56 protein-coding genes and 2 pseudogenes (2 of these 58 only partly in view) are annotated in these 55,496 nt (G+C 56.7%); 34 read left to right on the top strand and 24 right to left on the bottom strand.

Annotation, left to right across the window (positions count from 1 at the left end; genetic code table 11):
* Positions 1-198: the 5' portion of a DUF72 domain-containing protein gene (locus tag ACR6AS_RS06985; protein ID WP_434161562.1), read on the bottom strand. It extends 624 nt beyond the left edge of the window; the window shows 198 of its 822 coding nt (coding positions 1-198); the start codon lies at positions 196-198; its stop codon lies beyond the left edge, outside the window.
* Between the two features lie 211 nt (positions 199-409).
* Here ACR6AS_RS06985 and aspS point away from each other — a divergent pair, with 211 nt between their 5' ends.
* From aspS to ruvB, 6 genes are all read left to right on the top strand, one after another.
* Complete coding sequence (gene aspS, locus ACR6AS_RS06980; RefSeq protein WP_434161560.1) at positions 410-2,188, top strand: aspartate--tRNA ligase; 1,779 nt, start codon at positions 410-412, stop codon at positions 2,186-2,188.
* On the top strand, positions 2,188-2,619 hold the full coding sequence (gene nudB, locus ACR6AS_RS06975; RefSeq protein WP_111139786.1) for a dihydroneopterin triphosphate diphosphatase: 432 nt from the start codon (positions 2,188-2,190) through the stop codon (positions 2,617-2,619). Before aspS ends, nudB begins: the two co-directional genes overlap by 1 nt.
* 278 nt (positions 2,620-2,897) lie before the next feature.
* Positions 2,898-3,641 carry a YebC/PmpR family DNA-binding transcriptional regulator gene (locus ACR6AS_RS06970; protein WP_111139785.1) on the top strand — a complete coding sequence of 248 codons (744 nt, stop codon included), beginning with the start codon at positions 2,898-2,900 and terminating at the stop codon, positions 3,639-3,641.
* 37 nt (positions 3,642-3,678) lie between these two features.
* The gene (gene ruvC, locus ACR6AS_RS06965; RefSeq protein ID WP_111139784.1) at positions 3,679-4,206 is read left to right on the top strand and encodes a crossover junction endodeoxyribonuclease RuvC; all 528 of its coding nucleotides are present in this window, start codon (positions 3,679-3,681) and stop codon (positions 4,204-4,206) included.
* Positions 4,207-4,302: 96 nt separating this feature from the next.
* Complete coding sequence (ruvA, locus tag ACR6AS_RS06960) at positions 4,303-4,917, top strand: Holliday junction branch migration protein RuvA (RefSeq protein ID WP_111139783.1); 615 nt, start codon at positions 4,303-4,305, stop codon at positions 4,915-4,917.
* An 8-nt stretch (positions 4,918-4,925) separates the two neighbouring features.
* The gene (gene ruvB, locus ACR6AS_RS06955; RefSeq protein WP_111139782.1) at positions 4,926-5,930 is read left to right on the top strand and encodes a Holliday junction branch migration DNA helicase RuvB; all 1,005 of its coding nucleotides are present in this window, start codon (positions 4,926-4,928) and stop codon (positions 5,928-5,930) included.
* On the opposite strand, the gene znuB is transcribed toward ruvB, so the two are convergent.
* Together znuB and znuC are read right to left on the bottom strand one after the other, a co-directional pair.
* Positions 5,931-6,716, bottom strand: a complete 786-nt coding sequence (gene znuB, locus ACR6AS_RS06950; RefSeq protein ID WP_293771312.1) for a zinc ABC transporter permease subunit ZnuB — start codon at positions 6,714-6,716, stop codon at positions 5,931-5,933.
* Entirely contained in the window at positions 6,713-7,468 is a 756-nt protein-coding gene (gene znuC / locus ACR6AS_RS06945) for a zinc ABC transporter ATP-binding protein ZnuC (RefSeq protein ID WP_111139780.1), read from the bottom strand. Before znuC ends, znuB begins: the two co-directional genes overlap by 4 nt.
* Before the next feature lie 77 nt (positions 7,469-7,545).
* Here znuC and znuA point away from each other — a divergent pair, with 77 nt between their 5' ends.
* The 3 genes from znuA to lpxM all read left to right on the top strand — a co-directional run bounded on the left by znuA (position 7,546) and on the right by lpxM (position 10,936).
* On the top strand, positions 7,546-8,493 hold the full coding sequence (gene znuA / locus ACR6AS_RS06940; RefSeq protein WP_111139779.1) for a zinc ABC transporter substrate-binding protein ZnuA: 948 nt from the start codon (positions 7,546-7,548) through the stop codon (positions 8,491-8,493).
* A gap of 13 nt (positions 8,494-8,506) precedes the next feature.
* Positions 8,507-9,838 carry a murein DD-endopeptidase MepM gene (mepM, locus tag ACR6AS_RS06935; RefSeq protein ID WP_111139778.1) on the top strand — a complete coding sequence of 444 codons (1,332 nt, stop codon included), beginning with the start codon at positions 8,507-8,509 and terminating at the stop codon, positions 9,836-9,838.
* A 123-nt stretch (positions 9,839-9,961) separates the two neighbouring features.
* On the top strand, positions 9,962-10,936 hold the full coding sequence (gene lpxM / locus ACR6AS_RS06930) for a lauroyl-Kdo(2)-lipid IV(A) myristoyltransferase (protein WP_111139777.1): 975 nt from the start codon (positions 9,962-9,964) through the stop codon (positions 10,934-10,936).
* Between the two features lie 161 nt (positions 10,937-11,097).
* On the opposite strand, the gene ACR6AS_RS06925 is transcribed toward lpxM, so the two are convergent.
* The 3 genes from ACR6AS_RS06925 to hexR all read right to left on the bottom strand — a co-directional run bounded on the left by ACR6AS_RS06925 (position 11,098) and on the right by hexR (position 14,843).
* The gene (locus tag ACR6AS_RS06925) at positions 11,098-12,330 is read right to left on the bottom strand and encodes an MFS transporter (protein ID WP_111139776.1); all 1,233 of its coding nucleotides are present in this window, start codon (positions 12,328-12,330) and stop codon (positions 11,098-11,100) included.
* An 84-nt stretch (positions 12,331-12,414) separates the two neighbouring features.
* Positions 12,415-13,857 (bottom strand): pyruvate kinase, encoded by a 1,443-nt coding sequence (gene pyk / locus ACR6AS_RS06920; RefSeq protein ID WP_111139775.1) that lies wholly within the window; start codon positions 13,855-13,857, stop codon positions 12,415-12,417.
* 107 nt (positions 13,858-13,964) lie between these two features.
* Entirely contained in the window at positions 13,965-14,843 is an 879-nt protein-coding gene (hexR, locus tag ACR6AS_RS06915; protein WP_293771301.1) for a transcriptional regulator HexR, read from the bottom strand.
* A 363-nt stretch (positions 14,844-15,206) separates the two neighbouring features.
* Here hexR and zwf point away from each other — a divergent pair, with 363 nt between their 5' ends.
* On the top strand, positions 15,207-16,682 hold the full coding sequence (gene zwf, locus ACR6AS_RS06910) for a glucose-6-phosphate dehydrogenase (protein ID WP_111139774.1): 1,476 nt from the start codon (positions 15,207-15,209) through the stop codon (positions 16,680-16,682).
* A 211-nt stretch (positions 16,683-16,893) separates the two neighbouring features.
* Entirely contained in the window at positions 16,894-17,532 is a 639-nt protein-coding gene (locus tag ACR6AS_RS06905) for a bifunctional 4-hydroxy-2-oxoglutarate aldolase/2-dehydro-3-deoxy-phosphogluconate aldolase (protein ID WP_111139773.1), read from the top strand.
* Positions 17,533-17,566: 34 nt separating this feature from the next.
* Here the strand turns inward: ACR6AS_RS06905 and purT are convergent, their stop codons facing one another.
* The gene (purT, locus tag ACR6AS_RS06900) at positions 17,567-18,745 is read right to left on the bottom strand and encodes a formate-dependent phosphoribosylglycinamide formyltransferase (protein ID WP_293771295.1); all 1,179 of its coding nucleotides are present in this window, start codon (positions 18,743-18,745) and stop codon (positions 17,567-17,569) included.
* Between the two features lie 165 nt (positions 18,746-18,910).
* Between purT and ACR6AS_RS06895 the strand changes: the two genes are divergently transcribed.
* Both ACR6AS_RS06895 and ACR6AS_RS06890 read left to right on the top strand, forming a co-directional pair.
* Positions 18,911-19,564 (top strand): tellurite resistance TerB family protein, encoded by a 654-nt coding sequence (locus ACR6AS_RS06895; protein WP_111139772.1) that lies wholly within the window; start codon positions 18,911-18,913, stop codon positions 19,562-19,564.
* 127 nt (positions 19,565-19,691) lie between these two features.
* Positions 19,692-21,755: a prolyl oligopeptidase family serine peptidase gene (locus ACR6AS_RS06890; protein WP_367395556.1), complete on the top strand. Its 2,064-nt coding sequence runs from the start codon at positions 19,692-19,694 to the stop codon at positions 21,753-21,755.
* Here the strand turns inward: ACR6AS_RS06890 and exoX are convergent.
* The gene (gene exoX, locus ACR6AS_RS06885) at positions 21,749-22,420 is read right to left on the bottom strand and encodes an exodeoxyribonuclease X (RefSeq protein WP_199560001.1); all 672 of its coding nucleotides are present in this window, start codon (positions 22,418-22,420) and stop codon (positions 21,749-21,751) included. The genes ACR6AS_RS06890 and exoX overlap by 7 nt on opposite strands.
* Positions 22,417-22,650 carry a DNA polymerase III subunit theta gene (locus ACR6AS_RS06880; RefSeq protein WP_111139805.1) on the bottom strand — a complete coding sequence of 78 codons (234 nt, stop codon included), beginning with the start codon at positions 22,648-22,650 and terminating at the stop codon, positions 22,417-22,419. Before ACR6AS_RS06880 ends, exoX begins: the two co-directional genes overlap by 4 nt.
* Positions 22,651-22,801: 151 nt before the next feature.
* On the opposite strand from ACR6AS_RS06880, the gene copC reads away from it, so the two are divergent.
* Genes copC through ACR6AS_RS06865 form a run of 3 tightly spaced genes read left to right on the top strand, consistent with a single transcriptional unit; the run spans position 22,802 to position 24,434 of the window.
* Positions 22,802-23,179 carry a copper homeostasis periplasmic binding protein CopC gene (copC, locus tag ACR6AS_RS06875; RefSeq protein ID WP_111138827.1) on the top strand — a complete coding sequence of 126 codons (378 nt, stop codon included), beginning with the start codon at positions 22,802-22,804 and terminating at the stop codon, positions 23,177-23,179.
* A 5-nt stretch (positions 23,180-23,184) separates the two neighbouring features.
* The gene (gene copD, locus ACR6AS_RS06870) at positions 23,185-24,060 is read left to right on the top strand and encodes a copper homeostasis membrane protein CopD (protein WP_293771284.1); all 876 of its coding nucleotides are present in this window, start codon (positions 23,185-23,187) and stop codon (positions 24,058-24,060) included.
* A 26-nt stretch (positions 24,061-24,086) separates the two neighbouring features.
* Positions 24,087-24,434: a YebY family protein gene (locus ACR6AS_RS06865; protein WP_111138829.1), complete on the top strand. Its 348-nt coding sequence runs from the start codon at positions 24,087-24,089 to the stop codon at positions 24,432-24,434.
* A gap of 293 nt (positions 24,435-24,727) precedes the next feature.
* Here ACR6AS_RS06865 and ACR6AS_RS06860 read toward each other — a convergent pair.
* Together ACR6AS_RS06860 and ACR6AS_RS06855 are read right to left on the bottom strand one after the other, a co-directional pair.
* A pseudogene (locus ACR6AS_RS06860) lies at positions 24,728-24,942 on the bottom strand (site-specific integrase); the annotation flags it as partial.
* A gap of 11 nt (positions 24,943-24,953) precedes the next feature.
* Positions 24,954-25,106, bottom strand: a pseudogene (locus ACR6AS_RS06855) (phage tail protein); the annotation flags it as partial.
* Positions 25,107-25,255: 149 nt separating this feature from the next.
* Here ACR6AS_RS06855 and ACR6AS_RS06850 point away from each other — a divergent pair.
* The 8 genes from ACR6AS_RS06850 (at position 25,256) to ACR6AS_RS06815 (ending at position 30,428) form a co-directional block, all read left to right on the top strand.
* Entirely contained in the window at positions 25,256-25,930 is a 675-nt protein-coding gene (locus tag ACR6AS_RS06850) for a hypothetical protein (RefSeq protein WP_434161553.1), read from the top strand.
* Between the two features lie 17 nt (positions 25,931-25,947).
* A complete protein-coding gene (locus ACR6AS_RS06845) occupies positions 25,948-26,388 on the top strand; it encodes a WapI family immunity protein (protein ID WP_434161551.1) in 441 nt (146 codons plus the stop codon).
* Positions 26,389-26,521: 133 nt separating this feature from the next.
* Entirely contained in the window at positions 26,522-27,103 is a 582-nt protein-coding gene (locus ACR6AS_RS06840) for a WYL domain-containing protein (RefSeq protein WP_293771277.1), read from the top strand.
* Between the two features lie 23 nt (positions 27,104-27,126).
* Positions 27,127-27,756 (top strand): hypothetical protein, encoded by a 630-nt coding sequence (locus ACR6AS_RS06835; RefSeq protein ID WP_434161549.1) that lies wholly within the window; start codon positions 27,127-27,129, stop codon positions 27,754-27,756.
* A gap of 98 nt (positions 27,757-27,854) precedes the next feature.
* The gene (locus ACR6AS_RS06830; protein ID WP_366509698.1) at positions 27,855-28,250 is read left to right on the top strand and encodes a bacteriocin immunity protein; all 396 of its coding nucleotides are present in this window, start codon (positions 27,855-27,857) and stop codon (positions 28,248-28,250) included.
* Between the two features lie 202 nt (positions 28,251-28,452).
* A complete protein-coding gene (locus ACR6AS_RS06825; protein ID WP_146240822.1) occupies positions 28,453-28,758 on the top strand; it encodes a hypothetical protein in 306 nt (101 codons plus the stop codon).
* Positions 28,759-29,054: 296 nt separating this feature from the next.
* Complete coding sequence (gene adhP / locus ACR6AS_RS06820) at positions 29,055-30,077, top strand: alcohol dehydrogenase AdhP (RefSeq protein ID WP_293771268.1); 1,023 nt, start codon at positions 29,055-29,057, stop codon at positions 30,075-30,077.
* Positions 30,078-30,290: 213 nt separating this feature from the next.
* The gene (locus tag ACR6AS_RS06815) at positions 30,291-30,428 is read left to right on the top strand and encodes a hypothetical protein (protein WP_199559971.1); all 138 of its coding nucleotides are present in this window, start codon (positions 30,291-30,293) and stop codon (positions 30,426-30,428) included.
* Between the two features lie 218 nt (positions 30,429-30,646).
* Here ACR6AS_RS06815 and ACR6AS_RS06810 read toward each other — a convergent pair whose 3' ends face one another.
* The 8 genes from ACR6AS_RS06810 to betI form a co-directional block, all read right to left on the bottom strand.
* Positions 30,647-30,832 (bottom strand): hypothetical protein, encoded by a 186-nt coding sequence (locus tag ACR6AS_RS06810; RefSeq protein ID WP_111138835.1) that lies wholly within the window; start codon positions 30,830-30,832, stop codon positions 30,647-30,649.
* An 87-nt stretch (positions 30,833-30,919) separates the two neighbouring features.
* A complete protein-coding gene (locus ACR6AS_RS06805) occupies positions 30,920-31,180 on the bottom strand; it encodes a hypothetical protein (RefSeq protein WP_111138836.1) in 261 nt (86 codons plus the stop codon).
* 141 nt (positions 31,181-31,321) lie between these two features.
* Complete coding sequence (locus tag ACR6AS_RS06800; RefSeq protein ID WP_288491759.1) at positions 31,322-32,464, bottom strand: acyltransferase family protein; 1,143 nt, start codon at positions 32,462-32,464, stop codon at positions 31,322-31,324.
* Between the two features lie 198 nt (positions 32,465-32,662).
* The gene (gene mdtI, locus ACR6AS_RS06795; protein ID WP_111138838.1) at positions 32,663-32,992 is read right to left on the bottom strand and encodes a multidrug/spermidine efflux SMR transporter subunit MdtI; all 330 of its coding nucleotides are present in this window, start codon (positions 32,990-32,992) and stop codon (positions 32,663-32,665) included.
* Entirely contained in the window at positions 32,979-33,329 is a 351-nt protein-coding gene (gene mdtJ / locus ACR6AS_RS06790; RefSeq protein ID WP_111138839.1) for a multidrug/spermidine efflux SMR transporter subunit MdtJ, read from the bottom strand. Before mdtJ ends, mdtI begins: the two co-directional genes overlap by 14 nt.
* A 416-nt stretch (positions 33,330-33,745) precedes the next feature.
* Positions 33,746-35,428, bottom strand: coding sequence for a choline dehydrogenase (betA, locus tag ACR6AS_RS06785; RefSeq protein ID WP_111138840.1), 1,683 nt, complete (start codon positions 35,426-35,428; stop codon positions 33,746-33,748).
* 23 nt (positions 35,429-35,451) lie between these two features.
* A complete protein-coding gene (gene betB, locus ACR6AS_RS06780; protein WP_111138841.1) occupies positions 35,452-36,924 on the bottom strand; it encodes a betaine-aldehyde dehydrogenase in 1,473 nt (490 codons plus the stop codon).
* A 14-nt stretch (positions 36,925-36,938) separates the two neighbouring features.
* Positions 36,939-37,532, bottom strand: a complete 594-nt coding sequence (gene betI / locus ACR6AS_RS06775) for a transcriptional regulator BetI (RefSeq protein ID WP_111138842.1) — start codon at positions 37,530-37,532, stop codon at positions 36,939-36,941.
* Positions 37,533-37,787: 255 nt separating this feature from the next.
* Between betI and ACR6AS_RS06770 the strand changes: the two genes are divergently transcribed.
* The 3 genes from ACR6AS_RS06770 (at position 37,788) to ACR6AS_RS06760 (ending at position 41,706) form a co-directional block, all read left to right on the top strand.
* Positions 37,788-39,818 (top strand): choline transporter, encoded by a 2,031-nt coding sequence (locus ACR6AS_RS06770; RefSeq protein WP_111138843.1) that lies wholly within the window; start codon positions 37,788-37,790, stop codon positions 39,816-39,818.
* Positions 39,819-39,952: 134 nt separating this feature from the next.
* Complete coding sequence (locus tag ACR6AS_RS06765; RefSeq protein ID WP_434161545.1) at positions 39,953-41,368, top strand: MFS transporter; 1,416 nt, start codon at positions 39,953-39,955, stop codon at positions 41,366-41,368.
* Between the two features lie 107 nt (positions 41,369-41,475).
* Positions 41,476-41,706: a DUF1272 domain-containing protein gene (locus ACR6AS_RS06760; protein WP_111138845.1), complete on the top strand. Its 231-nt coding sequence runs from the start codon at positions 41,476-41,478 to the stop codon at positions 41,704-41,706.
* A gap of 233 nt (positions 41,707-41,939) precedes the next feature.
* Here the strand turns inward: ACR6AS_RS06760 and rsmF are convergent, their stop codons facing one another.
* The 3 genes from rsmF to yebS all read right to left on the bottom strand — a co-directional run bounded on the left by rsmF (position 41,940) and on the right by yebS (position 47,361).
* Positions 41,940-43,373: a 16S rRNA (cytosine(1407)-C(5))-methyltransferase RsmF gene (gene rsmF, locus ACR6AS_RS06755; protein WP_434161543.1), complete on the bottom strand. Its 1,434-nt coding sequence runs from the start codon at positions 43,371-43,373 to the stop codon at positions 41,940-41,942.
* A gap of 141 nt (positions 43,374-43,514) precedes the next feature.
* A complete protein-coding gene (locus tag ACR6AS_RS06750) occupies positions 43,515-46,148 on the bottom strand; it encodes a PqiB family protein (protein ID WP_434161541.1) in 2,634 nt (877 codons plus the stop codon).
* Positions 46,117-47,361, bottom strand: coding sequence for a membrane integrity lipid transport subunit YebS (yebS, locus tag ACR6AS_RS06745; protein WP_293771180.1), 1,245 nt, complete (start codon positions 47,359-47,361; stop codon positions 46,117-46,119). The genes ACR6AS_RS06750 and yebS overlap by 32 nt, the downstream gene beginning before the upstream one ends.
* A 214-nt stretch (positions 47,362-47,575) precedes the next feature.
* On the opposite strand from yebS, the gene ACR6AS_RS06740 reads away from it, so the two are divergent.
* From ACR6AS_RS06740 to htpX, 4 genes are all read left to right on the top strand, one after another.
* Complete coding sequence (locus tag ACR6AS_RS06740) at positions 47,576-48,076, top strand: GAF domain-containing protein (RefSeq protein ID WP_111138849.1); 501 nt, start codon at positions 47,576-47,578, stop codon at positions 48,074-48,076.
* A gap of 96 nt (positions 48,077-48,172) precedes the next feature.
* Positions 48,173-48,874, top strand: coding sequence for an RNA chaperone ProQ (gene proQ / locus ACR6AS_RS06735; protein ID WP_111138850.1), 702 nt, complete (start codon positions 48,173-48,175; stop codon positions 48,872-48,874).
* 19 nt (positions 48,875-48,893) lie between these two features.
* The gene (gene prc / locus ACR6AS_RS06730; protein ID WP_293771177.1) at positions 48,894-50,933 is read left to right on the top strand and encodes a carboxy terminal-processing peptidase; all 2,040 of its coding nucleotides are present in this window, start codon (positions 48,894-48,896) and stop codon (positions 50,931-50,933) included.
* 244 nt (positions 50,934-51,177) lie between these two features.
* Complete coding sequence (gene htpX / locus ACR6AS_RS06725) at positions 51,178-52,059, top strand: protease HtpX (protein WP_111138852.1); 882 nt, start codon at positions 51,178-51,180, stop codon at positions 52,057-52,059.
* A 54-nt stretch (positions 52,060-52,113) separates the two neighbouring features.
* On the opposite strand, the gene ACR6AS_RS06720 is transcribed toward htpX, so the two are convergent.
* On the bottom strand, positions 52,114-53,484 hold the full coding sequence (locus tag ACR6AS_RS06720) for an MFS transporter (RefSeq protein ID WP_111138853.1): 1,371 nt from the start codon (positions 53,482-53,484) through the stop codon (positions 52,114-52,116).
* 185 nt (positions 53,485-53,669) lie between these two features.
* Here ACR6AS_RS06720 and kdgR point away from each other — a divergent pair, with 185 nt between their 5' ends.
* Positions 53,670-54,461, top strand: a complete 792-nt coding sequence (gene kdgR / locus ACR6AS_RS06715) for a DNA-binding transcriptional regulator KdgR (protein ID WP_434161539.1) — start codon at positions 53,670-53,672, stop codon at positions 54,459-54,461.
* 30 nt (positions 54,462-54,491) lie between these two features.
* Here kdgR and ACR6AS_RS06710 read toward each other — a convergent pair whose 3' ends face one another.
* On the bottom strand, positions 54,492-54,728 hold the full coding sequence (locus ACR6AS_RS06710) for a YobH family protein (RefSeq protein ID WP_111138855.1): 237 nt from the start codon (positions 54,726-54,728) through the stop codon (positions 54,492-54,494).
* Positions 54,729-54,940: 212 nt separating this feature from the next.
* Between ACR6AS_RS06710 and ACR6AS_RS06705 the strand changes: the two genes are divergently transcribed.
* Positions 54,941-55,213: a YebO family protein gene (locus ACR6AS_RS06705; protein WP_111138856.1), complete on the top strand. Its 273-nt coding sequence runs from the start codon at positions 54,941-54,943 to the stop codon at positions 55,211-55,213.
* Positions 55,214-55,231: 18 nt separating this feature from the next.
* Positions 55,232-55,496 carry the 5' portion of an MBL fold metallo-hydrolase gene (locus ACR6AS_RS06700; protein ID WP_293771164.1) on the top strand. 746 nt of this gene lie beyond the right edge of the window, so the window shows 265 of its 1,011 coding nt (coding positions 1-265); its start codon is at positions 55,232-55,234; the stop codon falls past the right edge of the window.

Below are 55,496 nucleotides of genomic sequence, written 5' to 3'. Positions count from 1 at the left end.
TGGAAACTTAAAGCAGAAGCGAAACGCCTCGTGCGTCATGTCGCGCCAGCGCATCACCGTTTCAGCATTGGGCAGCGCATAGAGCGTGGTATTTCCCTCCACACAGTGGAAATAGCGGGCATAATCCGCCAGGCTGCCGATACCCCAGCGTTTCCAGTGTGAATGCTGCCACTGAGGCAGGCCAATACGAAGTGTCACGCGTGCTCCTGACGACAGGTTAAGATAGCCCATTATCCTCCAGCGTCGGGCTGAGGGGCAAATGCACAGGGGAAATCGGCGCTTTGGCGTGGATCTGCTTATCCTGCCTGCCTTTTTCCATTATAATAGCCGCCATTTTTGCGACAGCATCACATAAGGCAACGCGGCTGGATGCTGTCAGCTGCAGCGGCGAAGTTAAAAGGATAGTGTTATGCGTACAGAATATTGCGGACAGCTCAATCTGTCTCATGTGGGTCAGCAAGTCACGCTCTGCGGCTGGGTAAACCGCCGTCGCGATCTGGGCAGTTTGATTTTTATCGATATGCGCGACCGCGAAGGCATCGTGCAGGTGTTTTTTGATCCCGATCGTGAGGACGCGTTTAAGCTGGCTTCTGAACTGCGTAACGAATTCTGCATCCAGATCACCGGAACCGTGCGTGCGCGTGATGAGAAGAACAAAAACAGCGACATGGCGACCGGTGAAGTGGAAGTGTTCGCCCAGGCGCTGACTATCATCAACCGCTCTGAGCCACTGCCGCTGGACTCTAACCAGACCAACAGCGAAGAAGCGCGTCTGAAATATCGCTATCTGGACCTGCGTCGTCCTGAGATGGTGACGCGCCTGAAAACCCGCGCCAGAATCACCAGCTTTGTCCGTCGTTTTATGGATGACGAAGGTTTCCTGGATATCGAAACCCCGATGCTGACCAAGGCGACCCCTGAGGGCGCGCGTGACTATCTGGTGCCGAGCCGGGTTCACAAAGGTAAATTCTACGCGCTGCCGCAGTCACCGCAGCTCTTCAAGCAGCTGCTGATGATGTCCGGTTTTGACCGCTATTATCAGATCGTTAAATGTTTTCGCGATGAAGATCTGCGTGCTGACCGTCAGCCAGAATTTACCCAGATCGACGTCGAAACCTCCTTCATGACCGCGCCTCAGGTGCGTGAGATCATGGAGCGTTTAATCCGCAACCTGTGGCAGGACGTGCAGGGCGTTGACCTCGGTGAATTCCCGCAGATGACCTTTGCGGAAGCGATGCATCGCTACGGTTCCGATAAGCCCGATCTGCGTAACTCGATGGAGCTGGTGGACGTGGGCGACCTGCTGAAAAACGTGGAGTTCCAGGTCTTCTCTGGCCCGGCCAACGATGCCAAAGGCCGTGTAGCCGCGCTGCGTGTGCCTGCCGGTGCGCAGCTGAGCCGCAAGCAGATTGATGAGTACGGTAAGTTCGTCGAAATTTATGGCGCAAAAGGCCTCGCATGGATGAAGGTCAATGTCCGTGCTGACGGCCTTGAAGGCGTGCAGAGCCCGGTCGCTAAGTTCCTGAACGCGGAGATCGTCGAAGGCATCCTGAGCCGCACCGGCGCGCAGGATGGCGATATCATCTTCTTTGGTGCCGACCGTGCCAAAGTGGTGGCTGACGCCCTGGGCGCGCTGCGCCTGAAAGTGGGCCGCGATCTCAGCATCACCGACGAGAACGCTTGGGCACCGCTGTGGGTCATTGACTTCCCGATGTTCGAAGAGGACGAAGAGGGCGGTCTGGCGGCGATGCACCATCCGTTCACCGCGCCGAAAGAGATGAGCGCCTCAGAGCTGGCCGCCGATCCGACCCGGGCCGTGGCTAACGCCTACGACATGGTGATCAACGGCTACGAAGTCGGTGGCGGTTCCGTGCGTATCCACAACGGCGAAATGCAGCAGACGGTCTTCAGCATTCTGGGGATTGAAGCGAACGAGCAGCGCGAGAAGTTTGGCTTCCTGCTGGACGCGCTGAAGTTCGGTACGCCTCCACATGCGGGTTTGGCCTTTGGTCTGGATCGCCTGACCATGCTGCTGACCGGCACCGACAACATCCGTGACGTTATCGCCTTCCCGAAAACCACGGCAGCGGCCTGCATGATGACCGAAGCGCCAAGCGAAGCGAATCCCGCTTCTCTGCTGGAGCTGGGCATTCAGGTCGTGAAAAAAGAAAAGCCTGAGAATAAATAATGGGCTACAAACACCCGGTTTCAGTGCTGGTCGTGATTTCGGCGCGGGATACTGGCCGGGTGTTAATGCTGCAGCGGCGTGACGATCCCACATTCTGGCAGTCGGTGACCGGCAGCCTGGAACCGGGCGAGTCGCCGCTGGCGACCGCGTGTCGTGAAGTGAATGAAGAGGTCGGCATCGACGTCGTGGCTGAGCGGCTGGAGATGGAGGATTGTCAGCGTCAGATTGACTTTGAAATCTTCCCCCATTTCCGCCATCGCTACGCGCCGGGCGTCACCCATAATCACGAGCACTGGTTTCGCCTGCAATTGCCGCAGGAGCGTGATATCACGCTGACCGAACATCTGGCGTTTCGCTGGCTGGCGGCGGCGGAGGCAGCAGCATTAACCCGATCATGGAGTAACCGCCAGGCAATTGAAGAATTTGCCTGAATGCGCGCCACCGCCCGCTTTTCCGGCGGCCGGTCGCGTAAATTTTATTAATATGGTGAGTTTTAACAGGACTGCACCAGGCTTTTAAACAGTCAGGCGTAATCGGTGCCGCGAGGTTGTCCGCCGCCAGCGTGACGTCGTCAGCGCACGATTCACGAAGCTCGCCCCGCCAGGGACGCCCTTATCGGGCATACAGGCAGATCCTGTAAGAGCCGGGCCGGAGGCGCAGTCCGCAGCGCAGAGAGTCTGCACCCTGTAAAAGATCGGAGAAAAGAGAAATGGCTGGACACAGTAAGTGGGCAAACACCAAACACCGCAAGGCAGCACAGGACGCCAAGCGCGGCAAAATCTTCACCAAAATCATTCGTGAACTGGTGACGGCCGCCAAGCTGGGCGGTGGTGATGCGGGCTCAAACCCGCGTCTGCGTGCCGCAATGGATAAGGCGCTGGCGAACAACATGACGCGTGACACCATGGATCGCGCTATCGCCCGTGGCGTGGGCGGCGAAGACAACGCCAACATGGAAACCATCATCTATGAAGGTTACGGTCCGGGCGGCTCTGCCATCATGATCGAATGCCTCAGCGACAACCGTAACCGTACCGTGGGCGAAGTGCGTCACGCCTTCACTAAAACCGGTGGCAACCTCGGCACAGACGGCTCGGTCGCCTATCTGTTCAACAAACGGGGTGTGATCTCCTATGCGCCGGGTCAGGATGAGGATGCGGTGATGGAAGCGGCACTGGAAGCGGGCGCCGAAGATGTTGTCAGCTATGACGACGGCGCGATCGATGTGTTCACCGCCTGGGAAGAGATGGGCACGGTGCGTGATGCGCTGGAAGCGGCTGGCCTGAAAGCCGATACCGCCGAAGTGTCGATGATCCCGACCACCAAAGCGGAAATGGATGCAGAAACAGCACCAAAACTGCTGCGTCTGATCGACATGCTGGAAGATTGCGACGATGTGCAGGAGGTTTACCACAACGGTGAAATCTCAGACGAGGTGGCGGAAACGCTGTAATGGCGTCTGCTGTCATCACGTTAACCGGAGAGGCGTAATGTCGATTATCCTGGGTATCGATCCCGGCTCACGCATCACCGGTTATGGCGTTATCCGTCAGACCGGCCGCCAGCTCACCTATCTGGGCAGCGGCTGTATCCGCACCAATACCGCCGAGCTGCCCGCCAGACTGAAGCTGATCTACGCGGGCGTCTGCGAAATCATCACGCAGTTTTCACCCGATTTCTTCGCCATCGAACAGGTGTTTATGGCGAAGAATGCTGACTCGGCGCTGAAGCTGGGCCAGGCGCGCGGGGCCGCCATTGTGGCCGCGGTGAACCACGATCTGCCGGTATTTGAGTACGCCGCCCGTCAGGTTAAACAGACCGTGGTCGGCATCGGCAGCGCCGAAAAAAGTCAGGTGCAGCACATGGTGCGAACCCTGCTCAAGCTGCCCGCCAACCCCCAGGCGGATGCCGCCGATGCGCTGGCGATTGCCATCACGCACTGCCACGTCGCTCAGAACGCAGCGCGGATGAGTGACAGCAAGCTGGTGCTGACGCGCGGGCGATTACGCTCAGGTTAGCAACACACGCGCAGGGCTGACTCTCAGGCTGGATATTCATCCAGCCTTTTTTATGTTATAAAATCCGCCACATTCGTCAGTTAAGGAAGCATTCAGGTGATAGGTCGTTTACGGGGCAATATTCTGGAAAAGCAGCCGCCACTGGTGCTGCTTGAGGCACACGGCGTAGGCTATGAAATTCACATGCCCATGACCTGTTTTTATGAGCTGCCTGACCTTCAGCAGGAAGCGGTGATCTTTACCCACTTCGTGGTGCGTGAAGATGCCCAGCTGCTGTTTGGTTTCAACAGCAAGCAGGAGCGCGCGCTGTTTCGCGAGTTAATCAAAGTCAACGGCGTCGGGCCCAAGCTGGCGCTGGCGATCCTCTCCGGCATGTCGGCGCAGCAGTTTGTCACGGCGGTGGAGAAAGAGGAGATCGCCTCGCTGGTGAAACTGCCGGGCGTCGGTAAAAAGACCGCTGAGCGCCTGGTGGTAGAGATGAAGGACCGCTTCAAGGGGATGCATGGCGACCTGTTTGGCGGCGACTCTGCCTTTACCCTCACCACGCCGGGTCCGGAGCCGGAAACGAACGACGCCGAATCCGAAGCGGTTGCAGCGCTGGTATCCCTGGGTTATAAACCGCAGGAAGCGAGCCGTATGATCAGTAAAGTCGGTCGACCGGATGCGGATTGCGAAACGCTGATCCGCGAAGCACTCCGCGCCGCCATTTGAGGTAAGTCATGATTGAAGCCGACCGTCTGGTCTCTGCTGCCAGCGTTAACGAAGAAGAGTTAATCGACCGCGCCATTCGTCCGAAACTGCTGAACGAGTATGTCGGTCAGCCGCAGGTGCGTGAGCAGATGGAGATTTTCATCAAGGCGGCGCAGCTGCGTGGCGATGCGCTCGACCATCTGCTGATCTTCGGGCCGCCGGGGCTGGGAAAAACCACCCTGGCGAACATCGTAGCCAATGAGATGGGCGTCAATCTGCGCACCACCTCAGGTCCGGTGCTGGAGAAGGCGGGCGATCTGGCCGCAATGCTGACCAACCTCGAACCGCATGACGTGCTGTTTATCGATGAAATCCACCGCCTCTCACCGGTGGTGGAAGAGGTGCTCTATCCGGCGATGGAAGATTATCAGCTGGACATCATGATTGGTGAAGGGCCCGCTGCGCGCTCGATCAAGCTCGACCTGCCGCCGTTTACCCTGATCGGTGCCACGACCCGTGCAGGCTCGCTGACGTCGCCGCTGCGCGACCGGTTTGGCATTGTCCAGCGGCTGGAGTTCTATCAGGTAAAAGATCTGCAGCACATCGTGGGCCGCAGCGCCGCCTGCCTCGGCCTGGCGCTGAGTGACGACGGGGCGCTGGAGATTGCCCGCCGTGCACGCGGCACACCGCGTATCGCCAACCGCCTGCTGCGCCGGGTGCGCGACTTTGCCGAGGTGCGGGCCAATGGCGATCTCAGCGGTGAGGTCTCCTGCAGCGCGCTCGATATGCTTAACGTCGACAGCGAAGGGTTCGATTACATGGACCGCAAGCTGCTGCTGGCGATCATTGACAAGTTTATGGGCGGGCCAGTGGGGCTGGATAACCTCGCGGCCGCGATCGGTGAAGAGCGCGAAACCATCGAAGATGTGATTGAACCCTTCCTGATTCAGCAGGGATTCATTCAGCGCACGCCGCGTGGCCGTCTTGCCACGCAGCATGCTTACCGTCACTTCGGCATCACGCGCGAAGAGTAGTTACATCGCCGGTTTGCGCACCATGCTGATGATGAACAGGATGGCGGCGCAGAGCACCACGGACGGACCGGCGGGGGTGTCGTAGAAGGCGGAGAAGGTAAGGCCGCCAGTGACGGCTATCACCCCGATAATCACGGCGGTAGCCGCCATGCCTTCCGGCGAACGCACGAAACGGCGGGCGGTTGCGGCCGGGATGATCAGCAGTGAGGTGATAATCAGCGCGCCGACAAACTTCATGGCCACCCCGATGGTCAGCGCCGTGACCAGCATCAGGATCAGCCGGGTGCGCTGAATATTCACGCCATCGACCTGGGCCAGTTCCGGGCTGATGGTCATCGACAGCAGGGCACGCCACTGCCACGCCATCACCAGCAGCACGACAACTACGCCGCCGCCCATCATCCAGAGATCGTCCGGCGTCACCGCCAGCAGATCGCCAAACAGATAAGCCATCAGATCCACACGCACGTTCTTCATCAGGCTGACCACCACCAGGCCCAGCGACAGGGCGCTGTGCGCCATAATCCCCAGCAGGGTATCAATAGCCAGATGCGGACGACGCTCCAGCCAGACCAGCCCCAGCGCCAGGCAGACGGTCACCAGAATCACCGCGTAGTAGGGGTTCACGTTCAGCAGCAGGCCAAAGGCTACGCCGAGCAGCGAGGCGTGCGCCAGCGTATCGCCAAAGTAGGACATCTTGCGCCAGACCACAAACGAACCCAGCGGGCCGGCCGCCAGCGCCAGCATCACGCCGCCAATCCAGCCCGGTAATAACAACTCAATCATGATGAACCCTGTCCTTTGCGTAAAACGATACGTCCCTGAAGGTCGTGACGGTGATTATGATGGTGACGATAGATCGCCAGCTCCTGTGCACCGCGCGGGCCGAACATCGCGATAAACTCCGGATGCTGTGAGACCGCCTCGGGCGTGCCGGAACAGCAGATGTGATGGTTCAGGCAGAGAACTTCGTCGGTTTTCGCCATCACCAGGTGCAGGTCGTGGGAGACCATCAGCACGCCGCAGTTCAGCTCAACGCGCAGCTGATTAATCAGATCATAGAGCGCAACCTGACCGTTCACATCCACGCCCTGAGTCGGTTCATCCAGTACCAGCAGCTGAGGCTGATTCAGCAGCGCACGCGCCAGCAGCACTCGCTGGGTTTCGCCACCCGAGAGCTTCTGCAATGGTGAATGGAGCAGATGGCCCGCCTGCACCCGCTTCAGGGCGGGCAGGATATCGGCGCTTTTACTGCCCCGCGTCAGACGCATAAAGCGTTCAACCGTAACCGGCAGGGTCGGGTCGATGTGCAGTTTCTGAGGAACATAGCCGACACGCAGGCCGGGCAGACGCTGAACAGTGCCGCTCCCCGGGACGAGCAGGCCAAGCACAACGCGGACCAGGGTGGATTTTCCGGCACCATTGGGGCCCAGAAGGGTGAGAATGCGACCAGGCTGCAAGGCCAGGCTGACGCCTGACAACACATTACGCTGGTTAAATTTTATCGAAACGTTTTCGAGCGTGACAAGTGAGGTCATAGTATTTACAGGTTGCACAGAATTTCGAATGTTATAATATCACATTCCACTTCATGGTCACGATGGAATGACGCAATATGTTACATAATAAAAAGGGCGCAATTTTCGCCTTATCGGCTTTATCCGTTACCGCTTTGTTAAGCCTTCCCGCACACTCTGCCGTGGTGGCATCTATCAAACCGGTCGGCTTCATCGCTTCCGCCATTGCGGACGGGGTAACGCCGGTCGAAGTGCTGCTGCCGGACGGGGCCTCTGAGCATGACTACTCCCTGCGTCCCTCTGATGCAAAACGCTTAAAAAACGCAGACTTAGTCGTCTGGGTCGGGCCGGAAATGGAAGCCTTTATGGCCAAATCGGTGGCCGAACTGCCGGCACAGAAAAATCTCGCCATGGTGAACATCGACGGCGTAAAACCGTTATTGATTAGCGGCGGTGAAGATGAAGATGAGCACGCAGCGGAAAAATCTGAAGAACAGGCGGCTGAGGCTCATCACCATCATCATGGCGAGTTTAATATGCACCTGTGGTTGTCGCCAGAGATTGCGCGTAAGACTGCGGTTGCAATCCATGGAAAATTATTGGAACTTATGCCGCAAGATAAAGCCAAACTTGACGCCAACCTCCAGCAGTTTGAGGTAGCGTTGGCAGACACGAACAAACGCGTCAGCGCACAACTCGCTCCGGTTAAAAATAAAGGATATTTCGTTTTTCACGACGCTTACACATATTTTGAAAAACAGTACGGTCTCTCGCCTGCCGGGCACTTTACCGTAAATCCTGAAATTCAACCGGGCGCTCAGCGTTTACACCAGATACGAACACAGTTGGTTGAGCAAAAGGCGGTCTGCGTCTTTGCTGAGCCACAATTCAGGCCAGCAGTCATCGATGCTGTTGCCCGCGGAACGCAGGTGCGTAAAGGCACGCTCGACCCCCTGGGCACAGACATCAGCTTAGCCAAAGACAGCTATGTGAAATTCCTCTCACAACTGTCGAGCCAGTATGAAAGCTGCCTGAAAGGAGCATGAGGAATAGGTAAAAGTGCAGCAGATAGCCCGCTCTGTCGCCCTCGCATTTAACAATTTGCCGCGCCCCCACCGCGTTATGCTGGGTTCATTAACCGTTGTTACTCTGGCCGTCGCTGTCTGGCGGCCTTATGTTTACCATCCCACCGATGACGTGGCGCCTGTCGTCAAAACCATCGACCTGGATAAAAACGAACTTCGTACGCTGCTGCCGGAAGCCAGTGAGCCAATCGATCAGAGCACACCGGAACCGGACGAAGAGTTGCCAGCAGACGATGTCGACACCGACGTGCCGGACACCGCAGGCGTCCACGACTATACCGTCTCCTCCGGTGACACGCTCAGCAGTGCCCTGAATCAGTATGGCATCGACATTGGCGACATTAATGCGCTGGTGGTGAGCGATCGCGATCTGCGTAATCTGCAGGTCGGTCAGCAACTGAGCTGGACGCTGGATGATGATGGCGGCCTGAAAACCCTGAGCTGGGAGATCTCCCGCCGCGAAACCCGCACTTATGAGCGCAACCCGAAAGGCGGCTTTACGATGAGCGCCGAGATGCAGAAGGGTGAGTGGCGTAACAGCGTGATGCAGGGCGAAGTGCGTGGCAGTTTCGCGGCCAGCGCGCAGCGTGCCGGGCTGACAGGTGCCGAAGCCAGCAGTGTCATTAAGGCGCTGCAGTGGCAGATGGATTTCCGTAAGCTCCGTGCAGGCGACCAGTTCAGCGTACTGATGTCACGCGAAATGCTGGATGGAAAGAGTGCGCAGAGCCAGTTGCTGGGCGTCCGCCTGCGCAGCGGTGGTAAAGACTACTACGCCTTCCGTGCCGAAGATGGCAAGTTCTACGACCGCAGCGGTTCCGGTCTGGCGCGTGGCTTTATGCGTTTCCCGACCGTGAAGCAGTATCGGGTTTCATCGAACTTTAATCCGCGTCGTCTTAATCCGGTCACCGGGCGTATTGCGCCACACAAAGGCGTCGACTTTGCCCTGCCAATCGGCACGCCGGTACTGGCCGTGGGGGATGGCGAGATCGTCGTGGCGAAAAATGGCGGTGCTGCCGGCAACTACGTGGCGATTCGTCATGGCCGTCAGTACATGACGCGCTATATGCATATGAAGAAAGTGCTGGTGAAGCCTGGCCAGAAGGTGAAGCGTGGCGACCGAATTGGTCTGTCAGGAAACACCGGACGCTCAACCGGGCCGCACCTACATTTTGAAATCTGGATCAATAATCAGGCGGTGAATCCGTTAACAGCTAAACTTCCACGTATGGAAGGTCTGACGGGCAAAGCGCGCAGCGATTATCTGGCCCAGGTGAAATCCTGGCTGCCTCAGCTCGGCCTGAAGTAAGCAGATTCGTCAGCTCGCCAGAAAACCGACGGTTTACCGTCGGTTTTTTGCTATCTGGCGCAGGATGATTGCAAATTTTCAGGTGGTCACTATCATTAGCCGCTCATTGCTTGAGGCGAGTGCATGGAAACCCGTAAAAAAAATAACATTGAATTTATTCCCGTTTTTGAACGTTCTTTTCTGAAACCTAAATACTGGGGCAGCTGGCTGGCAATTGGTGCGCTGGCCGGACTGGCTTATCTGCCGCCAAAAGTACGTGATCCGCTGCTGGGCCGTTTAGGCCGCTTTGCCGGTAAGCTGGCAAAAGGGGCACGTCGCCGTGCGCTGATTAACCTCTATTACTGTCTGCCGGAACTCAGCGAGGCGCAGCGTGCCACGGTGGTCGATGAGATGTTTGCGACCGCGCCGCAGGCGATGACCATGATGACCGAGCTGGTTCTGCGCGATCCGGCGCGCATCCGTGAGCGCGTGGAGTGGCACGGCCGCGAGATCATCGATCAGATGAAGGCCGACCAGCAGAATGTGATTTTCCTGGTGCCACACGGCTGGGCGGTGGATATTCCCGCCATGCTGCTGGCGTCAGAAGGCCAGAAAATGGCCGCGATGTTCCACAATCAGAGTGACCCGCTGCTGGACTACGCCTGGAACACCGCGCGTCGTCGCTTTGGCGGCCGGATGCATGCCCGTAATGACGGGATTAAACCTTTCATCAGCTCGGTTCGGCAGGGCTACTGGGGCTACTATCTGCCCGATCAGGACCACGGCGCAGAGCACAGCGAGTTTGTCGATTTCTTCGCGACCTACAAAGCGACGCTGCCTGCAGTCGGCCGACTGATGAAGGTGTGCCGCGCCCGCGTGGTGCCGCTGTTCCCGGTCTATAACAGCGAAACACATAAACTTGAGATCTATGTGCGTCCGCCGATGGATGACCTGCTGGAAGCCGACGATCGCCAGCTGGCGCGCCGGATGAATGAGGAAGTGGAGGTGTTTGTCCGTCCGCATCCCGAGCAGTACACCTGGATACTGAAGCTGCTCAAGACCCGCAAAGAGGGTGATATCGAACCCTATTCGCGCAAAGAGCTCTATCCGCGCAAATAGCAGAAAGGCCGCATAAGCGGCCTTTTTTATTCTCGCTCAGTCGACCGCGTCCGGCGAACAACCAGAAACGCAGAGAACAGGAGAGCGTGCCGGCCACGGAGCTGACGCTGTCTCCCTGGCCTCCCGTCCTCTACGCCCGTCACACCACGCTGTGCGCAGTGTTACAACGCCTCCAGCGTGCTGCGGCGTTTACGCTCGCGCATAAACAGCTTCACCAGCCCGAACCAGAGCACGCCGCTGATAAAGTTAATCAGGCAGAACCACAGCATACCGCCGCTGAAGTAACCGCTCTTCGCCAGTTCAATCCCCACCGCCAGCGTCAGAATACTGATCATCCCCAGCATTGCCGCCACGCTGCCTTTACCTTCCTGACTGGCGTAGAGTGTCAGGCGATAGAGCCCGGCGTTGACCATCCCCGCGCCAAAGGCGTAGAGGCTCAGCCCGGCCGTCACCAGCAGCCAGGCGTGGCTGTTGAGCAGGCTCGCCACCAGCGCCAGTGTGAGGCCGATCAGGATCGGCCAGGCGGCGAAGATCACCGGCCGCTCAATCGGCACCCGACCCGCCAGCTTACTCAGCGTCAGGTTGCCCGCAATCATCGCCATAAATACCGGCAGCTGCAGCAGAGCATACTGCATGCGGGATAATCCCTCGTCATGCATCAGGATGACCGGGGAAAGCGCCACCCAGGTCAGGATCGGAATAAATACCAGCCCGATGGCAAAGGAGCCGGACATCACCAGCCGATCTTTCATCAGCCGCCCATAGTTACGTGCCAGATTGGGCAGGGCGATAGAGTGACTGCGGTCGCCGGCGGTTTCCGGCATCACGCGCCAGAGCACCACAAACGCCACCACGCTGCAGGCGGCAAACAGCCAGAACATGCTGCGCCAGCTGCCCAGGGTGAGCCAGGCGGCACCGGCCAGCGGGCCAGCCAGCGGAGCCAGCAGCGCGACGTTGGCCATCAGCGCCATCATGCGCACCGCGAGTGCCTCATCAAATGCCTCCTGAATCGCCGCATAACCCACCGCGCCGATAAAGCAGAGGCTGATGCCCTGAATAAAGCGCAGAGTGACAAACTCTTCAATCGAGCTGACCCAGTGGGTCAGGATGCAGGCAACGGCAAAGAAGAGGATGCCGGAGAGCATCACCGGACGACGGCCATATTTATCAGAGAGGGGGCCGAGCAGCCATTGCAGCACCACGCCGCCAATCAGATAGGCGGTCAGGGAGGTAGAGACCCATTCCGGGCCGACGGAAAATTCGCGGGTGACGATCAGCATACCCGGCTGGATCATGTCATGCGCAATATAGGTGGCAAATTCGAACAGCACTAACGCCAGAGGGAAGAGCAAAATTCGGCCGGTAAGCTGGCTGATGGGGTGAAAACGGGCCATCTGGCCTCCTTGTCAGAAAAGAAAACGCGACTGCCAGGCAGTCGCGTTATTGATTCTACACTGACACTGTCAACCCGGGCTCAATTAATCCACTCGCAGTACACGCGACGTGTTGGTGGTGCCGGTCGCACCCATCACATCACCCTGCGTCACGATGACCAGATCACCGGACACCAGGAAGCCCTTGTCGCGCAGCAGGTTAACCGCATCGTGGGCCGCTGCGACACCATCGTTGTTGCTGTCGAAGAAGACCGGCGTAACGCCACGGTAGAGCGCGGTCAGGTTCAGCGTGCGCTCATGGCGTGACATGGCAAAAATCGGCAGGCCCGATGTGATGCGTGAGGTCATCAGCGGGGTACGGCCCGACTCGGTCATGGTGATGATCGCTGTGACGCCCTGCAGATGGTTCGCGGCGTACATCGAGGACATCGCGATCGCCTCTTCGATGTTGTCGAACTGTACATCCAGACGGTGCTTGGAGACGTTAACGCTGGGGATCTTCTCTGCGCCCAGGCAAACCTTCGCCATCGCCGAGACGGTTTCCGCCGGATACTGGCCCGCTGCGGTTTCCGCGGAGAGCATGACCGCGTCCGTGCCATCCAGCACGGCGTTCGCCACGTCCATTACTTCGGCACGGGTAGGCATCGGATTGGTGATCATCGACTCCATCATCTGCGTGGCGGTAATAATGGTGCGGTTGAGCTGACGCGCGCGGCGGATCAGCGCTTTCTGGATGCCGACCAGTTCCGGATCGCCAATTTCAACGCCCAGATCGCCACGCGCCACCATCACCACGTCGGAGGCCAGAATGATGTCATCCATCGCTTCCTGCGTCGCGACCGCTTCGGCACGTTCCACTTTAGCGACCAGCTTCGCGTCACAGCCCGCTTCGCGCGCCAGGCGGCGTGCCAGGTTCATATCTTCGCCACAGCGTGGGAAGGAGACGGCCAGATAATCGACCTGAATCTTCGCAGCGGTGATGATATCCGCCTTATCTTTCTCAGTCAGCGCTTCCGCCGACAGACCGCCGCCCAGCTTGTTAATGCCTTTGTTGTTCGACAGCGGGCCACCTACGGTCACTTCGGTGAAAACCTTCATCTGCTGAACTTCCAGCACTTTCAGCTGCACGCGGCCATCATCCAGCAGCAGGATATCGCCCGGCACCACATCTTCCGGCAGCCCTTTATAGTCGATACCGACGCGCTCTTTATCACCTTCGCCTTTACCCAGGCTGGCATCCAGCAGGAAACGGTCGCCGATATTCAGGAAAACTTTGCCTTCTTTAAAGGTCGACACGCGGATTTTCGGGCCCTGCAGGTCACCGAGGATGGCGACATGGCGCCCCAGTTTTGCGGCGATCTCGCGCACTTTATCGGCACGTAGCTGATGATCTTCCGGTGTGCCGTGAGAGAAGTTGAGTCGTACAACGTTCGCGCCAGCTGCGATGATTTTTTCGAGGTTATTATCACGATCGGTTGCCGGGCCGAGGGTTGTAACGATTTTGGTTCTTCTGAGACGTCTTGACATCGAGGACTCCGTAAACATTTAAGCGTGTCCCGGTGGGAGGACACAACATGGTTATCTATTCTATATGATCGACGGGTTGTGATACGACTCACATTGTAAATGTGATGTTAATTTTTTTGCTGCTCATCCTCTTCCCGCAGTGTGGGCTTTTCGTAACGCGACGCTTTCAACGCTTCTTTCACGCGTTTCAGGTTTTCCCGGAAGGGCGCTCCCCGTTCCAGGGTATAACCGGTCGCCAGAACATCGATCACGGTCAGCTGGGCCAGGCGCGATACCATCGGCAAATAGACATCAGTATCTTCCGGTACATCAAGCACTAAAGCGATCGCTGCTTCACGGGCCAGGGGTGAATCGGGAGAGGTGATGGCAATAACGGTGGAACCGTTTACACGGGCCAGGCGAGCCAGTTCTATCATATTTTTTGTGCGCCCAGTATGCGAAATGAGAACAAAAACGTCACCGGCTCGACTATTTATGCAACTCATGCGCTGGATCACAATATCGTCCGACCAGATGACCGGCAGATTAAAGCGCAGAAACTTTGTAAAAGCGTCATGCGCCACCACGCCGGAAGCACCCAGACCAAAAAAGGCGAGTTTGTCGGCCTGCGCCAGCCGGGTGACCGCCTGCTGCAGATGGACGCTGTTCAGCTGATCCCGCACCTGCTGCAGCCCGGCCAGCGCCGAGTCGAAGATTTTGTGGCTATAGCTCTCTGCGTCATCATCGTCTGCCACGCCCCGGCTGACCCAGCTGCTGCCTGTTACCAGGCTCTGCGCCAGATGCAGTTTGAAGTCGGGAAAGCCGCGTGCGCCCAGCCGATGGCAGAAGCGATTCACGCTGGGTTCGCTGACGCAGGCTTCCCGCGCCAGCGTTGCAATGCTGGAGTGCATCGCTGCCTGTGGCGCGGCCAGAATCTGCCGGGCGACTTTCTGTTCCGCTTTGCTCAGCGCAGCGAACTGCGCCTCAATCTTTTCCAGCATATTCATAAGGCAATGACCATCATCACTTTTATCAATTTCAATTATCACTGTCGTCGCTGCGGAATAACAGAGACTATATCGCGTCAGCAGCCGGCAAGCGCAACGGCGGACAAGCCGATTGGCTGCTGATTTGAGATACTTTGACCCGCGTCAGATTTTCCTGACACCAGCAGAAACAGAAAAAAACGGCCATCCGCACGGGTCATCACACGCACTGCGCTTATCCGGTACAGAGTTAATGCGGTTGACCCGGCGAGTCGGTTTACCTGGCGCGGGGAAAAAAGTAGAGTGTGCTCAGTAAAATAATAACCTGGACCCGGTGGCAGAGGATGCATCCCCACCGGACTATCCTGCAATGAGGAGAGGAAAATGGCGGTAACACAAACAGCCCAGGCATGCGATCTGGTGATTTTCGGTGCCAAAGGCGATCTTGCACGCCGTAAACTGTTGCCTTCACTGTATCAGTTAGAGAAAGCGGGTCAGATCCACGCTGAAACCCGCATCATTGGGGTGGGCCGTGCTGAGTGGGACAAAGCGGAATACACCAAAGTGGTACGTGAAGCACTGGAAACCTTCATGAAGGAGAAGATTGACGAAGCGCTGTGGGACAAACTCAGCAATCGTCTCGACTTCTGCAACCTCGATGTCAACGACACCACGCACTTCCCGAAACTGGGCAAGATGCTGGACCAGAAGAACCGCACCACCATTAACTACTTTGCGATGCCGCCAAGCACCTTTGGCGCGATCTGTCAGGGGCTGGGCACCGCGAAGCTGAATGCGAAGCCGGCGCGTGTGGTCATGGAGAAGCCGCTGGGCACCTCACTGGAAACGTCGCAGGAGATCAACGACAGCGTTGGCGAATATTTTGATGAGAGCCAGGTGTTCCGTATCGACCACTATCTTGGCAAAGAGACCGTGCTGAACCTGCTGGCGCTGCGCTTTGCTAACTCTATCTTCGTCAACAACTGGGATAACCGCACCATCGACCATGTGCAGATCACCGTGGCAGAAGAGGTGGGGATCGAAGGCCGCTGGGGTTACTTCGACAAAGCGGGTCAGATGCGCGACATGATCCAGAACCACCTGCTGCAGATCCTGACCATGATCGCCATGTCACCACCGTCCGATCTCAGCGCCGACAGCATCCGTGACGAGAAAGTCAAAGTGCTGCGCTCGCTGCGCCGTATCGACCAGACCAACGTGCGCGAGAAAACCGTTCGTGGTCAGTACACCGCGGGCTTCGTGCAGGGTAAAAAAGTGCCGGGCTACCTGGAAGAAGAGGGGGCCAATAAGTCCAGCTCAACGGAGACCTTTGTGGCGATTCGGGTGGATATCGACAACTGGCGCTGGGCGGGCGTACCCTTCTACCTGCGTACCGGTAAGCGTCTGCCGACCAAATGCTCCGAAGTCGTGGTGTACTTCAAAAACCCGGAGATGAACCTGTTCAAGGATTCCTACTCTGAGCTGCCGCAGAACAAGCTGACGATCCGTCTGCAGCCGGATGAAGGGGTGGATATCGAAATCCTGAACAAAGTGCCGGGTCTGGATCATAAGCACAAACTGCAGACCACCAAGCTGGACCTGAGCTACTCCGAGACCTTTAACCAGTCACATCTGGCCGATGCCTACGAGCGTCTGTTGCTGGAGAGTATGCGGGGTATTCAGGCGCTGTTCGTCCGCCGTGATGAGGTGGAAGCCGCATGGACCTATGTGGATTCCATTATCAACGCCTGGGCTGCCGATGGCGACTCCTCCAAACCGTATCAGGCGGGCACCTGGGGCCCGGTGGCCTCGGTCGCGATGATCACCCGCGATGGTCGCTCGTGGAACGAGTTTGAATAACCCACGTCATGATGAAGCCCGCAACGCGGGCTTTTTTTTCGCCCTGCGTCAGCCCGCCGGAGAGAGAAAAGTGAACTGCTGTTTCAAAATGGCGGCAGGATGATAGACGCTCAGGAAGGGGATCATGTATGGTAGTGACGCAACTTACAGGGCAGGAGCGGATGCTCCATGACCGGGCCGCAATCCCGGTGTTATCAAGCAAGGGGAACTGATGAAAAACTGGAAAATGAGTGCTGAACAGATTCTGACCACCGGACCTGTGGTGCCGGTCATCGTTGTCAATAAACTGGAACATGCGGTGCCGATGGCGAAGGCGCTGGTGGCGGGCGGCGTTAAAGTGCTGGAAGTCACGCTGCGCACGCCCGTCGCCATGGATGCCTTACGTGCGATGATCAAAGAGGTGCCGGAGGCGATCGTGGGCGCGGGCACGGTCATCAACCCGCAGCAGCTGCAGGAAGTTACCGACGCGGGTGCACAGTTTGTCATCAGCCCTGGCGTGACCGAATCGTTACTGAAAGCCGCCGTCGAGGGACCGGTTCCCCTGATCCCGGGGATCAGCACCGTCTCTGAATTAATGACCGGCATGGATTACGGTCTGCGCGAGTTCAAGTTTTTCCCGGCGGAAGCGAATGGCGGGGTGAAGGCGCTGCAGGCGATTGGCGGACCTTTCCCGCAGGTGCGTTTCTGCCCGACCGGCGGTATCTCGCCTGCGAACTACCGCGACTATCTGGCGCTGAAAAGCGTACTGTGTATCGGCGGCTCCTGGCTGGTGCCAAACGACGCGCTGGAAGCGGGCGACTGGGATCGCATCACCCGCCTGGCCCGCGAAGCGGTCGAGGGCGCGAAGTAAGTGATGGCGGTGAGCTTCGGCTCACCGCACACCGTTACCCCTGAACGGTGACCGCCGCTGCGCTGGCAACCGCACGCGCAATCGCCTGAGTGGTGCTGTCACCGCTGGCCAGCGCAACGCCCAGACGACGCTGCCCGCTGATCTCCGGCTTACCGAACAGGCGCAGTTGCAGGCCCGCACCCAGCGCCGCTTCCACATTCACAAACTGTACGTTCTGGCTGGTCAGCTGCGGCAGGATCACGGCGGACGCGGACGGACCATACTGGCGGATCCCGCCAATCGGCAGACCGAGAAATGCCCGGACGTGGAGCGCAAACTCTGACAGATCCTGCGAAATCAGCGTCACCATCCCGGTGTCGTGAGGACGTGGCGACACTTCGCTGAAGACCACCTCATCACCGCAGACGAACAGCTCAACGCCAAACAGGCCATAGCCGCCCAGCGCCTTCACCACCTGCGCGGCCACATCCTGCGCCCGCTGCAGCGCCACATCGCTCATCTGCTGCGGCTGCCAGGATTCGCGATAGTCGCCATCCTCCTGACGGTGACCAATCGGCGCACAGAAATGAATGCCGTCAACCGCGCTGATGGTCAGCAGGGTGATCTCAAAGTCGAAATTCACCACGCCTTCGACGATGACGCGACCGGCACCGGCGCGGCCACCCTGTTGCGCATACTCCCACGCCTGATCAAGCTGGCTGGCGTCGCGGATAAAGCTCTGGCCTTTTCCGGATGAACTCATGACCGGCTTCACGATACAGGGGAAGCCGATTCCGGCGGCGGCGTCATCGAAGCTCGCCTTGCTGTCGGCAAAGCAGTAGCGGGAGGTCGGCAGGGATAACTCTTCGGCGGCCAGACGACGGATGCCCTCGCGATTCATCGTCAGCCGGGCGGCACGGGCGGTCGGCACGACGCGCTGACCCTGCTGCTCAAGCTCAACCAGCATATCGGTGGCGATCGCCTCGATTTCCGGTACGACAAAGTCAGGTTTCTCTTCTGCAATCAGCGCGGCCAGGGCTGCGCCATCGAGCATATTGATCACATAGCTGCGATGCGCGACGTGCATCGCTGGCGCATCGGCGTAACGATCCACCGCGATCACCTCTACCCCCAGACGCTGACACTCCAGCGCCACCTCTTTTCCCAGTTCACCTGAACCTAATAACATCACGCGCGTCGCTGCCGGGCGCAGCGCGGTTCCGAGAGTTGTCATACATTCACCTAAGCAGTCAGAATTCGGCCGCAGTATAAACGAAAACGTTTGCGTTCTCATCCTTCCTCCTGGTCACGCTGCCGTTTGCCTTACTTTTCCCGCTCTGACGTTTCCTGACATCCGTTTCGCCAGGATAGCAGGCTGACACTGTAAAAGGAGTGGATGATGACTAACTGGTTGCAACAGATTCAGTCCGTGCTGGCAAAAAAGGGCGAGGGTAAAGCGGGCGGCAGCTTAAGCGATATGCTCGCGCCCGGTGCGCTGGGCGGTCTGGCCGGGATGCTGGTCGCCAGTAAATCGTCGCGAAAGCTGCTGACGAAATATGGTGGCAAAGCCCTGATAATTGGCGGTGGGGCCGCCGCAGGCGCAGTGCTGTGGAGCAAATATAAGCAGCGGGTCAGCGAAGCGCACCAGAACGAACCTGACTTTGGGGTGGCGCAGACGCCGATCGATAAACGAGCTGAACGCCTGGTCACGGCGCTGGTGTTTGCCGCCAAAAGCGACGGGCACATTGACGATCAGGAGCGCGCCGCCATCGAACAGAATATTCATCAGTCCGGCTACGGTCAGGAGGCGGAACAGCTGATCCAGAGGGCGATGAACCGCCCGCTCGACCCGCAGTGGCTGGCCGCCGATGTCAGAAATGAGGAGGAGGCGCTGGAGCTCTATTTCCTGAGCTGTGCAGCTATCGACATCGATCACTTTATGGAGCGCAGCTATCTCTCTGCGCTGGGCGACGCCCTGAAAATCCCGCAGGATGTCCGCGACGGCATTCAGCAGGATCTCAATGAAGAGAAAGCCCGACTCCCCGCCGGTTAATTTCCGCTGACCAACCGCTGGCGGGGCAGGCTATCGCCCCCGCCAGCGTAACCCTGCTATCCCGCCTCTGGCTTCCGGCTGCTGAAGTGTTACGCTTAAAGATCATGACGTTCACGGAGAGAGATGGATGAAAGCTCCCATCGCAAAAAAAATTCCTCATGAGATGACGCTGCACGGCGAGACGCGCATTGATAACTACTACTGGCTGCGCGACGACAAACGTGAAAACAGCGAAGTCCTTGATTACCTGCGCGCCGAGAACAATTACGGCAAACAGATCATGTCGTCGCAGCAGCCGCTGCAGGATCGGGTATTAAAAGAGATCATCGATCGGCTGCCCCCGGAAGATCACTCGGTGCCCTATGTAAAAAATGGCTACCGCTATCAGAGCCGCTATCAGAGCGGTAACGAATATCCGGCCTATTACCGTCAGCCCGCCGCGAGCGACGAATCCGGGGAGTGGAGCCTGCTGCTGGACGCCAACCAGCGTGCCTCGCACAGCGAGTTCTACACCATGGGAGCGCTGCATATCAGCCCGGACAATCGTCTGATGGCGCTGGCGGAAGACTTTCTGTCGCGACGTCAGTACGGCATCCGCTTCCGCAATCTGGAGAGTGGCAGCTGGTATCCTGAGGTGCTGAGCAACGCCTCTTCCAGCTTTGCCTGGGGCAACGATTCGCGCACCGTCTACTATGTGCGCAAGCATCCGCAGACCCTGCTCTCCTATCAGGTCTGGCGTCATGAACTGGGCACGCCGCAGTCGGATGACCAGCTGGTCTATGAAGAGCAGGATGATACCTATCATCTCAGCGTGCATAAGAGCACCTCCAAGCAGTTCATCCTGATCGCGCTCTACAGCACCAACACCAGCGAAATTCAGCTGATTGACGCGAACTTTCCCGATGCGCTGCCGCATGTCTTTCTGCCACGCCGTCGCGGTCATGAGTACAGCATCGACCATTACGATCACCAGTTTTTTATTCGCTCTAACCGGGAAGGCAAAAACTTCGGGCTCTACCGCAGCCGTTATCTGGATGAGTCGCGCTGGGAGACGCTGATCCCGGCGCGGGAATCGGTGGTAATGGAAGATTTTCAGCTGTTCCGCGACTGGCTGGTGGTGGAGGAGCGTCAGCGTGGCTTAACCAGCCTGCGGCAGATCAACTGGGCCAGCGGCGAAACCAGCGGCATCGCCTTTGACGATCCGACCTATGTCACCTGGCTGGCCTACAACCCCTCGCCGCGCACCAGCAAACTGCGCTACGGCTACTCATCCATGACGACGCCGACCACGCTGTTCGAGCTGGATATGGACACCGGCGAACGGCGCATCCTGAAACAGAGCGCGGTAAAAGGTTTTAACGCAGACGATTACAAAAGCGAACATCACTGGATCAAAGTCAGCGACGGCACTGAAGTCCCGGTGTCGCTGGTCTATCACCGTAAACATTATCAGCCGGGACAGAACCCGATGCTGGTCTATGGCTACGGTGCCTACGGCAGCAGCATGGACGCCGATTTCAGCGTCAGCCGCCTGAGCCTGCTGGATCGCGGCTTTGTCTATGCGCTTATCCAGGTGCGTGGCGGTGGCGAGCTGGGGCAGCAGTGGTATGACGGTGGCCGCCTGCTCAACAAAATGAACAGCTTCACCGATTTTATTGAGGTGACAGAGGCGCTGGTGGCGCGCGGCTTCGGCCATCCTGAACGGCTCTATGCGATGGGCGGCAGCGCGGGCGGCCTGTTGATGGGCGCGGTGATTAACCTTGCACCCCAGCAGTTTCACGGGGTCGTGGCGCAGGTGCCGTTTGTGGATGTGGTCACGACAATGCTCGATGAGTCGATCCCGCTGACGACCGGCGAGTATGACGAGTGGGGGAATCCCAACGATCCGGCGTACTACCGCTACATCCGTCAGTACAGCCCTTATGACAACGTGGAGGCGAAAGCCTATCCGCATCTGCTGGTCACCACCGGACTGCACGATTCGCAGGTGCAGTACTGGGAGCCAGCGAAATGGGTGGCGAAGCTGAGGTCGCTGAAAACCGACAATAACCTGCTGCTGCTCTGCACCGACATGGATGCCGGGCACGGCGGTAAGTCGGGACGCTACAAAGCTTACGAGGGGATTGCGATGGAATATACTTTCCTGCTGGGGCTGGCGCAGGGCACGTTGCCGCCAGCCCAGGATTACTGAGGCTCGGTCAGGTATTTTCGCAGCGCCTGTCGCAATGGCGGGCGCAGATCGGTGACATTATCCAGCACCCACTTCAGGTAGCCCGGATCCTTGCGGGCAATCACCGCGATTGCCTGGCCGCGATATTTGCCGAACGGCAGGATGTCGTCGCGCTGGGCTGCCGGTTGTGAACGGACAATCATTTCCGACGCGCTCCAGCCCGAGGTCTCCATGATGCGGATCAGCAGCGCCGCCGTGACATAGCAGTCATAGAGTGCGCGGTGGGCATGCAGATCGGCAGGGGGCGTCACATCCAGCTTCAGCGAATGGCGCAGCGCCTGGTTGCCATATTTAATGCCCGGCCAGAGCTGACGCGCCAGCTGCATCGTGCAGATCCATTCACCGAACATCTCCGGCAGCATCCGGCGGTCAAAGCTGGCGTTATGCGCCACATAAAAAGCACTGCCGTAATAGCGTGGGATCGCCTCTTCGATGGTCGGTTTACCGGCCACCATCGCTTCGGTAATGCGATGCACCGCCATCGCCTGCCGGCTGATCGGACGGTCGGGCAGGATAAGATCGCTCATGGGATTAACAATCTGTCCGTCCACCACATCCACAGAGGCGACTTCGACCACACCGCCCTGCAGGCCGCAGGTTTCGGTATCGATAACGCGAAACATCATGATTTCATCTTCGGTTCATAAGGCAGGCGCGACAGGCTGAGTGACGCCTGGCGATAGTGCATCAGGCGCTGACGGAACCAGTCGCGCAGTGCTTCGGGCTGCTCCTGCGCAACCATTTCGGCAACCACCGGCATGTTATAGCGCTCTTTAAACGCCACGCCCGCGGCCGCCAAATCGACATTGATTTTGTCTTTCTCTTCCTGGGGCAGTCGGGCAAGGTTATGGCTCATAATTTTCTCCTGGATATAGCGGGCAAAAGTAATGTTTTCGCCGGTCTGAATCAAGGATTAAGGATCGCATCGCTGGCCTCGACAGTGCAAATAGAGCAGCGTATCCTTTTGCACTGTTTGTCGCCCTGGCAGCGGTTAAAAGGATGATCTTATGCAGAAAATACGTATTTCCCGGGTGGTTACGGCACTGATGGCCGCCGGTGCAATGGCATTCAGCTCGCTGGCCGCGGCCCACGCGCATCTTCGCTCCTCAGTCCCTGCTGACAACGCGCAGGTGTCATCCTCCCCCGATACCCTGACGCTGAATTTCAGCGAAGATATCGAAGCGGCCTTTAGTGGCGTGACGCTGCTGGACAGCCATCAGAAGCCCGTTGCCACCGATAAAGCCCGCGTGGCCGCTGACCAGAAAAAGCAGCTGATTGTCGGGCTGCCGCAGCCGCTGAAGGCGGGAGATTACCAGGTTAACTGGCATGTTCTGTCGGTCGATGGGCATAAAACGGCAGGACGCTATCGCTTCAGCGTGAAGTAAGGCCGGTGACTACCCTCTGGATAGTATTGCGGGCGTTGCACTTCGCCGCCGTGATGCTGCTGACGGGCAGCGCCTGTTACTGCGCGCTGCTGGCACCCCGGCGTTATCGCCCGCAACTGGCGCAGCGACTCTTTCCGCTGATAAGAGGAAGTGTCTGGCTGGCGCTGGTCAGCGCGCTGGCGATGCTGGCCTGTCAGAATGTGCTGATGAGCGGTGACAGTACACATCTGGCTGACGCCGATATCTGGCTGGCGGTGCTCGGCACCCATTTTGGTAGAGTCTGGCAGGGCGAGATCCTGTTCAGCCTGCTGGCCGCTGGCGCACTGTTCGTGACCGGCAGCATTCGCTCTCAACTGCTCTTGCTGGCGGGCGTGCTGCAACTGGTTGCGATGGCCTTGATTGGGCACGCCGCGATGCGCGATGGCTGGCCCGGCGTGCTGCAGCCGTTCAACCATGCGCTGCATCTGATAGCGTCCGCATTCTGGGCGGGGGGATTACTGCCCCTGTTGCTGCTGATGGGTGAGGCGCGTCACATCGATCGCCGCACCGATGCTATCCGCACCATGATGCGGTTTTCACGCTACGGGCATCTGGCGGTGGCACTGACGTTGCTGAGCGGCGTCATCAATAGCCTGATGATCGCGGGCTGGCCGCTGACCTGGCAGGATTCGCGCTATATTGAATTGCTGCTGTGCAAAGTATTGCTGGTTGCCCTGATGGTCGGCGTGGCGCTGTTTAACCGTTACTGGCTGGTTCCGCGCTTTCGTCTGGCGGGCAGCGGAACGCAGCAGAAATTTATTCGCATGACGCAGCTTGAACTGCTGCTGGCGTGCGGAGTGGTTGGGCTGGTCAGCGTTTTTGCCACGCTGTCGCCAGCTTGAAATTGTTAAGAGAGAAAAGGGTCGTTATGTTGCTGAAGAAAGTGGTCCCCGCAATCCTGTTGTTATCCCTCTGCGGCCAGGCGCTGGCGGCACAAATCATTACCGTCAGCCGCTTTGAGATTGGCAAGGAGAAGTGGCCCTTCAATCGTGAAGAGGTGATGCTGACCTGCGAGAAAGATGGGGCGCTGTTTGCCATCAATCCGAGCACCCTGATGCAATATCCGCTGAACGACATCGCAGACCAGCTGTTTAAGAACAAACAGGTGAAAGCGCAGCCAATCAGCGTGATTCAGAGCGAAGATAAAGCGCATCCGGGCCAGATGATGAGTCTGCAGCCGATTATCGAGCGCACCCAGGCACTGTGCGGTAAATAGGCCCATCGGGTGCGGCAGCCCGCTGCGCCTGATCTTTTTTGCCGTTGCGATCACAAACTGGTCCGGTTTATGGCCTCTTGCCCTCCGCTTACTGGCATTTCCCCCGCGCTGATCTAACCTTAAATGGCAAGGCGTCACCGCCTTCATAAATGCCAACTTTTAGCGCACGGCTCCCTGAGAGCCATTTCCCTGGACCGAATATAGGAATCGTATTCGGTCTTTTTTTGGCTGGCATTTAAAAAAAATCTTATATTAAAATCACAGCGTTAAATGCCACCCTGTTACTTTCTGTTCTACTCTGCTGGACTCTGTGCCGCCACTTTGTCGCCATTTTTCTTCGCCATCAATGCCAGCGAATTGCATCTTCAGGATGGTCAGGTGCGAAGTGCGCATAACCCATTGTCCTCCTGATATTGAAATGCCCGAGAATACGCTGCAGCACAATGATATTTCCATCGGCCATCATAAAGTGACTGGTAAAGCTATGGTGCAGTACATGGCTCATCTGGGTTTTGATTGATTTGATGTTGTTTCGGCTTCGTCGGCACCTTCAGCAACGCGCACGACGAGGGTTAAGGGCTTTAACTGGTCAGCAATGACCTGTAGCACATTGACGAGCCAACCTTTTTTGCCTGTCTTGCCGACAGCGGCCTGCATGTTGGTGATAAGTACTCCGTTTTGAGGGTGTGCTCAGGGTGTCAGGTCGGGTTTAGCGCTGCATCTGATGGGGGCTTATGGCTGGCCGGACAATTACCGGCTAATGATCGTTTTATATTGCTGTGGCACTATAAAACAGTCACAACGAAAAAGAGGGAACGAGAATGATTTCAGGGATGACAGAAAGACAGGAACCAGGGCGGTATTACACCTTTGAATCAAGATTGCCTCAGGGGGAATTTTTTGAGCTTCGCCCCAGCCACTTACCCCGAAATGCAAAGCCCGTAACAGATGAAACCAGCGGTATGTGTATCGGTTACACGGTGGCACAGGCTCCGGGCTTATGGCAGATTTACGATGTGCAGGGACATTTTGTCAGGCTGGAAGAAGCGCCGCTTGAAACACCATTGATTGATCCCACTGATATTGCATTATTTGCGTTTGGTGTTTTCCGTATTCTTCGCACTGGTCGAGTTTTGTTTGAGTCAGGCGCGCGCACGGCTATTACAGCCAGAATCAGTCAAGGGACCATATCTCTTTTGCGAGGGCGGCTTAAAATCGGGCTGCATGCGCGCAACCTGAAAATGACCGAAACAGCAGCAAGACATATGCTTGAACCCAGTCGGTATGTCCCCTTGCAGATTCAGGAAAGAGCGATTCGTTTTGGTAAGCGGATGCCAGACCCTCGTGAAGGAAAAGGAATGTTCCGATACGAAACGGATATTTATAAACTGCGCTACGATAAGCAGCGAAGGGAATATGTTCATCAGAAATACAAACTTGAAATAATAGTCAGAGAATCAGACTGGACAATATCTCATTTTAAATATTTTTATTAGCTGGCAAGGAAATTTCGATGTTTGATATCAGGAATGAAGAGTTTACATTCACAATCGCTCCCTTTGAACGCGTAGTAGATAACGAAGCTGATCCTGTTAACCATCACTGGGACTGGATACAGTCCTGGGTGGAGTTTTCAGTAAGCGGCCTGAAAGTGGCCTTTAAGACGGAGTTCACCGTTGGAGAACTGAAAATGCTGAAAAAAGAATTCTCAGCTTTTCATCAGGCGCTTATTAATCAGCAAAAGATCAAGTCGTTTAACTATCGGAGTGATATTCATCAACTGGATATGATACTGACCAATGAAAAAAGTATTGATGGCGTAACTGTTGATTTTATTCTTCGCCCGGAACCACATGCCGACAGCGTCCAGGTTAAAGGCAGCTTTGGCCTTGATGAAAGCTATTTTCCTGACATTCTGAAGCGGCTTGATGACATGATTGAATGGCAGAATTAGACATGCCTGTATTAAAAAATTCCATCTAAACCTCCGTTGTAACCGGGATTTTTAATCAGGGCTTTTCAGGCCAGGCAATATCTGGCGCAGGTGGTTTTAACGATGGATTGTAAATTTTAACTTGGGATCAATCATGGATATGATTTTTGCAATTTTGGGTTTTCTTTTAGCAATCTGGTCCATTCGCAGCATTTGTATCAAGCAACAAAGTGTTGGTAAGAAAGTTGGTAAATCTGTTTTTTCTTCATGGTATTTCTTAACAGCTGCCGGTCTGGCAGTTTCGCCATCTGATTCAGTTCCGATCGCGATAATTATGATGATGGTCGGTACATTTGTTGTTTGGTATGGCAATCGAAATCATAAAGCACCTAAGAATAACAAAGATATACTAAGCGGTCATGCTGATGCTGTAAGAGATTTTAATTTACCCAGTAAAAAGAGTGAGCCAGGCAAGTATCGCTCTGTTAACCATGCAAAAGGCAAAGATGCAGAAATCAAAAACGTCGCTTTTTCATATGTAAATAGTAAAGGCGAAAGCAGTTTTCGAGACGTCGATGTTAAAAGCTTTGATGGTGAGTATTTAGAAGGTTATTGTCATCTTTCACGTAAATTCAAGATATTCAGGCTCGACAGGGTCGAAGGTGAAATCATCATTCGAGAAACAGGCGAAGCTATAGATCCAAACGAGTGGGTTGGATTGATGGAAGCAAGATAATATTCAAAACAAGGAGATGTATTATGTCAGAAACAATTGAAACATTTGTCAAAATCGCATTGCCAATTATTCTCGCTTTGGTAGCAGTTTTTACTGCATGTAAAGACTTATTCCTAACTAAGAAAAGAATTTTTGAGGAAAGAGAGAAGTTAAGTAAATTGAGCTATGATCTTTATAAAATTACTGAGGATGAAGATCTGAAGCGCTTAGCCGTGGAGTATGGTTATGCTGCGATTACAAAAGAAAGCTTTTTAAATTTAACTCAACGAAAAGCTTTGGTTAAGAGTGAAAATCCAACCAAGGATATTGATCTTTTTGTTAAATGTCGCGGGTTGTTGAATATTAACACTGAACCGCTTTCTTTCTTTTGGAAGAAGAAAAGACATGACAATATGATTTATTTTTCATTTATTGTTTGCTTTAGAATATTACTATATGCACTTGGCGCGATTATATTGTTGATGCCTATATTTAGCGGTGCATTTTTGCCAACTGTATTTCTGGAAAAGATAAGTCATTTATCTGCCTTAGCTAAAATTGGTCTAACATTGTACACTCTATTTGCAGGGGCATTTTTGGCATTTACTAATCTCTCTGCTGCTATGAGGCTGATTGAATCTGCGAAACTCATCAAACGACATAGAGTGATATAACGCCAAGTGGATATGGCGTGCTAGCAGGCTAGTTAAGTGAAATCCGCAATCGCCACTTTATTGCCATATCCCTAAGCAACTAATTGATTTTTTGATGTTTGTTGTTAGTATTCGGTCTTTTTTTGCTGGCGTTTGACATCAATGACCTATTTATAAATAAACGAGTTAATGTTCATCCTGTTGTCCTCAGTATCACCACTCAGGCATCAGACAGAAGCACACCAAATGAAGCAGAGATTGAAATGGAATTAAAGTTCAAGCTTCAGGAATATACAGAAGCAGAGTTCACCCGGCTTGTCAGTGAAATCTGTAGCGCAAAAGGTGGAGAAGCTTATCAGAACACGCTGCTGGAAAATTTCATCTCAGTGAGTGAACATCCTGATGGTTCTGACCTCATCTTTTATTGCGAAGATGAAGACGCAACACCCGATAAAATTGTCAGTGCTGTAAAAGTATGGCGTAAAGCTAATAACAAAAAGGGCTTCAAATCATAAAGCCTCTGATTTGATTGCCACTCATTAGCACACGCTGAGTAAGCCGCATCAGACAAACCTTAAATCGATATGCGATAGAAGACTCCCAAATTTGACCCAGATCAATCTACTTCGCAAGAGGCCCCGGACGAGCTGAGACGTTTACTCACCGTATAAAAAGGCAGTCGTAACCTGACGGGGTCATATTAAATCAGGATAGGTTATGTTCTTGAAAAAAATTATTCCGTGTCTGATTGTCGCATTGGGCAGTGTCTCAATGTCAGGTTGCGTTATGGCCGAACCGGGTCACTATGGTCCGGCGTCTGGCTGGCATCATCACCATCATTCTGCGCAGAGCTGGAATGAGTATGGCCCGGCGTCCCCTGTCAATGTTGCTTCACAGCACATGGGGCCACCGCCAGCACCGGACAGTGCTTCTCAGCACATGGGACCACCGCCGGCACCGGGCAGTGCCGCTCAGCATATGGGACCACCTTCTGATGGTGGCATCCATCGCTGGCAGCCTTAATCTGCCATCCATTCTCATCCGGCGACAGGGGCATTTTATTGCCCCTTTTTTCACTGTTTAAATCAAGCCACACGATTTTCACTGTTAACAGTATTCTTACCAGGCAGATAGTTGTTTCCCGCTTTATCCTGTTTCGCCTTCGTAAAGTGTCACTTTATTAATTCACCCCTGAAAGCCGACCCCGCTCGCAAAAGTAAAAAACAACGTCGCCAGTCTCGCATCTGAAGCTTATCCGTCATCTTGTCATCATCTCCGTTTGGCTTATTCTGAATGCCCAATCAAATGGAGGAACGTTTATGAAAGCAGCAATTGCTACCAGTGAACATCAGGTTGAAGTGGTTGAGAAGACGCTGCGCCCTCTCAAAACCGGTGAAGCCCGGCTCAGGATGGAATGCTGCGGCGTATGCCACACCGATTTACACGTGAAGAACGGTGATTTCGGTGATAAGACCGGCGTGACGCTGGGTCATGAAGGGATCGGTATTGTGGAAGAGGTTGCCCCCGATGTTACCTCGTTAAAGCCGGGCGATCGGGCCAGCGTCGCCTGGTTCTTCAAGGGCTGCGGACACTGCGAATATTGCAACTCCGGTAATGAAACGCTCTGCCGTGAAGTCGTCAATGCCGGTTATACGGTGGATGGCGGCATGGCGGAAGAGTGCATCGTGGTGGCCGATTACTCGGTCAAAGTGCCAGAAGGTCTTGATCCCTACGCTGCCAGCAGCGTGACCTGTGCCGGGGTCACCACTTATAAGGCGGTGAAGGTCTCTGAGGTAAAACCGGGTCAGTGGCTGGCTATTTATGGCCTGGGCGGACTGGGAAACCTTGCTCTGCAGTATGCAAAAAACGTCTTCAACGCGAAGGTTATTGCGGTTGACGTCAGTGACGGGCAGTTGGCTCTGGCGAAAGAGATGGGTGCCGATCTGGTGGTTAATTCGGCCAGCGAAGACGCGGCACGCTTCATTCAGGAGAAAACAGGTGGGGCGCATGCGGCTGTGGTCACGGCCGTAGCAAAAGCGGCCTTTAACTCGGCGGTGGATGCCGTCAGGGCCGGCGGACGGGTCGTCGCCGTCGGGCTGCCACCGGAAGCGATGAGCCTGAATATCCCGCGTCTGGTCCTCGACGGAATTCAGGTGGTGGGATCGCTGGTCGGCACGCGTAACGATCTGGCTGAAGCATTCCAGTTTGCCGCAGAAGGCAAAGTGGTGCCGAAAGTAACAAAAAGGAAGATTGGCGAGGTTAATGCCATCTTCGATGAGATGGTTCAGGGAAAAATCCGCGGCAGGATGGTGATCGATTTTAGCGGCCAGACGACGGAATAAGGCCCCCGGTTAAAAGCAGATGCCCGCCTGGTGCGGGCTTTTTTGTGCCTGATTCGTCAGGTCCGCTATTCCTGACGCGCTGAAAATCATTACGCAGAAGCATTAATAAGATCTGCTTTATGTTTCATGATGTGATTTTTACTTGAACTTTACCGGTAACATTCTAATTTAAAGGTGGAAGTCTGATTACACACATCTGAAGGAGGGTTATTTATGGCGAAGCACCATTTTTTCAAATCCATTGAAATGGCGGCAATTGTGCTGTTTGTACTATTGCTGGCGTACCTGGCGGTAACCGGTCTGATGTCATCGACCGGGATGGATCACGCCTGGCCTTATCCCACTAAGTAACTGAATGCAGCACCAGGGAAAACGACGTAAACATAATTCTGATAAATATTTTTGCCCCTGACGGCAAGTTTTCACCGCAGGAAAAATGAGGTCTGAACTGCAGCATAGCTTTCAGATTCAGCGATATGCATGAACTATCGTATGGGCGCAAAGAGCTGAATCTTTTTGTTCCTGCCGCTGAAAAATAAAAACCCCGCCATCGCGAGGTTACAACGTATCTACACCAGACTGACCGAAAGGAGCGTCAGCTCTTCAGTATCCAGAGACAGGCTCTTTTTCGTCTCAAACATAAAGGCTTCCAGCGCCTCTTCGACATTGTCGCCTTCTATAAAAGCGTGCGTGGTAACATGGTTTTCGCCTTCGGGCTTAATCACGTAGGAAACAAACCATTTTTTCTTTTCCATACTATTTATCCTTTTCTGAACAGGTAAGCCCCATTCCGGCTTTCGCCGGATGGCAGCAAAAACGGCACGATGTCTGCCTGATGAAGGCTAATCCAGCGGGGCAGGGTGCAGCAGATCGATCACATCATCGATTTCATTGCTGGCCGCGTGGCGATCGAGGGCAACGGCATAGTATCGTCCTTTACAGTAGTGCTTCGTGACCGCCACCCGATGACCGGTGTTGCTGTCGGCCTCTCCGCCACCCAGGGTCTGCAGGTGGGGCGGAATCACCAGTTCACTTTCAAGTTGTTCTGCGTCAACGATCACCGCGCCACCGTCATTCGACAACAGCAGATGCTGAATGCTCATGTTCTCTCCTCTGGGTCAGATTGCTAACCGGGAAAGTGTAGTTCACCCCAGCGGGCATGCGGGTTTCTGTGCAGAGGAATTGATAAACAGGGGCCGTAAAAAAAGCCCCGTCTGGGGCTTGGTTAAGAAGAGCCAGCTTACTCACTGCGCCTGCTCAGCCAGTTTCGGCTTCAGCACGCGCTTGCCCATCCGGATACCCGGCTTCTCGACATACTTATAGAGCAGCGAGGCCAGCGCATAGGTCAGCGGAATCGCGCAAACGCAGACAATCAGGAAGCGCGTCATATCACTCTTAAACTCAATGTCCGTGTGGTTGAGCAACTGCGCAATCATCGGGATAACAATCAGCAGGTGCAGCAGATAGACCGAGAACGACACGTCGCCCAGCCAGGTGCTGAGGCGGTTGTTCAGCAGCTTGCGCGGCAGGGCGATAAGCGTTGCCCTCAGGCTGCCCTGCGGGTATTGCCACAAAATCGCCGCCATCCCCACAATCATCAGCGCTTCCATAATCACCTGCAGTTTGATCACACCCATCCCCATTGCCACGCTGGCGACCGGACCGAGCAGCGCAAAGGCGACGTAGAGCAAAGATTTCCGGCGGACGGCTTCCGCCAGCAGCATACCGGCCAGGAACATGTGCAGCTTTATCAGGATCATTGAGGGCATCTCGAACGCCTCATAATACTCCGCCAGCAGATAACGCCCGGCGCAGCAGAGTGCCATGATGCCAGTTAGTGAGGCCGCATAGCCCAGGCGCAGCGTGAGCAGCATGATAAAGGGGAACAGCAGGTAGAACTGCATCTCCAGTCCTATACTCCAGTCAGGCAGCACGGTGTTAAAGCCATATTCCGGCAGCAGGCCGAACAGGAAACTGAAGTGGGTCAGGATATTCGCCAGCGACTGGTCGCTGTAACGCGAGGATTCTGTCGCGGTGCCGGAATAAAAATGAGCAATGGTGTCGCGCATTTCACCGAACCACGGGCCGTAAATCAGGGCGATGATTAACAGCAGATAGTAGAGCGGGGCGATGCGAAAGAAGCGGCGGATCCAGAACGTTTTGATGGTCTCTGCACGCTGCCACGGCTCTTTCTGCTGGCGCTCAACGTAGTTTTTTGCCATCAGATAGCCTGACAGCAGAATAAACAGATCGACCCCGATGCCAGGCGATGAAATAAGCGTGATATGGCAATGGATCAGTAAGCTGATGTGGCCAACCAGCACCCAGAGAGAGGCAAGGCCGCGCAATCCCTCCAGCTCGGTGGACCAGCCGCGTGTGGCAGACATAATTCTTCCTCGTGTCATTCCGTTTCTGGCGCTCACTAAGCCCTAAGGCGGGAGTTATGTAAACGGCCCTTTACAAAAGTGAGAAAATTCCGACCACGGATCGGTGGTGAAATCAACCGTAACGGCATGAAAAAAGCACAGGAAGATAAGGATGCGCAGAGGCACATCCTTAAGCAGATTAAATGACTGAAAACCCGATCAGGCCAGCTTTAGCAGGAGCATTCCGGCCAGCAGCAGGGTCAGGCCCGCCCAGCCTTTTGGGTTTAGCCGCTGATTAAACAGTATCCAGCCCGCCCCGACCGTAGCGATAATTCCGAAAGCGCCCCAGACAGCGTAGGCGATCGACAGATCGATGCCTTTTACCGCCTGAGCGAGCGCACTGAATGCCAGCAGGACACAGCAGAGCGACAGCAGGCCATGCAGGGGTTTCTTAAATCCATCAGAATATTTAAGGAATATATTGGCGGTGATCTCCAGCACAATCGCCAGCGCCAGCCAGCCCACATGGCTGAAATCAGCGAGGTTCATGCTTCACCCCCGCTAATGAACAGGTGCCGGTCTTGATCAGGATGATGCCGCCAGTCAGGGTCATCAGTCCGCAGACCTTCAGGAGTGACAGCGACTCCTCAAACAGCAGCACGCTGAAGAGGGTAATCAGCAGGATGCCAATCCCTTCCCACAGGGCATAGGCGACCCCCAGGGCGATACGTTTAATAGCAAAACTCAGCAGAATATAGGAACAGGCGATCAGGCCCAGCATCATCAGGTACCCCATATGGCTGCCGTTGAGACTGGACCATTTCATCAACAGGGTGCCCATTATTTCGGTGACAATAGCGAGTGACAGTAAAATCCAGGCGTGCATAAAAGCTCTCCGGCAACGATAAACACAACCCGCGACACCGCTCAGGGTGCAGACAGGCGCAGAAATTTGTCGAAGCAGAGAGGAACTAAAGGGCGTTGCGCCAGTGCTGCTCGGCAGCATTCCAGCCAGAAAGGCAGGCAGGGGAGATCAGGATCGGTGAGTTGAACATTTCACGCATAACATTCACGACGCATCCACGTTGTTGCTTCTCATCAGTGGACGAAGAGGGCCTCCGGTTAAACAGGTGGCGAATTTATATCATTCTGTTGATGTCGGGAGCAACGTAATAAAAAGCCTTATTTGACGCCGATCAGGGTCAGATACGCTATGGATGGAAGGGGTGGTGAAAGATTTGTTTAAAGGTAAAAAATGCCGGGCAAAGGTGCCCGGCAGTCATTAAGTGACGCCGTAACGCTTTAGCTGGCGCGCTGTGGGGCAGTGCGGACCGGCGCATCACCCGCGACATGGTAGGACGCCGTACTGCGTGGCAGCGGCTCACGTCCACGGATCATATCGGCAATCTTCTCACCGATCATGATGGTCGTGGCGTTGAGGTTTCCTGTGATGATCAGCGGCATAATTGACGCATCCACCACGCGTAAGCCCTGCAGCCCATGTACACGGCCTTCGCCATCCACAACGGCCATCGGGTCGTTACCCATCTTACAGGTGCCGCACGGGTGGTAGGCAGTTTCGCCGTGATTACGCACGAACTCATCCAACTGCTCATCGGTCTGGCAATCCAGTCCCGGACTGATTTCACGGCCACGATACTTATCCAGCGCAGGCTGATTAATGATCTCGCGGGTAATACGAATTGCATCACGGAACTCATGCCAGTCCTGCTCATGCGACATGTAGTTGAACAGAATCGCTGGATGACGACGTGGATCGCGTGACTTCAGGCGGACATGGCCGCGGCTTGGCGAGCGCATTGAACCGACGTGACACTGGAAACCGTGCGCATCAACGGCATTGGAGCCGTTGTAGTTAATTGCCACCGGCAGGAAGTGATACTGAATGTTCGGCCAGCTGAACTCTTCGCGGCTGCGGATAAATCCACCCGCTTCAAACTGGTTGCTGGCACCGATGCCGGTGCCGTTGAACATCCACTCCGCGCCGATTTTCGGCTGGTTCCACCACTTCAGTGCGGGGTAGAGAGAGACCGGCTCTTTACACTCATACTGCAGATACATCTCCAGATGGTCCTGCAGGTTCTCACCCACGCCCGGCAGATCGTGCACCAGCGGGATGTCGAACTGCTTCAGCAGTTCCGGTGAACCTACGCCGGAGCGTTGCAGGATCTGCGGAGAGGCGATTGCCCCGGCGCAGAGCAGAACTTCGCGTCGTGCGGTCACTTTGTTAATGGTGTTGCTGTCACCCTGGAGATACTCGACGCCGACTGCGCGCTTGCCCTCAAAGACAATGCGGTCGGTGGTGGCGTGCGTCACGATCTTCAGGTTCGCACGGCCTTTTGCCATATCGAGATAGCCGCGTGCGGTACTGGAGCGGCGACCGTTCGGGGTGACGGTGCGGTCCATCGGACCGAAACCTTCCTGCTGATAGCCGTTCAGGTCGTCCGTGCGCGGATAACCCGCCTGCACGCCCGCCTCAATCATCGCTTCAAACAGGACGTTGTTGCCCGCTTTCGGGGTTGCGACGCACACCGGGCCATCACCGCCGTGGAAATCGTTGGGGCCGATATCGCGGGTTTCCGCTTTACGGTAGTAAGGCAGGCAGTCCAGATAGCTCCAGTGCTCCAGACCGGGCGCCTCGGCCCAGCCATCGAGATCCATTGCGTTACCACGGATGTAACACATGCCGTTAATCAGCGATGAACCGCCCAGGCCTTTACCGCGGCCACACTCCATGCGGCGGTTATTCATGTAGGGCTCTGGCTCGGTTTCATAGGCCCAGTTATAGCGTTTTCCCTGAAGCGGGAAGGCCAGGGCCGCAGGCATCTGGGTGCGAAAATCAAAACGGTAGTCCGGGCCGCCCGCTTCCAGCAACAGGACACTCACGTTGCTCTCTTCGGTCAGGCGGGTTGCCAGCACATTTCCTGCGGATCCGGCTCCAATAATGATGTAATCATATTCCATTCGTCGTTCCTCAGGTTAAGGGATTAAAAGACTGACTGAAAACGGGTCAGCTCAACCTGAACTGACTTGACCTGGGTGTAGCTCTGCAGCGTCATCAGGCCATTCTCGCGGCCGATACCGGAGTGCTTGTAGCCGCCCACCGGCATCTCTGCCGCGGATTCGCCCCAGGTATTGATCCAGCAGATACCCGCTTCAATCTGATGAATGACGCGGTGCGCCCGGTTGAGATCCTGAGTCACCAGACCCGCAGCCAGACCGAATTCGGTGTCGTTGGCGCGGCGGATCACTTCCTCTTCGCTTTCGTAGCTCAGGATCGACATCACCGGTCCGAAGATCTCTTCACGCACAATCTTCATCTCATCGCGGCAGTCGGTGAAGACGGTCGGCGCAACCCACGCACCCTGGTCGAACTCACCACCGGTCAGACGTTTGCCGCCGCACAGGACACGCGCGCCTTCGGCGATGCCGGATTCGATGTAACGCATCACGTTGTCACGATGGCTGAAGCTGACCAGCGGGCCGAAGTTGGTCGCCGGATCGCGCAGATCGCCAGCCTGAATGCGGGCCACGCGTTCGCTGATCTTCGCCTCAAATGCGGCCTGCAGTCTGGCCGGAATAAAGACACGGGTGCCGTTGGTGCAGACCTGGCCGGAGCTGTAGAAATTCGCCATCATCGCGATGTCGGCAGCCAGATCGAGGTCGGCATCATCAAAAATGATCAGCGGTGATTTGCCGCCCAGCTCCATCGTGACTTCTTTCAGCGTTGAGCCGGCCGCATTGGCCATGACTTTTTTACCGCTGACGACGCCGCCGGTGAATGAGACTTTGTCGATGCCAGGATGCTCTGTCAGTAACTGGCCCGTGACCGAACCGATGCCCGGCAGGACGTTGAAGACGCCATCCGGCAGGCCCGCCTCGGTGTAGATTTCCGCCAGTTTCAGGGCAGTGAGCGGCGTGACTTCGCTGGGTTTGAAGATCATTGCGTTACCGGCGGCCAGCGCAGGCGCAGATTTCCACAGGGCGATCTGAATCGGGTAGTTCCAGGCGCCAATCCCGGCGACCACGCCCAGCGGCTCGCGACGGGTATAGACAAAGGAGGTATCACGCAGGGGGATCTGCTGACCTTCCAGCGCCGGAACCAGGCCCGCGTAATACTCCAGCACGTCTGCGCCGGTCACGATATCCACGCTGGCGGTTTCGCTGAAAGGCTTACCGGTGTCGAGCATCTCCAGCTCGGCCAGCTCGTCGTTACGCTCGCGCAGAATGTCCACGGCGCGACGCAGGATGCGCGAACGCTCCATCGCGGTCATCGCGGCCCAGACTTTCTGGCCTTTTCTGGCGGCAGCAACGGCGCGATCGACATCTTCCTGGCCGGCGGCATGAACCTCTGCCAGTACGTCGCCGTTGACCGGGTTAATCGTCTGGAACGTTTCGCCAGACGCTGCGGCAACATAAGCGCCATCGATGTAGAGTTTCTGCTCGGTAAATCGGGACATGTTTTCTCCTTCCGTTATTCGCGCTCGCCAGCCAGTTGCTGACGGATGAATTGAGTGGTCAGTGTACGGGCGATAACCGGGCTGAAGGGTTTCCCACTCAGCGCGGCGCGCAGCCACAGACCGTCGATCAGGGCGGCCAGACCATGTGCGGCCAGGCGGGCCGTTTCCAGCGGCAGTTCACGACGGAACTCAACCACCAGCGTGGAGTAGAGCCGCCGGCTGCTGACCCGCTCAAGGCGGTTAAGCTGGGGCTGATGCATACTGCTCGACCAGAAGTCGAGCCAGGCTTTCATCACGGCGGTGTGCACCTGCGTTTCGTCAAAGTTACCGTCGACGATGGCACACAGCCGCTGTTCTGCAGAGGCATTGGCCAGCGGCTGCAGCCGCGCCAGTACCGCTAACCGCAACTGACGCGTGACATCACGCATCGTGGCTTCCAGCAATCCGTTCTTGTCTTTGAAATAGTGACTGATGATGCCGGTTGAGACGCCCGCCCGACGGGCGATCTGGGCAATCGTGGCATCATTAATCCCGACTTCATTAATCGTGCTCAGGGTCGCATCAATCAGTTGCCGACGTCGTATCGGCTGCATCCCTACCTTTGGCATAGCTCCCGCTCCACCCTCAAATCGAGCCCCTATTAAAACTTTTTTTGATTGTACGTTCAATATAAAAAGAAAACTTGTTAGGATGCTGTTCTTTAAATGTAGCGTAAGCGAAACGGCATTGAGTGCTAAAATAGACTCGTTTGCTGCAAGCTTTAACAGGAAGTCACAGATAGAAACATAGCCGCACGGCCCGTCAACCGGGGGCGGCACAACGTATCCATTGCGTATTTTCAGGACATTAACCAGAGGTAATCGATGAATAATCCACCTGCCGGTGAAAAAGACAGACTCAATCCCGTTGTATTTTATACCTCTGCCGGATTGATTCTGACGTTTTCACTCGTGACGATTCTCTACAGTGAAGTGGCCGCGAGCTGGATCCTTAAGGCGGTCAACTGGGTTTCCGCCACCTTCGGCTGGTATTACATGCTGGCTGCCACGCTCTACATCGTCTTCGTGCTCTACATGGCCTGCTCACGCTTTGGCTCCATCAAGCTCGGACCGGAGCACTCCAAACCCGAATTCAGCGTGCTCAGCTGGTCGGCGATGCTGTTCGCCGCCGGGATCGGCATCGACCTGATGTTCTTCTCGGTCGCCGAACCGGTGACGCAGTACATGCAGCCGCCGGAGGGCGCAGGGCAGACCCTGGAGGCCGCCCGCCAGTCGATGGTCTGGACGCTGTTCCACTACGGGCTGACCGGCTGGTCGATGTATGCCCTGATGGGCATCGCGCTGGGCTACTTCAGCTACCGCTATAATCTGCCGCTGACCATTCGTTCGGCGCTCTATCCCATCTTCGGTAAACGCATTTATGGACCGATCGGCCACACGGTGGATATCGCGGCGGTCATCGGCACCATCTTCGGTATCGCTACCACATTAGGGATAGGGGTGGTGCAGCTTAACTACGGCCTGAAAGTACTGTTCGATGTGCCGGAAGGCCTGACGGCGCAGACGGCGCTGATCGTGCTTTCCGTGGTGATCGCCACCATCTCGGTGACGTCGGGCGTGGATAAGGGGATCCGTTTCCTCTCCGAGCTGAACGTCATCATGGCGCTGGGCCTGATCCTGTTTGTACTCTTCTTCGGTAACACCGAGTTCCTGCTGAATGCGCTGGTGCTGAACGTGGGCGATTACATCAACCGCTTCATGGGCATGACGCTGAACACCTTTGCCTTCGACCGGCCAACGCAGTGGATGAACAGCTGGACGCTCTTCTTCTGGGCCTGGTGGGTTGCCTGGTCGCCGTTCGTCGGCCTGTTCCTGGCGCGTATCTCCCGTGGCCGTACCATCCGTGAGTTTGTGCTGGGCACGCTGATCATTCCGTTCACCTTTACGCTGCTGTGGCTGTCGGTGTTTGGTAACGCGGCGCTCTATCAGATCATCCACGGTAACGCGGGCTTTGCGCAGGAAGTGATGGCGCATGCGGAACGCGGCTTCTACAGCCTGCTGGCGCAGTACCCGGCGTTTAAACTCAGCGCCTCAATTGCCACCATTACCGGGATGCTTTTCTACGTTACCTCGGCCGACTCCGGCTCGCTGGTGCTGGGTAACTTCACCTCGCGGCTTAAAGACATCAACAGCGATGCGCCTAACTGGCTGCGTATCTTCTGGTCGGTGGCGATCGGCGTACTGACGCTGAGCATGCTGATGACCAACGGGATTACGGCCCTGCAGAACACCACGGTTATCATGGGACTGCCGTTCAGCTTTGTGATCTTCTTCGTGATGGCGGGTCTGTTTAAATCGCTGAAGATTGAAGACCACCGCCGGGCCAGCGCCACGCGTGACACCGCGCCTTATCTGGCGCATGCCACCGACCGTCTGACCTGGAAGAAACGTCTGTCGCGCCTGATGAACTACCCTGGCTCGCGCTACACTCAGCAGATGATGGAGAAGACCATCTTCCCGGCGATGCAGGAGGTGGCGAAAGAACTGGAACTGCGTGATGGCCGGGTGTCGCTGGAGAGTGTTGCGCCGGATGAGGCTAACCCGATCGGCTATCTGGATCTGCGTGTCCATCTGGGCGAGGAGCAGGACTTTATCTATCAGGTCTGGCCGCAGCAGTACTCCATTCCGGGCTTTACCTATCGCGCCCGCAGCGGTAAATCGACCTACTACCGGCTGGAAACCTTCCTGCTGGAGGGCAGTCAGGGCAACGACCTGATGGACTACAGCAAAGAGCAGGTGATCATCGATATTCTCGATCAGTACGAACGACACCTGAACTTCATCCATCTCAACCGTGAAGCGCCGGGCAGTAACATCAGTTTCCCGAGCGCCTGACCCCAGGCCCGTCAGCTTAGCGCTGGCGGGCTTTTTTTTTGGCCGCAACGCCGTGGCTGACTCCGGCGGCTGCCGGAATCGGCTATAGTCAGGCGTGACTGATTCGATGCCAGACGTTGCAGACAGGGAGTCCCATGGGAAAAATTTTCAGTACGTTTCTGCCGCTGTACACCACCACGCTGCTGATGCTGCTCGGTTCCGGTCTGCTGACCACCTATGTGTCGCTGCGGCTGGCCAGCGAGCAGGTTAACGGCGCGATGATTGGTGCCATCATTGCGGCGAATTATATCGGGCTGGTGATCGGCGGCAAGGTCGGCCATAACCTGATCGCCCGCGTGGGCCATATCCGCGCCTATGTTGCCTGCGCCGGGATCATCACGGCCTCGGTGATCGGTCACGGGCTGACGGACGTGGTGCTGCTGTGGGTCTTTCTGCGCCTGATTATCGGCCTCTGTATGATGTGTCAGTATATGGTGCTGGAGAGCTGGCTCAACGACCAGGCGGAATCCTCCCAGCGCGGCATGATTTTTGGCTTATACATGGTCGCCACCTATCTCGGCCTGAGTGGCGGCCAGGTGGTGCTGAGTCTGCAGACCGGCTTCGGGGTCAGTACGCTGCTGATTGTCGCGCTCTGTTTCGCTCTCTGTCTGGTGCCCATCGCACTCACAACCCGCACCCACGTCAGACCGATGACGCCAGCGCCGATGGAGCTGGGCTATTTTCTGCGCACCATTCCCCGGCTGCTGAGCACCACGCTGGTTACCGGCATGGCGATCGGCGCCTTCTACGGCCTGGCGCCGGTCTATGCCAGCAGCAAAGGTTTTACCACCAGCCAGACCGGTTATTTCATGAGCCTGACGATTTTTGCCGGGCTGGTGTCGCAGTTTCCGCTGAGCTGGCTCTCTGACCGCTTCGACCGTCAGCGGCTGCTCTTCCTGATCGCGGTGCTGTTTGCGGTGGCCTGCGTGCCGCTGGTGGTGCTGCCGCATCTGACCTTCCACTGGATGATCGGCATTGCCTTTGCCGCCAGCATGATGCAGTTTGCGCTCTATCCGTTACAGGTGGCGCTGGCCAACGACCAGGTGGCCGCCGAACGGCGCGTGTCGTTAACCGCCTGCCTGCTGATGGCGTTTGGGATCGGGGCCAGTATCGGGCCGCTGCTGGTCGGCACGCTGATGCAGCCGCTGGGCAGCAATATGCTCTATCTCTTCTTTGCCCTCTGCGCGCTGGTGATTGGCGGGCTGAGCTACACCCGAGCGCCACGTCCGCTGCCCACAACCGAAGTGCCGTTGCCTCACGTGGTGATGCCGGACAGTCTGGCGACCTCGCCGCTGGGCGCCGCCCTGATCCCGACGCTGGAAGAGGAGGTGATCCAGGCGTCGATGGGGGGCCAGGAGCCGGAAGCGGAGAGCGGTGAAGAGGTTGCAGATGATGCGTTAGCCAAAAGTAGCTTTATAGATGATGACCTGGCTGATAACGATATGATGGCTGACAACGTTGATTACGAGGCTCGCTCTGCGGACGCAGACGAGGAGAAGCGACACCCCTAGCTGCGGTCCGGTCGCACGCTGATCGGCGGGGCGACCGCCCCAGGCTGTCGGTCGCTAAACCAGACATCTGTCCTTGCGGATCGGATATAACATTTTCAGGAGAGAGTTTGCTGGAACTTCGCCCCAACTGTGAACGCTGCGACGGCGATCTGCCGCCATCTTCGCTGGCGGCTCACATCTGCTCGTTTGAATGCACCTTCTGTGTGACCTGTGCTGAACAACTCGCCCACCGTTGCCCCAACTGTGGCGGCGAGCTGGTGCGGCGTCCGGTGCGTCCGGCGGAAAAGCTGGCAGCATTCCCGGCGAAAACGCGTGAACAGGGCCGCGACCCAGCCTGACACGGCAGGCCTTACAGACTCTACACGGAGTACACGCCGGGATGAACGGTGGGGGATGCAGCGATAAACCGGGTTTTCGCGTGACAGTGTCACTATTACGCGGCGGCTGTGTGCGCCTCAGGGTAACGACAGAGGCCCGACGCCTGTTCCCCGTGCTCTGCCCGCCACCGCCTTCACACGCGACCAGCCTGCCTTCAGCACAAACCGGCAGGCTTTCCGGTTCTGGATTACGACTAACGGAACAGGCGTCCGTCGCGCACCAGTTCCCGCGGATAGCTGTTCTTAATCCGGCTGCCCACTTTCTTTGCCAGCCCCAGCGGTTGCTGCTGATAGGTCACAATCATCTCATTGCTGGCCGGTGCCGTTTCCGGGTAGATATCCCGGCCGCGATACCACTCTTCCGCCTCTGCCGCCGTGAGTTCAAAACGCCGGGCGGTATCAGGCTGCGCCAGTGCCACCACCGCCTCATGCTGCCAGCGATAACCCTTTGCAAAGGTTTCGGCCAGCTTCAGGCCGATACGTGAAAAACGGACCTTACCCAGCATCGGCGTGACGGCGTCTGGAAAGAGCCAGATCTCTTTGTCGCGCTGCCACAGCGTCAGGGACGCATCCCATTTCAGGGAGACCGCAGCGGCAGCGGCGATAATCTCACTCTCCTGTTTGCGGCTGAGATGAGAAAAGGGCAGCTTGCCAACCTTATAACCCGGTGAGGGCAGAGGCGCGACCGACGCGATTTTACGCAGGCGGGCCACGAAGAAGCCTTCGCTGTCAAAAATCTGCGGGAAGACATGCAGATAGCCTTCCGGCGTTGCGGCCTGATCCGCGCCCTGAAACAGCTCATCCAGCGGTAATACCTCAACTGCGCCGGGATAACGCTGTAGCAGCCAGCCGATCACCTGCTGATTCTCGATCGGATTCAGGGTACAGGTGGAGTAGACCAGCGTGCCCCCCGGTTTAAGGGCATGGAACGCACTGTCGAGCAGATCGCGCTGCGTCCCGGCAATCTCTTCGGTGCTGGCCAGCGTCCAGTTTTTCAACGCGTCGGCATCTTTGCGGATCACCCCTTCGCCTGAACAGGGCGCATCCAGCAGGATGGCGTCAAACTGTTCCGGCAGCGCCGGGCCAAACACCCGTGCGTCAAAGTGGGTCAGCGCGCTGTTGCTGACGCCGCAGCGGCTGATGTTGGCGTGCAGAACTTTCACCCGGCTGGAGGAGAACTCATTCGCCAGGATCACCCCCTTGTTTTTCATCCGCGCAGCGATCTGGGTGGTTTTCGAACCCGGTGCGGCGGCCATATCCATCACGGCGCTGACGTCGGGCTGCGCATCGAACAGCGCAGTTACCGGCAGCATGGAGCTGGCTTCCTGAATATAGAAGAGGCCGCTGAGATGTTCAGCCACGCTGCCCAGCGGCAGGCTCTCATCCTCCCGGCTGATCCAGAAGCCCTCTTCGCACCACGGCACCGGCGTCAGCTGCCAGCCATAGTCAGCCGTCAGCGCCAGGAAGTCAGGCACGCTGATCTTCAGGGTGTTGACGCGCAGGCTGCGGCGCAGCGGTTGCTGGCTGATGGCAATAAACTGGTCGAAGCTTGCCTCGTCGGGCAGGCTCTGACGCATTAAAGAGAGAAACTCGGTGGGGAAACGTGAAGAAGCATCTGACACGGGCATATTCCAGTTAAGGCAAAGGCGGCAGTGTATCACGCGGAAAGCAAACGGGCAGCGAGGCTGCCCGTCTGAGAGTGAATAACGTGAACGCTCAGGGAGCATGCGCCTTTCGCATAGATGCAAAAGACGCCATCCCAGGTATGCTCAGCGCGGCGACGGAATCGCGGTTCCCCAGTTGCGCCACTCTTTCGGCGCTTCATCCTGTAGCAGGAAGTGCTTATCCGGGTTCGCCTGCGGCGCCAGCGGCACCGTCGGCGGCGTCGCAAACTGGATGCCGCCACGGATAAACTGCTGGAAGGTGCCGGTTTTCACCACGCCGCCCACCAGGCCGAAGTCAAGGTTATAGCCGGACGCCAGCCAGAACACCGAGTTATTACGCACCAGATGCTGATACTTCTTGCTGATGCGCAGGGCGATCTGCACGCGATCCGCCATATTTCCCAGCGAGGTGCCGGTCACGGTGCCCACTTCCACACCCCGGAACAGCACCGGCGTACCCAGCGACAGGGAGCCTGCCTCGGTGGCATCCACATAGATATTCAGACCATTCAGGTAACGCGAATCGGTGATCGTGCTCTCCTGCAGCTCAAACGAACGCACGGCGTTTCCTTTGCCGGGATCGACGTTGACATAGGGCTGCAGCAGCGTCTCCAGATGATTCACGCCGGTGGCGGAGATCTCAGGGGAGACGACCGAGAAGCGGCTGCCCAGACGGGCAAAGTCGTTGACGTACTCAGGGTAGAGCACCGCTTTCGCCACCACCTGATTGTTATCTTTGCTCAACGACAGCGACTCGACCTGGCCGACGTTAATTCCCAGATAGCGGATCGGCATCCCGGCCGAGAGTTTGCTGGCGTCATAGGTATGCAGCGTAATCTGACTGCCGACCGCGCGGGCCGCCGTTTCAGAGGAGTAGAGCACCCGTTTAGCCCCTTTAGCCGACTGTGCACCACTCATGTTGTCAAAGCTGATCGCCCCTTTGAGCGCCCGGTTCAGCGGAGACGCCTGCACGGTCAGGCCGCTGCCGTTCAGGCTGACGCGCGCGCCGCCCTCGGCCCAGAAGACGCTTTCGCTGGTCAGCAGCTTGCGATACTCCGGCTTGATGTGCACGGCGATATCGAAGGCGTCGGCGCGCGGCGTTACTTTCACGATCTCCCCGACCTGATATTTGCGGTAGAGCACCACAGAACCGGCCTGCACGTCAGGCAGGCTGTTCGCCGTCAGCATCAGCGTCGTAGAGGGGGCATCGCCGGTAATGCCTTCTTCCGCTTTTTCCGCGTCGGCAAACAGCGGATAGGCGCTTTTCGGCGCGCCTTTTTTACCCGGCTCCAGCCGGATACCACCATCGACCCACTCACGGGCGCTGGCGCCTAACACCTGCATCCCATCCAGACCAAACTTCACATCGAGGCGGCTGTTAACGATGAATTTACTGTCGCCGTGCACCAGGTTGCGATTCTCCGGGTTGACCGCCACCACGAAATTCACGCCATTCTCATCCAGCGAACGCGACATCACCTGGCCAATCTGCATACCGTGCAGCATCAGCGGCTGACCCTGGTCGATGCCATAGCTCTCCGGTGCGCTGAGTCTGACCGTCAGAACATTCGGCTTCTGCAGCAGGGTTTCATTCGACGCCAGCACGGTAAAGTGCTGCTGCGGCTCGCCTTCGCCCGGCACCAGCTCCAGCGTATTGCCGGTCAGCAGTGCGCTGAGACTGGTATCGGTCAGGCTGATTTTCGGGCTGTGCATCTCAATCCGGGTGCCGCTGCGCATCAGGCCGACCACCGAAGGATCGATGGTCAGCTCGCCGGTGACTTTACCGCCATCCTGCAGGTTGAGTTTCGTCAGCGTACCGACCTCCAGCCCCTGATAGATCAGCGGCGTACTGCCCGCTTTCAGGTTTCTGCCGTCGGGCAGATCCAGGGTGATTAGCACTCCGCGCTGGCTGTGGGCGAGATCGGGATAGAGCCGGTAGTGCTGCTCCGACTTCGCCGCCTGTGCGCCCTCGGGTGAGTCAAAGGCGATAGCGCCATTCACCAGCGCCGCCAGACTCTCCAACTGAACCTTTGCGCCGCTCAGGCTGACGTCGGCGTTGACACCCGAGACGTTCCAGAAGCGGCTGCTGGTTTTCACCAGATTGACAAAACGACGGTCGATCAGCACATCGATCGCAACGCCGTCGGTCTTGCTGTTAATGTTGTAGTCATAGACCCGGCCCACCGGAATTTTGCGGTAGTAGACCAGTGACCCGGTGCTGAGCGATCCCAGGTCGGGCGCATGTAAGTGGATCAGCAGTTCACCGGTATTGACCCGGTATTTCGGCTGCGTATCCAGCGCAGTGAACGCGTCGCGGGGTTTGCCTTTACCCGGCATCATCCCGATATAGTTACCCCCCACCAGCGCATCCAGTCCCGATACGCCAGCCAGGGAGGCTTTCGGCGTCACCAGCCAGAACTGCGTATCTTCGCGCAGCGCATCACGCATATCGCTCTTGATGCTCGCTTTGATCTGAATGCTGCGATAATCGTCACTGAGATTAATGCCCTGCACGGTGCCCACTTCCACACCCTGATAACGAATCGGGGTGCGGCCCGGCACGATACCATCCGCCGTCTGGAAATTGATGGTGATGGTGGTGCCGCGCTCCTGGTAATTGGTCCAGAGCAGCCAGCAGGCGATCAACATCGCAATAATTGGCAGCAGCCAGAAGGGCGAAATTTTACGCTTATTGCGCAGCGTGGCGTTAGTCGGTGTAGTCGGCGTTTCCTGTTGCATGTGCATCCCAGAGCAGGCGGCTGTCCAGCCACTCAACAGACATAATGGTCAGGATAACGGCCGCGCCAAAAAACAGCGCCGCCGGTCCCATGGTAAAAGCCAGTAGCTGGTCGCGGTTGACCAGCGACATGGTTAACGAAATGACAAACAGATCGAGCATCGACCAGCGGCCGACCCAGGTCACGAACCGCAGTAACAGGATGCGGGTTCTGAGCCCCTGTTCACAGCGAAAATGAATGCTGAGCAGCAGGGTCAGCATCACCAGCACCTTGGTAAAGGGCACCAGAATACTGGCGATAAACACAATCGCGGCCACCGGTACATTGCCTTCCCCCAGCGACAGGATGCCGGAGAAGATCGTATCCTCGCGGCGCGACCCGTTGACGTAGACCACCGAGATGGGCATCAGGTTGGCGGGGATCAACAGCACAATCGAGGCGATCAGCGCGGCCCAGGATTTTTGCAGGCTGTGACGACGCCGGAAGTCGAGCGGGGTGTGACAGCGCGGACAGCGGCCACGGGCGTCGGGCAGGCCGGTATGGTGGCAGTTCAGGCAGACCTGCATCGCGTCACGGGCCATATTTCCCGGCCGCTGCGGGTAAAAGTGTTCCCACAACTGCTCCATATTCAGGTGGATCAGCGTCAGCACACTCAGCACCGTCAGGGCAATGTAAGCCGCCAGCCCGTAGCCAATCTCCAGCGAAGCATAGTCCTGGACTTTAATGGACGCCACGGCGATACCGATCAGGTAGATATCGAGCATCACCCACTCTTTGAGCTTCTCAAGCATCAGCAGCACAGGCCGCAGGTTCATGCCCAGACGCCGCCCGATGCCGAGGTAACAGATGCCGACGACCAGCGTCACGGGCGCGCCGATAGTACAGAACGCTACCATTGAGGCGGTCAGCACATCACCCTGCTGGGTCATCTGGATGACGCCTTCCAGCACGCTGGCGTTGATGCGCATACCGAGCAGCCGGATATCGACCAGCGGCAGCGAGAAGGCAAAGGGCATTAACACAATCATGGTGGCGGCCATCGCCATCAGGCGGGTCATGGACCAGTCTCGACCGCTGAGAATCTCAGCATGGCAGCGCGGGCAGTAAGCCGACTGATGCGATTTCACATCCGGTAAGGAAAAAAGGGTATCGCATTGCGGACAACGCTGATAACGTGCGTGAGGCAATGTCTGGCTGATAGCGTGAATTTTCATAGGGTGAGGCAGTCTTCGCTCTTCAGAAGTAACTATTATTGGTCGTCAAGACATTGTCTGTGTGCCTGTCTCGGGCATCACGCTTCGATCCACAGAATGCTAAGGGTATAGCAACTAACGCTATGATTCACCTTGTGGCTCTGGATATTTAAAACTTATTTTTAACGAACGGTCTCAGTTGCTCCGTTCAGATGTCATTGGTAATGGTTAAATAATGAACAAAACTGCCTTTTACGCCGATTTGAATCGCGATATGCGCGCCTTGCTGGCGGGAGAAACGGCGTTCCTCGCCGCAATGGGAAACTTCAGCGCGCTGCTGTACGAACGTCTCGAAGGTGTGAACTGGGCAGGTTTCTACCTGCTGACGGAAGCCGATACGCTGGTGTTGGGCCCGTTCCAGGGCAAAATCGCCTGTGTGCGTATTCCGGTCGGTAAAGGTGTGTGTGGCACGGCGCTGGCAGAAGAAAAAGTGCAACGCGTGGATGATGTGCATGCTTTCCCGGGCCACATCGCCTGTGACGCAGCCAGCAATGCTGAGATTGTGATTCCTCTGAAAGTGAATGGCACTGTGGTTGGGGTGCTGGACATTGACAGCGTAGTGTTCAATCGCTTTGACAGCGACGACGAATCGGGCCTGGTCACGCTGACTGATGGGCTTTGTGAAGTGCTTGCGAACAGCGACTTAGAAAAATATCTGCAGCTGACACGCAGCTAATCGACTGGATCACATGGCATTTAGCGATGTTGTCATTATAATGTCGCCTGTTCATGCCTGCGCTGGTCGGCAAACCCGTTGTAATCAGGAAATTTCATGGAAAATCAACCTAAGTTGAATAGCAGTAAAGAAGTCATCACGTTTCTGGCGGAGCGTTTTCCGCACTGCTTTAGCGCTGAAGGTGAAGCGCGTCCGCTCAAAATCGGTATCTTTCAGGATCTGGTCGAGCGTGTTCAGGGCGAAATGGGTCTGAGCAAAACACAGCTGCGTTCTGCGCTGCGTCTCTATACGTCAAGCTGGCGTTACCTTTACGGCATCAAAGCCGGTGCGATTCGTGTCGATCTCGACGGCAACGCCTGTGGCGTGCTGGACGAGCAGCACGTTGAGCATGCACGCAAGCAGCTCGAAGAAGCCAAAGCGCGCGTTCAGGCGCAGCGCGATCAACAGCGTGCCGCACGTCGTGAAGCAGGCGAGAGCGAAGAGGGCGCAGCACCGCGTCGTCCACGCAAGCCGGCCGCGCGTAAGCCTGCAGAAGGCGATGCACCGCGTAAACCGCGTCCTCAGAACACGGCACCGCGTGCGACCGCTTCACAACATCGCAAGCCCGCTCCGCGTCCGGAGCAGGAAGCCAAACCCATCACTGATACCTCAACTTTGCAACCCGGCCAGAGTATTAAAGTTAAAGCAGGCAAAAGTGCGATGGACGCCACCGTTCTGGAAGTATCGAAAGACGGCGTTCGGGTCCAGCTCGCTTCCGGCATGGCAATGATTGTGCGCGCAGAACATTTGCAGTTCTGAAACGGAGGCTAACCCCGGCATGAACACCCTTTTAAGAGTTGGACTTATTGCGGGCCTGCTGTTAGCAGGCCCTGCCTTCGGCGCAGAGAACATCACGCGCGCCGATCAGATCCCCCAGCTTCATGAAGACCCGCAGGACCCTACGGTCAGTGAGCGCGTAACCTCGCGCTTCACCCGTTCCCACTACCGTCAGTTCGACCTGGATCAGAACTTTTCAGCGAAGATTTTCGATCGCTATCTGAACATGCTCGACTACAGCCACAATGTGCTGCTGGCGTCAGATGTGGCGCAGTTTGCCAGCAAGAAAGGGACCGTTGGCGATGAGCTGCGCAGCGGCAAGCTGGATCTCTTTTACGACCTCTATAATCTGGCGCAGAAACGCCGTTTCGAGCGCTATCAGTATGCGCTGACGGTGCTGGCGCGTCCGATGAATTTCAGCGGCAATGACACTATCGACATTGATCGCGCAAAAGCCCCGTGGCCGAAAGATGAAGCGGAACTCAACGCGCTCTGGGATGCCAAGGTGAAATATGATCAGCTGAGTCTGAAGCTGGCGGGCAAAGATGATAAGGAGATCCGCGACGTTCTGACTAAGCGTTACAACTTCGCCATCCGTCGTCTGGCTCAGAGCAATGGCGAAGACGTTTTCCAGCTGGTGATGAACGCCTTTGCCCGCGAAATCGATCCGCACACCAGTTATCTGTCGCCGCGTAACACCGAGCAGTTTAACACCGAAATGAGCCTCTCCCTGGAGGGGATCGGTGCCGTGCTGCAGATGGATGATGACTACACCGTCATTAACTCGATGGTCGCAGGCGGCCCGGCAGCGAAAAGCAAAGCCATCACGGTAGGCGATCGCATCGTCGGCGTGGGTCAGCCCGGCAAGCCGATGGAAGATGTGATCGGCTGGCGTCTGGATGATGTCGTCGCCAAAATCAAAGGACCGAAGGGCAGCAAAGTGCGCCTTGAGATCCTACCTGCCGGTAAGGGCACCAAAACCCGTACCGTAACGCTGACGCGCGAAAAGATCCGTCTGGAAGATCGCGCGGTAAAAATGAGCGTTAAAAATGTCGGCAAGCAGAAAGTGGGCGTGCTGGATATCCCGGGCTTCTATGTCGGTCTGACCGATGACGTGAAAGTGCAGCTGCAGAAACTGCAGAAGCAGAACGTTGACAGCGTGGTGATCGATCTGCGCACCAACGGCGGTGGCGCACTGACCGAAGCCGTGTCACTTTCCGGGCTGTTTATTCCGAGTGGTCCGGTAGTGCAGGTTCGCGACAACAACGGTCGTGTGCGTGAAGACAGCGACAACGACGGCGTAGTCTACTACAAAGGTCCGCTGGTGGTGCTGGTCGATCGCTTCAGCGCCTCCGCCTCTGAGATCTTCGCAGCCGCCATGCAGGATTATGGCCGTGCGGTGATTGTCGGCGAACCGACCTTTGGTAAAGGCACCGTTCAGCAGTATCGTTCGCTGAATCGTATCTACGACCAGATGCTGCGTCCGGAGTGGCCGGCGTTAGGCTCCGTCTCCTACACCATTCAGAAGTTCTATCGCATCAACGGCGGCAGCACCCAGCGTAAAGGCGTCACGCCCGATCTGCTGATGCCAACCGGCGTGGAAGCGGCGGAAACCGGTGAGAAATTTGAGGACAACGCCCTGCCGTGGGACAGCATCAAGGCTGCAACCTATGTCAAAACCGGTGATATTAAACCGCTGGTTGCGCAGCTGACGAAGCAGCATGCTGAGCGTATCGCTCAGGATCGCGAGTTCCAGTACATCATGAAGGATATTGCACGTTTCAATGCCATGAAGGATAAACGCAACATCGTGTCGCTGAACCTGGCGCAGCGCGAGAAAGAGAATCGCGAAGATGATGCGTCACGTCTGGAACGTATCAACGCGCGCTACCAGGCCGAAGGCAAAAAACCGCTGAAAAACCTGGATGAGCTGCCGAAAGATTATAAAGAGCCCGATCCTTACCTCGATGAGACGGTGAAGATCGCCAACGATCTTGCGCAGCTGGAGAAAGCCCAGCCAGAAGCACCGGCGGCGAAATAACCCGCTGTTGTCCGCAAAAGCACCGCTCAGCGGTGCTTTTTTTTGCAGCTGAAAAAGTTTCCGGTAATCCGGGATTAGCGCGCCGAAAGCCGCCGGAATGCCGGTCCCGGCTTCAGACGTGTCAGAATGTAAAGTTATGTCTTTTTAGGCACTTAAACGTTAAGGTTGCTTGAAAACCAGCACAATGCTCATAGGATATGGATCCGCGTATAGGCGCGTGAACTACTGAGGAAGATTAACCAAAATGATGCGTATTGCTCTTTTCCTGATGACCAACCTGGCTGTGATGTTGGTATTCGGGCTGATTCTCAGCCTGACAGGGATCCAGTCAAGCAGTGTTCAGGGCCTGATGATTATGGCAGGTCTGTTTGGCTTCGGCGGTGCGTTTGTTTCACTGCTGATGTCGAAGTGGATGGCGCTGCGATCGGTTGGCGGTGAAGTGATTGAACAGCCACGCAACGAAACCGAGCGCTGGCTGATGGAAACCATTGGCCGTCAGGCCCGGCAGGCGGGCATTGCGATGCCGCAGGTGGCGATCTATCACGCCCCTGACATCAACGCCTTTGCCACGGGGGCGCGACGTAACGCCTCGCTGGTCGCTGTCTCGACCGGTCTGCTGCAGAACATGAGTCGCGACGAAGCGGAAGCGGTGCTGGCGCATGAAGTGTCGCACATCGCAAATGGCGACATGATCACCATGACGCTGATTCAGGGGGTGGTGAATACCTTCGTGATTTTCGTGTCACGGATTCTGGCGCAGATCGCAGCGGGCTTTATGTCCGGCAACCGCGATGATGAAGAGAGCAGCAACGGTAACCCGCTGGTCTATTTTGCGGTATCGATGGTGCTGGAACTGGTGTTTGGTATTCTCGCCAGCATCATCACCATGTGGTTCTCCCGTCACCGTGAGTTCCACGCCGATGCCGGTTCAGCGAAGCTGGTGGGACGCGAGAAGATGATTGCGGCCCTGCAGCGCCTGAAAACCAGCTACGAACCGCAGGAGCCCAGCAGCATGATGGCGTTCTGTATCAACGGCAAAGGGAAATCCTTCAGCGAGCTGTTTATGTCGCATCCGCCGCTGGACAAACGTATTGAAGCCCTGCGCAGCGGTCAGTATCTGAAATAGTGCTCAGCAGCATAAAAAAGGCGACCTCCGGGTCGCCTTTTTGTTTTGCCACCGTCAGGCGCGACTCTGCGTCATGCGCGAGACGCTGACCAGTGCCGCGACAGCGGCGAAACTGCCCGCCAGCAGCAGTGACGCATGCGTACCCCGCTCATCAAACAGATTAAACATCAGCGCAACCAGCGCCGCGCCCATACTCTGTCCCAGCAGGCGCGCGGTGCCCAGCATGCCGCTGGCGCCGCCGCTGCGATGGCGGGGTGCCGAGGTGACGATGGTATGGTTGTTGGGCGACTGAAACAGGCCAAACCCGGCACCGCACAGCATCATGCGCCAGATGATATCGCCATCGGTGGGATTAGCCGGCAGCCAGGCGAGCAGGAACAGCCCCAGGGCAAACATGGCCAGGCCGATGCCGCCCAGCAGCCCGGCGTGAAAACGCTCAATCAGCCGGCCCGCAATCGGCGCAAACACCATCGTCGCCAGCGGCCACGGCGTCAGCAGTAACCCCGTCGCCACCTCACCGCGCTGCAGGACGTTCTGCAGAAAGAAGGGCAGGGAAACCATCGCCAGCATCTGCGCGCAGAAGGAGCAGACTGAGGTGCCCATCGACAGGCTGAAAACCGGAATGCGCAGCAGATCCACCGGCAGCAGTGGCACCGCCATGTTCAGCTGACGCCGGATGAAGAACCCGCCGATAATCAGCAGCGCCACGACTTCCGCCAGCACCAGCAGATGACGCTGACCCTGAGCAAACCCGCTCAGGGCAGAGATGATCAGCCCAAAGAACAGCGCGTTCATGATGGCGCTGGGCACGTCGAATTTCTGGGTGGTCGCCTTCTGCGGGTTATCCGGCAGCGTGCGCAGCGCCAGCCAGAGCGCCACGGCCCCCAGCGGCACGTTAATCAGAAACAGCCATTTCCAGCTCGCCACCGACAGAATGGCGGCCGCCACCGTCGGCCCGGCCGCGGTGGAGACGGCTACGACCAGCGAGTTGATCGCCATGCCGCGCCCCAGATAGCGCTGCGGATAGATAATGCGTATCAGCGCCGTATTCACACTCATCAGCGCCGCGCCGCCCAGCCCCTGCAGCACGCGGGCGAAGGTCAGCATCGTCAGTGAAGTCGAGAAGGCGCAGAACAGCGAGGTGACGATAAATAGCGCAAGGCCCGCCTGATAGACGCGACGGTAACCGAGCATGTCGCCGAGAAACGAGAGCGACAGCAGTGAGACAATAATGGCTATCTGATAAGCATTCACAATCCAGATCGACTGCGCCGGGCTGGCGTTCAGCTCACGCGAAATCGTCGGCAGCGCGACGTTGGCAATCGCGCCATCCAGCACCGCCATCGTCAGGCCGAGGGCGATGGTGACAATCGCCTTGTAGCGTTGCGCCGTGGGTAAGCCATCCTGCGGGGGAGAAGGGGTCATAAGTTAACTACTAAAGAGGGTGAATATCATCATGCTAATCAAGTTAGCCGGGAAATGCAGCGATGCGGTAAATAAAAACTGTCTTAAAATATGACTTAATGGTTAAAGGATTGCTGCCCTGCGGTGCCTCGCTCTATACTAACAGTCCGTTCCATTTTTTTTGAAACAGCTTAACAAGGTGCGTGATGTCCTCTGCTGAAAATGATAAACAGCCCGATTCGGTCTCTTCGGTTCTCAAAGTGTTTGGCATTCTGCAGGCGCTGGGTGAAGAGCGCGATCACGGTATTACCGAGCTCGCGCAGCGTGTGATGATGTCAAAAAGCACCGTCTACCGTTTTCTGCAGACCATGAAGTCGCTGGGCTACGTCACCCAGGAGGGCGAGAGCGAAAAGTACTCCCTCACGCTGAAGCTGTTTGAATTGGGCGCGAAGGCACTGCAGAACGTCGATTTAATCCGCAGCGCCGATGTGCAGATGCGTGAGCTCTCGCGCCAGACCCGAGAGACTATTCATCTGGGCGCGCTGGAAGAGGACAGCATTGTCTACATCCACAAAATCGACTCGCTCTATAATCTGCGTATGTATTCGCGCATTGGCCGCCGTAATCCGCTTCACACCACCGCCATCGGCAAGGTCCTGCTCGCATGGCGCGATCGCAGCGAAGTGAATGAGATCCTGCGGGAAGTGGAGTTCAGGCGCAGCACCGCCAATACCCTGCTAAGCGCAGAAGCACTGCTGGCGGTGCTGGATCAGGTCAGGGTGCAGGGCTATGGCGAAGATAATGAAGAGCAGGAAGAGGGGTTACGCTGCCTCGCTGTGCCGGTGTTTGACCGTTTTGGCGTGGTGATTGCCGGCCTCAGTATCTCGTTTCCCACTATCCGGTTCTCAGAGGATGCCCGTCAGGACTATGTCAATATGCTGCACCGGGCGGCGCGCACGCTTTCTGCAGAGATGGGCTACCACGACTATCCGTTCTGAGCAAAAGCGGGCCATCCGGCCCGCCTGTCGTTAATTGTCGATCACTTCGCCGCTTTTCTTCAGCAGCGGACAATCCGTGACGCCCACTACGCCACTGTCGGTGTGCAGATACTGTGCGCTGATCACGCCGCGCGCGGTCAGGTAACTGCACTGCAGGCCGAGCCCGGCCGCATTCTTCGTACTGCCGGTCAGCACTCCGTAACCCGTAAACAGCATCGCCAGCCAGATCACCGCCAGCAGGCCTGTTGCGCGAATAAACAGTTTCATGAAGTCTCCTTGTGAAAGATAGCTCAGCGCCGCACAGGGTGCCGCCGGGTATAATGATATCAGCATGCCCGGCTTTTCTGGCGGAATCGATCAGAGATAACTGAAACGGCAAATTCTGCATTGCTGTTCGCCCCATTATCTTTTGCAGTGCCGACAGGTAGAATAGGCGGCTGTGATGTTCTGGTATTTCCACTTAGTTTTACGAGGCAGTTATGAATGAGTTAGCCGCAAATTCGGGATCGCTGGTCAGTTATGGCCTGCTGGTCATCATGGTGATTGTGGCGTTTATCGCCTGGTTCTTTGTTAACCGGGCCAGCGTGCGCGCCGGTGAACAGATCCGGTTACTGGAGTCGCTGCTCGAAGAGCAGAAGAAACAAAATCAGCTGCTGCGTCGGCTGATTGAGATGCAGCCAGGCGCAGAGCCAAAAAAAACCGATGACGATCGGGAGAAGCGCGACTTTATCCGGTTAATCCCGGAGCGATAATCACAGCAGGGAGGCGGGATGGCCTGGAAAAATCCGTGGTACGACAGCCGCAAAGCGCACCATACGCCTCAGGGCTTCTCGAATCCTGAACCGGATCTGCGGCAGCCAGGCGATCTGAAGCGCTGGCGCCGTGAGCGTAAAGCCGGGGGATTGCCGCTGCCGCCCCGGCAGGGCTACGCGGCTTTTGTCCGGGAGTGGTGGCAGCCTGCCGATCTCAGCGGCAGCGACGATCGTATCTGGTGGCTCGGCCATGCCGCCGTGCTGCTGCGCCTCAGCCAGCGCT

It is taken from the genome of Pantoea phosphatilytica (assembly GCF_051025615.1).
In the GTDB taxonomy this organism is placed as follows: Bacteria; Pseudomonadota; Gammaproteobacteria; order Enterobacterales; family Enterobacteriaceae; genus Pantoea.
The sequence above is the reverse complement of the archived record's forward strand: the minus strand, read 5'-3'. Positions and strand labels throughout refer to the sequence as shown.

What these genes read in the sequence shown, in the direction of transcription:
- aspS (WP_434161560.1), top strand. Translation starts at nt 410, where the DNA reads ATGCGTACAGAATATTGCGGACAGCTCAATCTGTCTCATGTGGGTCAG.
- nudB (WP_111139786.1), top strand. Translation starts at nt 2,188, where the DNA reads ATGGGCTACAAACACCCGGTTTCAGTGCTGGTCGTGATTTCGGCGCGG.
- ACR6AS_RS06970 (WP_111139785.1), top strand. Translation starts at nt 2,898, where the DNA reads ATGGCTGGACACAGTAAGTGGGCAAACACCAAACACCGCAAGGCAGCA.
- ruvC (WP_111139784.1), top strand. Translation starts at nt 3,679, where the DNA reads ATGTCGATTATCCTGGGTATCGATCCCGGCTCACGCATCACCGGTTAT.
- ruvB (WP_111139782.1), top strand. Translation starts at nt 4,926, where the DNA reads ATGATTGAAGCCGACCGTCTGGTCTCTGCTGCCAGCGTTAACGAAGAA.
- znuB (WP_293771312.1), bottom strand. Translation starts at nt 6,716, where the DNA reads ATGATTGAGTTGTTATTACCGGGCTGGATTGGCGGCGTGATGCTGGCG.
- znuC (WP_111139780.1), bottom strand. Translation starts at nt 7,468, where the DNA reads ATGACCTCACTTGTCACGCTCGAAAACGTTTCGATAAAATTTAACCAG.
- znuA (WP_111139779.1), top strand. Translation starts at nt 7,546, where the DNA reads ATGTTACATAATAAAAAGGGCGCAATTTTCGCCTTATCGGCTTTATCC.
- lpxM (WP_111139777.1), top strand. Translation starts at nt 9,962, where the DNA reads ATGGAAACCCGTAAAAAAAATAACATTGAATTTATTCCCGTTTTTGAA.
- ACR6AS_RS06925 (WP_111139776.1), bottom strand. Translation starts at nt 12,330, where the DNA reads ATGGCCCGTTTTCACCCCATCAGCCAGCTTACCGGCCGAATTTTGCTC.
- pyk (WP_111139775.1), bottom strand. Translation starts at nt 13,857, where the DNA reads ATGTCAAGACGTCTCAGAAGAACCAAAATCGTTACAACCCTCGGCCCG.
- hexR (WP_293771301.1), bottom strand. Translation starts at nt 14,843, where the DNA reads ATGAATATGCTGGAAAAGATTGAGGCGCAGTTCGCTGCGCTGAGCAAA.
- zwf (WP_111139774.1), top strand. Translation starts at nt 15,207, where the DNA reads ATGGCGGTAACACAAACAGCCCAGGCATGCGATCTGGTGATTTTCGGT.
- ACR6AS_RS06905 (WP_111139773.1), top strand. Translation starts at nt 16,894, where the DNA reads ATGAAAAACTGGAAAATGAGTGCTGAACAGATTCTGACCACCGGACCT.
- purT (WP_293771295.1), bottom strand. Translation starts at nt 18,745, where the DNA reads ATGACAACTCTCGGAACCGCGCTGCGCCCGGCAGCGACGCGCGTGATG.
- ACR6AS_RS06895 (WP_111139772.1), top strand. Translation starts at nt 18,911, where the DNA reads ATGACTAACTGGTTGCAACAGATTCAGTCCGTGCTGGCAAAAAAGGGC.
- ACR6AS_RS06890 (WP_367395556.1), top strand. Translation starts at nt 19,692, where the DNA reads ATGAAAGCTCCCATCGCAAAAAAAATTCCTCATGAGATGACGCTGCAC.
- exoX (WP_199560001.1), bottom strand. Translation starts at nt 22,420, where the DNA reads ATGATGTTTCGCGTTATCGATACCGAAACCTGCGGCCTGCAGGGCGGT.
- ACR6AS_RS06880 (WP_111139805.1), bottom strand. Translation starts at nt 22,650, where the DNA reads ATGAGCCATAACCTTGCCCGACTGCCCCAGGAAGAGAAAGACAAAATC.
- copC (WP_111138827.1), top strand. Translation starts at nt 22,802, where the DNA reads ATGCAGAAAATACGTATTTCCCGGGTGGTTACGGCACTGATGGCCGCC.
- ACR6AS_RS06865 (WP_111138829.1), top strand. Translation starts at nt 24,087, where the DNA reads ATGTTGCTGAAGAAAGTGGTCCCCGCAATCCTGTTGTTATCCCTCTGC.
- ACR6AS_RS06850 (WP_434161553.1), top strand. Translation starts at nt 25,256, where the DNA reads ATGATTTCAGGGATGACAGAAAGACAGGAACCAGGGCGGTATTACACC.
- ACR6AS_RS06845 (WP_434161551.1), top strand. Translation starts at nt 25,948, where the DNA reads ATGTTTGATATCAGGAATGAAGAGTTTACATTCACAATCGCTCCCTTT.
- ACR6AS_RS06840 (WP_293771277.1), top strand. Translation starts at nt 26,522, where the DNA reads ATGGATATGATTTTTGCAATTTTGGGTTTTCTTTTAGCAATCTGGTCC.
- ACR6AS_RS06835 (WP_434161549.1), top strand. Translation starts at nt 27,127, where the DNA reads ATGTCAGAAACAATTGAAACATTTGTCAAAATCGCATTGCCAATTATT.
- ACR6AS_RS06825 (WP_146240822.1), top strand. Translation starts at nt 28,453, where the DNA reads ATGTTCTTGAAAAAAATTATTCCGTGTCTGATTGTCGCATTGGGCAGT.
- adhP (WP_293771268.1), top strand. Translation starts at nt 29,055, where the DNA reads ATGAAAGCAGCAATTGCTACCAGTGAACATCAGGTTGAAGTGGTTGAG.
- ACR6AS_RS06815 (WP_199559971.1), top strand. Translation starts at nt 30,291, where the DNA reads ATGGCGAAGCACCATTTTTTCAAATCCATTGAAATGGCGGCAATTGTG.
- ACR6AS_RS06810 (WP_111138835.1), bottom strand. Translation starts at nt 30,832, where the DNA reads ATGGAAAAGAAAAAATGGTTTGTTTCCTACGTGATTAAGCCCGAAGGC.
- ACR6AS_RS06805 (WP_111138836.1), bottom strand. Translation starts at nt 31,180, where the DNA reads ATGAGCATTCAGCATCTGCTGTTGTCGAATGACGGTGGCGCGGTGATC.
- ACR6AS_RS06800 (WP_288491759.1), bottom strand. Translation starts at nt 32,464, where the DNA reads ATGTCTGCCACACGCGGCTGGTCCACCGAGCTGGAGGGATTGCGCGGC.
- mdtI (WP_111138838.1), bottom strand. Translation starts at nt 32,992, where the DNA reads ATGAACCTCGCTGATTTCAGCCATGTGGGCTGGCTGGCGCTGGCGATT.
- mdtJ (WP_111138839.1), bottom strand. Translation starts at nt 33,329, where the DNA reads ATGCACGCCTGGATTTTACTGTCACTCGCTATTGTCACCGAAATAATG.
- betA (WP_111138840.1), bottom strand. Translation starts at nt 35,428, where the DNA reads ATGGAATATGATTACATCATTATTGGAGCCGGATCCGCAGGAAATGTG.
- betB (WP_111138841.1), bottom strand. Translation starts at nt 36,924, where the DNA reads ATGTCCCGATTTACCGAGCAGAAACTCTACATCGATGGCGCTTATGTT.
- betI (WP_111138842.1), bottom strand. Translation starts at nt 37,532, where the DNA reads ATGCCAAAGGTAGGGATGCAGCCGATACGACGTCGGCAACTGATTGAT.
- ACR6AS_RS06770 (WP_111138843.1), top strand. Translation starts at nt 37,788, where the DNA reads ATGAATAATCCACCTGCCGGTGAAAAAGACAGACTCAATCCCGTTGTA.
- ACR6AS_RS06765 (WP_434161545.1), top strand. Translation starts at nt 39,953, where the DNA reads ATGGGAAAAATTTTCAGTACGTTTCTGCCGCTGTACACCACCACGCTG.
- rsmF (WP_434161543.1), bottom strand. Translation starts at nt 43,373, where the DNA reads ATGCCCGTGTCAGATGCTTCTTCACGTTTCCCCACCGAGTTTCTCTCT.
- ACR6AS_RS06750 (WP_434161541.1), bottom strand. Translation starts at nt 46,148, where the DNA reads ATGCAACAGGAAACGCCGACTACACCGACTAACGCCACGCTGCGCAAT.
- yebS (WP_293771180.1), bottom strand. Translation starts at nt 47,361, where the DNA reads ATGAAAATTCACGCTATCAGCCAGACATTGCCTCACGCACGTTATCAG.
- ACR6AS_RS06740 (WP_111138849.1), top strand. Translation starts at nt 47,576, where the DNA reads ATGAACAAAACTGCCTTTTACGCCGATTTGAATCGCGATATGCGCGCC.
- proQ (WP_111138850.1), top strand. Translation starts at nt 48,173, where the DNA reads ATGGAAAATCAACCTAAGTTGAATAGCAGTAAAGAAGTCATCACGTTT.
- prc (WP_293771177.1), top strand. Translation starts at nt 48,894, where the DNA reads ATGAACACCCTTTTAAGAGTTGGACTTATTGCGGGCCTGCTGTTAGCA.
- htpX (WP_111138852.1), top strand. Translation starts at nt 51,178, where the DNA reads ATGATGCGTATTGCTCTTTTCCTGATGACCAACCTGGCTGTGATGTTG.
- ACR6AS_RS06720 (WP_111138853.1), bottom strand. Translation starts at nt 53,484, where the DNA reads ATGACCCCTTCTCCCCCGCAGGATGGCTTACCCACGGCGCAACGCTAC.
- kdgR (WP_434161539.1), top strand. Translation starts at nt 53,670, where the DNA reads ATGTCCTCTGCTGAAAATGATAAACAGCCCGATTCGGTCTCTTCGGTT.
- ACR6AS_RS06710 (WP_111138855.1), bottom strand. Translation starts at nt 54,728, where the DNA reads ATGAAACTGTTTATTCGCGCAACAGGCCTGCTGGCGGTGATCTGGCTG.
- ACR6AS_RS06705 (WP_111138856.1), top strand. Translation starts at nt 54,941, where the DNA reads ATGAATGAGTTAGCCGCAAATTCGGGATCGCTGGTCAGTTATGGCCTG.